Genomic DNA, 55,851 nt, shown 5'->3' with positions numbered 1-55,851 from the left:
ATGTCTGTCCGGTCTATTGCCGCTTTTGCTTTCGCCGCGAAATGGTGGGCCCCGATGGCGATGGCACCCTGTCGCCGGACCGGATTCAGGTTGCTCTGGATTACATCCGCAGCCACGAGCGCATCTGGGAAATAATCCTCACCGGTGGCGACCCGTTGATCCTCTCGCCTCGACGGCTTCGCGAGGTCATGCAGGCCCTCTGCACCATCGATCACGTCAAGATCGTCCGCATTCACAGCCGCGTCCCGGCCGTTGATCCTGCCCGCATCACGGAAGAACTGGTGGATGCCCTGAAGGCCTCGGGCAAGACCGTCTTCATCGCCCTGCACGTCAACCACCCCCGGGAATTGACCGACGAGGTGCGCGCCGCCTGTGCGCGGCTTGTCGATTCCGGCTTCTCGATGGTCAGCCAGAGCGTCCTGTTGAAAGGGATCAACGACAAGGCCGAGATCCTGGCGGACCTGATGCGTAGCTTCGTGGAGATGCGCATCAAACCCTATTACCTGCATCACCCCGATATGGCCCCCGGTACCGCTCATTTTCGTCTGACGATCTCGGAAGGCCAGGCGATCATGCGCGAGTTGCGCAACCACGTCTCGGGTCTGTGCATTCCGCACTACATTCTCGATCTGCCGGATGGGCACGGCAAGGTCGAAGCCGGCGCAAGTGCTCTTCGCGAAATTGAGCCAAATCGATACATGATTATCGATCGCCACGGAGATGAACAGCCCTATTCAGGGTAAATAAACCTGGTAAATCCGGATGAATTGGCAATAAAGGCAGATATTAGACCTTACAGCAGCCGAGAAACTTAGAATTTTACCGAATTCTTTAGTGAAAACTTCGTCTTTCCTCTGTAAGAAATCGCTCAATAAAATTCGAGCGACGACTTGAGAGGGATGAACGATGAACGATACCATTCGCACGCTTCTGTCGAAATTGGGTGGTCTGCCCGTAGCGGTCGATACGCTGGCCGATGACTCGGACCTCTATGCCGCCGGCCTCTCCTCTTTTGCATCGGTGCAGTTGATGCTCGGTCTGGAAGAAGCCTTCGACATGGAATTCCCCGACCACCTGCTCAACCGAAAGTCCTTCGCCAGCATCGCGGCCATCGAGGCAACGGTACAGATCATTCTCAAGGACAGAGAGGTCGCCTGATGGACCTCTCGAGCAAATCGGCGGACCAGAGCCTGAAGGCCCGCGCCACGCGTGTTGCGGCAATCGCTGCCGTCTATGCCGACGACGTCGACAAACAAGGCCGCTTCCCGCTGGAAGCCATCGCGGCGATGAAGGCCGAAAAACTGCTCGGCATCCAGATCCCGACGGACTGCGGCGGTGAATGCCGCTCGACCTCCGAGATCGCCGAACTCTGCACAATCATTGCACAGGCCTGCGCTGCAAGCGCCATGATCTTCGCGATGCACCAGATCAAGGTATCGAGCCTGGTCTCCCATGGAACCGAAGCCGAATGGCACCGCGGCTTCATGCGCCAGGTCTGCGATGAGCAACTGCTGCTCGGATCGGCCACGACCGAAGGCGGCATAGGCGGCAATCTCCGAAATTCGATCTGCGCCATCGAAGTCGAGGGCAATCTTTGCCGCTTGGAAAAGGACGCGACCGTCATCTCATACGGCAAGCAGGCAGACGCGATCCTGATCACGTCCCGCGCCCACAAGGATGCGCCTCCGTCTGACCAGGTGATGACGGTTTTCCTGAAGGGCCAATACACGCTGGAACAGACCCATGTCTGGGACACCATGGGCATGCGCGGCACGTGTTCGGACGGCTTCCTGTTTAAGGGAGAAGCGCCTGCCGCCCAGATCCTCCCGAAACCGTTTGCAGAGATCGCCGCACAGTCGATGCTTGCAAACTCGCACCTGCTCTGGAGCGCCCTGTGGTACGGCATTGCCGTCGATGCCTTCACGAAGGCCCAGACCTTCGTACGGACCGCGGCCCGCAAGGCGCCCGGCACACAGCCTCCCGGCCTCGTCCAGCTCGCAGAAATGTCGAGCCAGCTTCAGGTCATACGGTCGAATATCCAAGCCGGACTGGTGTCGTACGAACAGGCATTGCACGACCACGACCGCCTTTCCTCGATGGGCTTTGCGGTGGCCATGAACAACGTCAAGATCGCCTCTTCCGAGATGATCCTGCCTGTCATCAACCAGGCGCTCAGGATCTGCGGCATCATGGGCTACAAGAACGGCACCCCGTTCAGCCTGGGCCGCCATCTGCGCGATGCCCATTCGGCAGAACTGATGATTTCCAACGACCGCATTCTCGGCAACACGTCGACGATGCTGCTCGTCCATAAACAAGAAACCGGATTGTTGGGGTAACGGACATGGATATGCAGGTAAGCTTTCTCGACCGCCTCTTCGAAAGCGGTCTACTGATCGAGACCGGTGTGGACGGCCTTTATGGCCGAAGCGGCCAGTTCGAAGATGTGATTGCGGCCTTCGAACGACTGATCGACCGTGTCGGCGGTGGTGATGGCGCCGAAGCGATCCGTTTTCCTCCGGGCATGAACCGCGCCTATTTCGAGGCCAGCGGCTACATGAAAAGCTTCCCGCAGCTTGCCGGGACCGTGCATTCCTTCTGTGGCAACGACCACGACCACATGAGCCTGCTGCAATGCATGGAGGAAGGCGGAGACTGGACGAAAGAGCAGAAGGCGACGGACATCACGTTGACGCCGGCAGCCTGTTACCCGCTCTATCCGACGGTTGCCAAGCGCGGCCCGATCTCGATGGATGGCGGCCTCTTCGACCTGCAATCCTACTGTTTCCGTCACGAACCGTCGCAGGACCCGGCGCGCCAGCAGCTGTTCCGCATGCGCGAATATGTCTGCATGGGCACCGAAGCGCATGTCACGACTTTCCGCCAGACCTGGATGGATCGTGGCGTCGAGATGATGAAGTCGATCGGCCTCGACGTGGAGATCGATGTGGCGAATGACCCGTTCTTCGGCCGCGCAGGCCGGCTGATGGCCAACAACCAGCGCGACCAGAACCTGAAATTCGAGCTTCTCATTCCGGTGACCTCACAGGCCAACAAGACGGCCTGCATGAGCTTCAACTATCACCAGGATGCCTTTGGCCAGAAGTGGGGCCTTACCCTCGCCGACGGCTCCACCGCCTTCACCGCTTGCGTTGGCTTCGGTCTGGAGCGGATCGCGCTCGCGCTCTTCGCTCAACACGGCCTGGATGTCGCGCAGTGGCCCGAACACGTTCGCAACACGCTCTGGGGCTGAGCGCGTGATGACGGCAGTTTTTCCCGGGCTTGATCCAGCCGCCTACGCGCCACATGCGCTCCATTCCAGCGAACGCATGTGGCCGGAGACCAATTGCTACGTCGACCTCTGGATCGAGGTCTTGTCAGCACGGGGACTGAGTCCGGAAGCCATGTTGGGCTTCACCGTCACCCAAGATTTCGAAGGCGACCAGTTCACCTTCTTCAAGGTCCCCCTGGAAGATCTCGAAAGCCTCTACGACATCCGCGTCACGGAACTCGCGATCTTCGACCGCGTCGAGGCGCATGTGGCGGAGCAGATCCGCCGCGGCCGTCTGTGCCTGGTCGAAATGGACAGCTATTTCATGCCGGACACCCACGGGGTCGGCTACCATCAGGAGCACGGAAAGACGACGGTCGGCATCAATCGGCTGGATCTCGCAGGCCGCAGCATGGACTACTTCCACAATGGCGGCTTCTTCAGGGTGGAGGGCGCTGATTTTGACGGCGTGTTCCAGCTTGACCAGCCGGAAGGCAGCCTCCCTTTCCTGCCCTATACGGAATTCGTAAAGTTTCCTGACCGGCAGATGACGTTGGCGCATCAGCGGGAGACCGCATCATTGCTCTTGAAGCGGCACGTCGCCCGGCGACCGCATGGCAACCCGATTGCCGCCTTTGCGGCAGTATTCCCCACCCAGGTGGAAGCCATTGCCGATCGTCCCTTCGGCTATTTCCACAAATATGCCTTCAACACACTCAGGCAATTCGGCGCCAATTTCGAGCTGCTCGCCAGCCACCTGGCCTGGCTCGACAAGGCGAGCTATGAACACGCGATTGCAGATGCCTTGAAGATCAGCGAAAGCGCCAAGACCGTACAGTTCCAATTGGCGCGCGCCATCACTCGCAAGAAGTTCGACCCCCTTGCCTCAGCACTGGATCCGGCTGTTGCGGCCTGGGACCGGCTGATGGATGATATCGGCAGCAAAGCAGGCTGATTTGAGGGACGACGCATGACGAGAGCCATCTATCCGGGAGCGGACATTCGCCCCCTTCACCATGGCTGGACGCTCCTCGTCACCGAAGCCGGCGCTCATGCCGAGCCATCTGGGATCCATCGCCCCGCGGCCCGCATCCCCGCCCCTGTACCCGGTACGGTGGCGGGCGCGCTCGCGGACGCAGGATTGTTCGACCGTCATGATCCCCATCCTTTGCATGACAAGGATGCCTGGTACTTCCGATCCCTCGACGGAGAAACACCGGGACCGGCGATCCTTCGTTTCGAAGGTCTTGCAACAATTGCCGAGATCTATGTCAACGGCATACTGCAGGCGACCAGCGACAGCATGTTCGAGGGCCTCGACGTTCCGCTCGACCTCACTGGACATGACGATGTCGCCATCTGCTTTCGCGCGCTTCGGCCCCATTTCGAAAAACGCGGCCCCCGCGCCCGCTGGCGCCCGCAACTGTTCGACCACCAGGGCCTGAGGCTCATCCGCACAACAGCCCTAGGCCATATGCCAGGCTGGTGTCCGGAGATCCACGCAGTGGGTCCCTATCGGCCCATCCTGCTGATCCGCCCGCGTAAGGACAGGGTTACGGATCTCGCGATCGAGGCGGATCTTGACGAGTTCGGGACTGGCAAACTGGCGGTTCGCCTCCGCATCGATGGAGATCATACCTCGGCCATCCTTTGCTGCGGCAGGAGCGCGGACCTGACACCGGACGCAAACGGTCTCCTCAAGGCAAGGCTGGACCTGCCCGGTGTTATACCCTGGTGGCCGCGAACCCACGGCAGACCCAACCTCCACGATCTGACGCTCTCGGTCGATGGCCGCGTTCATTCCCTCGGGCTCATCGGTTTTCGCCGCATCGAAGTGGATCATGACGATGATGGCGGAGGCTTCGGCCTCAGGATCAACGGCGTCCCTGTCTTCTGCAGGGGGGCCGTCTGGACCAATGCCGATATTATGCGCCTGTCCGGATCAGCCGAAGACTACGCCCCGTGGCTGACCATGGCTGCAGAGGCCAACATGAACATGATCCGCATTGGCGGAACCATGACCTACGAGAGCGAAGAGTTCTTTCGCCTCTGCGACCACCTCGGCATCCTGGTCTGGCAGGACCTGATGCTGGCGAATTTCGACTATCCCTTCGCCGAGCAGACATTCGGCATGAAGGTCGAAAGTGAAGTGCGTGAACTCCTCGCACGGCTTCAGGGGCATCCTTCGCTTGCCGTCATTTGCGGCGGCAGCGAAGTCTTCCAGCAAGGAGCCATGCTCGGCCTGCCGAAGTCCGCATGGAACGGTGCTTTCTTCCAGGAAACCCTCGCCCGTCTGGCCAAGGAGGGGCGGCCCGACTGCGCCTATGTGGCCAACTCGCCCTCGGGCGGCGCCATGCCTTTCTCGCCCGATGAAGGCGTTACCCACTACTACGGCGTCGGCGCCTATCAGCGACCGCTCGAAGACGCGCGTCGGGCCAATGTGCGGTTTGCTGCCGAGTGCCTGGCCTTCGCGCATATTCCGCAGCAGCGCACCCTGGACCAATACCTGCCGGCAGCCCCCGTCCATGATCCTCGCTGGAAAGCGCGCGTACCCCGCGACCGCGGCGCGTCCTGGGATTTCGAGGATGTGCGCGACCATTACCTTCAGGCCCTCTACGACGTCGATCCGGCTCGCCTGCGCCGTCAGGAACCGGACCGTTATCTCGACTTCTCCAGGGCCGTTACAACAGAAGTGGTCACGGAGACCTATGCCGAGTGGCGCCGGACCGGCTCATCCTGTCGGGGAGCCCTTGTGTGGACGTTCCAGGATCTGGAACCAGGACCCGGCTGGGGCGTGATCGACGCCACCGGCGAAGCGAAACCCGTCTGGTTTGGACTAAAACGCGCCTTCCGCCCGCTTCAGGTGGTTTTGACCGATGAAGGCACCAGCGGCCTGGCGATCCATGTTGCAAACGAGGCCGCGTCCGCGCTAACCGTCCATCTGGAAGTCGCCTGTCTTCGCGACGGACGCCATGTGGTCGTGAAGGGCAACCGCGATCTTGCCCTCGATGCCCGACAGACGGTCAAACTGGCGGCAACAGATCTCTTCGGCGCTTTTTTCGACAGTACCTATGCCTTCCGCTTCGGTCCCCCATCTCATGATGTGACCGTTGCAAGGCTTGTCTCCGCCGACGGCGTCCTGGTGGCTGAAGCCTTCCATTTTCCGCTCGGTCGCACCAAAGCGCTACACCCGGCTGGCTTCGAACACAGTTTGACCGCCATGGACGGAGGATGGCAGCTCGAACTTGTCGCCACTCAGTTCGCGCAGTCGGTGCATCTCGAATTTGAGAACCATGTGCCCGACGACGACTGGTTCCACCTGGCTCCAGGGCACACGCGTATCATCCGGCTCATACCCCGCCCAAACGCTCCCCTCTCCGCGAAACCGACCGGTACAGTCCGCCATCTCGGTAGTCGCACGGGTCACACCATCTCCTGACCCTAAATCACAGCACGGCCAGCCACGGACGACGGGGATGCGTCGTTGGAAGACGCAACGGGAACGGAGTTTTCCGCCTTCTCGCCTAATCTCGCATCCCAGAAACAAGCGGGCGGTCGCCGACGGACGCGAGATGCGGTTGGCATCGGGCGATCTTCCACTTGGCAAACAACCGGTTGCAAGGGCGGCGCTTTTCGAGATGCCGCAAATGCGATAGAGACGCGCGGCAGTGCCGCAGGGAGAAGAGAACCGATGAAGAGCTATGTTTTGACAGTGTCTTGTCCGTCGACGCGTGGGATCGTCGCCGCCATTTCCGGTTATTTGGCCGAGCAGGGCTGCAACATCGTCGACAGCTCCCAGTTCGACGATCTCGACACAGGGCAGTTTTTCATGCGCGTCTCCTTCATTTCAGAGGAAGGCGCCGCGCAGCCCAAGATCGAACAGGGCTTCTCGCCGGTCGCCGAGCGCTTCGGCATGACCTGGAACCTCTACGACGCCGCCAAGCGGGAAAAAGTCCTGCTGATGGTCTCGCGCTTCGGCCACTGCCTCAACGACCTGCTCTATCGCTGGAAGATTGGTGCATTGCCGATCGAGATCGTTGGCGTCATCTCCAATCACTTCGACTACCAGAAGGTCGTGGTGAACCATGATATCCCCTTCCACCATATTCCGGTCACCAAGGCCAACAAGCCCGAGGCCGAGGCTCGCATCATGGACATCGTCGAGCAGACCGGCACGGAACTGATCGTGCTGGCCCGCTACATGCAGATCCTGTCGGATCAGATGTGCCAGAAGATGTCGGGCAAGATCATCAACATCCACCATTCCTTCCTGCCGAGCTTCAAGGGCGCAAACCCGTACAAGCAGGCCTTCGAGCGCGGGGTGAAGCTGATCGGCGCGACGGCGCACTACGTCACCGCTGACCTAGACGAGGGTCCGATCATCGAGCAGGACGTGGCACGCATCACCCACGCGCAGTCGGCGGACGACTATGTTTCCATCGGCCGGGATGTCGAAAGCCAGGTTCTGGCACGCGCCATCCATGCGCACATCCATCACCGCACTTTCATCAACGGCAACCGCACGGTCGTCTTCCCGGCAAGCCCTGGTTCTTATGCATCGGAGCGAATGGGCTGAGCAAATCCGGTCGGATTGCAAAGCGCCTCTGCTCGCGGGATGGACGCTTGACACGGGTCTGGATAATGTCGCCGCCATGATTCTATGGGGGACCGTTCATGGCTGACTCGGCACTTCTTCAGCGCACACAGCTCTCGCGTCCGCACGTCACCCTTGCGGACGCCAAGACCATCCTGAGCGACTTCTATGGTTTCCATGGCGAGCTTCGCGAACTGGGCAGCCAGCAGGATCGCAACTTCCTGATTGATACCGGGCCCGAACGTTTCGTTCTCAAGGTCACTCGAGCCGAATATCCCTATGCCGAGCTCGAGGCGCAGAATCAGGCCATGATGCACCTGCGCAGCCTGGCTCTTGGCCTTGAGATTCCGGAGCCGATTGCGACGCTCACCGGCGAATACATTCCCCAATGTGAAATCGAAGGCAGCTATTACTGGTTGCGGGTCCTGACGTTCCTCGACGGTCAACCGCTCACGCGGCAGAAGTTCCTGACCGAAGAACAGGTTTCTGCCCTTGGTGACGTAACTGCGCGTGTCGCGCTGGGGCTTAGGGATTTCAAGCACCCGGGCCTTGAACGGGAATTGCAGTGGGACTTGCGTCGCGCGGGACCGGTCGCTCTGCACCTTCTGAAATCTGTAGAAGATCAGGCCACGAGGGACCGCATCGCCAAGGCGATGATCGTCGCCGTCAAGCGCCTGCAGACCGTTGCACCAGAACTGCGGCTCCACGCCATTCATCACGACGTCACCGACGACAACATCGTCGCCCGGTCTGAATCAGGACAGCGCTTGATGCCGGTCGGCGTCATCGACTTCGGCGACGTGATGTATGGCTGGCTCATCGCCGATCTTGCGGTTGCCTGCGCGGCCCTGCTGCACCACGCGGACGGCGACCCCTTCTGCATCCTTCCCGCTGTGAAAGCATTCCATGCACGCTATCCACTCACGCATGCAGAATTGACTGCCCTTTGGCCCCTGATCGTTGCCCGTGCGGGCGTGCTCGTGGCCAGCAGCGAGCAGCAATTGTCGATCGACCCGGACAACGAGTACGTCTTGGGCAATGCGGCACATGAACGCGAAATCTTCGACACCGCCGTTTCCGTCCCCTACTCACTGATGGAAGCCGCCATTTTCGATGCCGTTGGTCTCGCAAAAACCGAAGAGTTGAACGTGACCACCGCCATGCTGCCGGACGTGACGCCGGAGAACCTGCGTCTGACCGACCTCAGCGTCACCAGTCCGGATTTCGTCGCCGACGCATGGGCGGATCAGGAGGTAGACTGGAAGCTCCTCGCCCGCGCGGCGATGGAAACCGGCTTCTCCTCCACCCGTTATGGGGAATACCGGCTATCGTACACTCGCCCGCTGTCCCAGCGTGCGCCGGCAACCTTTGCGCTCCACATCGATATGTGCCTGCCCAGCGGAACGCAGGCCGTCGCGCCTTTCGATTCGACACTGAGACGGAACGGCCATCATCTGATCCTCGCAACGACCAATCTGGCGTTGCATCTTGATGGCATAGAATGCGGCCTTGAAGACGGCGCAAGCCTTTCGGCCGGCGACAGCATCGGCCAGGTTGCGGGCGCTACCGGCGGCATCGGCGGGCTACGCATACAGCTGTGCCGCGATACGGACCTTATTCCGCCCCTCTTTGCCAAACCACACCAAAGTGCCATCTGGAGCCAGCTTTGCCCCTCGCCTTCCCGTCTCCTCGGGATCGGCATCGACGCGCCCGCGCCGCAGAGCGAGGCTGTTCTGAAACGCAGAAGCAAGAGCTTCGCCAAACCGCAGAAGAACTACTACGCGACCCCTCCACAGATCGAGCGCGGCTGGAAGGAGCATCTTTTTGATGTCAACGGCCGTGCCTATCTGGATATGGTCAACAACGTGAGCATTCTCGGCCACGGGCATCCGACCCTGGCTGCAGCCGTCGCACGACAGTGGTCGCTCCTCAACACGAATTCGCGTTTTCACTACAGTGCCGTCGCGGATTTCTCCGACAGACTTGCGGCCTTGGCTCCAGAAGGCTTGGACACAGTGTTCCTGGTCAATTCGGGCTCCGAAGCGGTAGATCTCGCTTTGCGTCTGGCCTGGGCGCATAGTGGCCGACGCAATATCCTGAGCCTGCTGGAAGCCTATCATGGCTGGACAGTCGCCAGTGACGCCGTCTCCACCTCCATCGCCGACAACCCGCGCGCCTTGGAAACCCGGCCGGACTGGGTCCATCCCGTTCTGTCGCCGAACACCTATCGCGGCAAGTTCCGCGGCCCGGACGCGACGGAGGGTTATGTAGCGGCAGTCTCCAACACCATTGCCGAGCTCGAAGCACGAGGCGAGGGACTGGCCGGTTTCATTGCGGAAAGCGTCTACGGAAATGCCGGCGGCATTCCGCTTCCGTCGAGTTACTTGCAACAGGTCTATGCCATGGTGCGCGAGCGTGGCGGTCTCTGTATCGCCGACGAGGTGCAGGTCGGTTATGGCCGTCTCGGCCACTATTTCTGGGGCTTTGAGCAGCAGGGCGTTGTCCCCGACATTATCACGATCGCAAAGGGGATGGGCAACGGACAGCCGCTGGGTGCGGTCATCACGCGCCGCGAAGTGGCAGACAGTCTCGAGCGTGAAGGTTACTTCTTCTCGTCCGCCGGCGGCAGCCCCGTCAGCTGCGTCGTCGGCATGACCGTGCTCGACATCATGCAGCGGGAGGATCTTCAGCAAAACGCCCGGGACATCGGAGACTATCTGAAGACGCGGCTCGAAGCGCTCGGACAGCGCTTCCCGCTGGTCGGAACCGTCCACGGGATGGGGCTTTACCTCGGGCTTGAATTCGTGCGCGACCGGGAGACCCTGGAACCAGCGACAGAAGAGACGGCGGCGATCTGCAACCGGCTCCTGGATCTCGGCGTCATCATGCAACCGACCGGCGATCATCTTAACGTATTCAAAATAAAGCCCCCCCTCTGCCTGTCGCGGGAGAGTGCCGACTTCTTCGTGGAAACCCTTGAAAAGGTGCTCTCGGAAGGCTGGTGAAGTGGGGGACCGGTGATCCTCAATTCCTTCAAATTCGCTAAGCGGGGCCGACAAATCGGTCTTGGTGCTGCAAGGATATGAAAAGCCCAAAACTGGGTCTATGAAATGGCTGCTTCACAGCCTTTGATCGGGTGGTCTATCCTTACAGCCAGGACACCTCGAAGGAACGCGCATGCCCACCATACCCGAGCAACTCTCAGCCCATGTGCTGATCTGGGCCGTCGCGCTGTTTATCGCCAAGCAGCTCATCGCGGATTTCATTCTCCAGACAGGCTGGATGGCGAAAGGCAAGGAGCAGCAAAATGGCTGGCTCCTTCCGCTTGCGGCACATGTCGCCGTGCATGCTGCGGCAACCCTGGTGATTTGCCTGCTTCTGGCGCCTTCGCTTCTATGGCTGGCACTGATCGACCTGATCGTCCATGCCACCATTGACCGCAGCAAATCGCTCCTTCAACTCCGGTTACGGCTGACGCCAGACCAGAGCGGTTACTGGTGGATGCTGGGCCTGGACCAGACGCTGCATCACGCCACACACCTCGTCTTTTCGGTTGCGCTTGCGGCGGCCGGCACAATTGCGTGATGATCAGCCGGCCATCTCGCGCGCCAGCTCGTCAACGATCCAGCTACGAAACTTGACCAGCGGCGGGTAGGACGCCCGCTCCCTGGGATAGGCCAGGTAGTATCGTTGCGCGCTCTGCATGGGCCGGTTGACCGCGGCAACAAGATCTCCACGTTTCAACTCTTCGCGGATGAGGAATGTCGGCAGCAGTGCAACACCGAGCCCACCGACAGCAGCCTGCGACGCTGTGGCGAACTGGTCGAACAGCATGCCGTGTACGCTTCCAAAAGCCACATTGTTCTCCGTCAGCCAGCGCTCCCATGCATCCGGCCGTGTCGTGAGATGTAGGAGTGGGACGGAGAGCAGGTCCTGAGGCGTTTGAATGCCGTGAGCGCGCTTGAAATCGGGGCTGCATGCCGGCAGCGTTTCTTCCTGCATCAGGAAAGCCAGTTCCGCGCCTGGCCAGACCGCGTCACCAAAGTGGATCGCCGCGTCGATGGAATCGAGACGGAAATCGAAAGGCGACAGCCGGGTCACCAGATTGACTGTGATACCAGCATGGGTCTCAAGGAACCGGCCCAGCCTGGGTGCGAGCCAACGTGCCCCGAATGTCGGAAGGATAGCGAGATTGAGTGTGCCGCCATGGGGGTTGGCTCTCAGATTGAGCGAGGCACTGGAGATACGTCGAAGCGCCTCCCGGATCTCTCTCGCATAGCTGTCCCCCGCGACTGTCAGCCGGATGGTCTGACGCTCGCGCAGAAATAGGTCCACGCCCAGCTGGCTCTCCAGCGCCTTGATCTGCCGACTGACGGCGCTTTGCGTGAGATCGAGTTCCCGCGCGGCCGCAGTAATGCTTCCGGTGCGCGCCGCGGCCTCGAAAGCGGTGAGCAGCGACAAAGACGGCAGAAATCGACGAGCAGCAAGCATGGTCATGCCTTTTTGGAATGATCTCTTGAGAATTTATCGTTGGAATGGCGTAGAACGCTCTTCTAGAAATCTCAAGACTGTACGGGGCGGAATGATATCGGGCGGCAAGACATGCCTGAAGAAGCCTTCCCGGCACCATTCAGAGAGCCCTGAGGCCACATCATGCTAGACGATCCGCGCTCCCACGGTCTTTGGGAAAAGACGGCGCCGGCTGCACCGCAGACGACGTCTCTCAAAGGGGCTGCCAGAGCCGATGTAGTGATCGTCGGAGGCGGCTACACAGGTCTTTCCGCAGCACTGCACCTTGCTGAAGCGGGCACCAGCGTCATCCTCCTGGAGGCAAAAGAGATCGGCTTTGGCGGTGCGGGTCGCAATGTAGGCCTGATCAATGCCGGCATGTGGGTCATGCCCGACGATCTTCCGGGCGAGCTCGGCCCCGTCTACGGCGAAAGGCTACTCGACCTGCTCGGCAACGGGCCCCGGACGGTGATGGACCTGATCGACCGCCACGGTATTGAATGCGAGCTCGAACGCCAGGGCACGCTGCACTGCGCCGTCGGCACTGCCGGCCGCAAGGAAATCGAGGCCAGAGCGGAGCAGTGGCAGCGTCGCGGTGCGCCGGTCGAACTGCTCGACGAAGCCGAGACCGAACACAAAATTGGTACTTCCGCCTATCAGGGTTCGCTTTTGGATCGCCGGGCCGGCACGTTGCAGCCACTCGCCTACGCCCGTGGTCTTGCCCATGCCGCGACAAAGGCCGGTGCAATTCTCCATACGGCAAGCCCGGTCGAAAGCTACGCCAAAACGGCGGATGGCTGGCAGGTCCAGACCTCCGAAGGCAGCGTCGAGGCAAAGTGGATCGTCGTGGCAACCGATGCCTATAGCCACGGCCCCTTCGCCGCCGTGCGCGAAGAACAGGTGCACCTGCCCTATTTTAACTTCGCCACCGTCCCGCTCAGCGACAATTTGCGTAAGTCGATCCTGACGGAACGTCAGGGCTGCTGGGATACCAAGGAGGTTCTGTCCTCCTTCCGCATGGATAAGGCCGGCCGCATGGTTTTCGGCAGTGTCGGCGCCCTGCGCGGCACAGGGCTCACCATCCACCGCGCCTGGGCGCAGCGTGCCTTGAAGGCGATCTTCCCGCAGATCGGTGATATTGCCTTCGAAAGCGAATGGTATGGCCAGATCGGCATGACGACCAATGCACTTCCGCGATTCCACAAGTTTGCACCAGGCGTCATCGGCTTTTCAGGTTACAACGGACGCGGCATCTCGCCGGGCACTGTCTTCGGAAAGACGATTGCAAGCCATATCCTTGGCCAGATCTCCGAGGATGAGCTGCCCCTGCCGCTCACCGATCCACAAGCGCCAGCCTTCCGCAGCCTGAAGGAAGCGTGGTACGAGGCGGGCGCCCAGGTGGCGCATCTGGCCGGCGCACGATTTTAAACGAACAAGAACCAGGTAGACCTGACGGGAAGGACCATCATGACCCTCGCCAATCTGAAATTCTCCGCCGAAACGGCATCGCTGATGGCAAGCTTCGGCGTCGACGCCAAGGCGCTCACCGGCGGCACGCTTTCGGTTCGCTCGCCGATCAATGGCGAAACCATCGCCGCTGTCGCCGAAATCTCGGCCGACGAAACCCGCAAGGCGATCGACGCTGCCCACAACGCCTTCCTCGAATGGCGCCTCGTGCCAGCCCCGCAGCGCGGCGAACTGATCCGCCTGCTCGGCGAGGAGCTGCGCGCCGCCAAGACCGAGCTCGGCCGCCTCGTTTCCATCGAGGTCGGCAAGATCACCTCCGAAGGCCTCGGCGAGGTCCAGGAAATGATCGACATCTGCGATTTTGCCGTCGGCCTGTCGCGCCAGCTCTACGGTCTGACGATCGCGACCGAACGCGCCGAACACCGCATGATGGAAACCTGGCACCCGCTCGGCGTCACCGGCATCATCTCGGCCTTCAACTTCCCCGTCGCCGTCTGGTCATGGAATGCGGCTCTCGCACTTGTCTGCGGCAACGCGACGATCTGGAAGCCGTCGGAAAAGACCCCACTCACCGCCATCGCCACCCAGGCAATCTTCGAGAAGGCCGTGAAGCGCTACAATGCGCAGGGTGGCAAGGCACCTGCAAACCTCTCGACGCTGCTGATTGGGGGCCGTGACATCGGCGAGATCCTCGTCGATCACCCGAAGGTCCCGTTGATCTCGGCAACCGGCTCGACCGCCATGGGTCGCGCCGTCGGCCCGCGTGTCGCAGCCCGCTTTGGCCGCTCGATCCTCGAGCTCGGTGGCAACAATGCGGCCATCGTCGGCCCGACCGCTGATCTCGACCTGACGCTGCGCGGCGTCGCCTTCGCTGCCATGGGCACGGCCGGCCAGCGCTGCACCACGCTGCGTCGTCTCTTCGTGCACGAAAGCGTCTACGACACGCTGGTCCCGCGCCTGATCAAGGCTTATGGCTCCGTCACGATCGGCAACCCGCTGGAAGCCGGCAACCTGATCGGCCCGCTGATCGACAAGGGCTCCTTCGACCGTATGCAGCATGCACTTGAGGCCGCAAAGACCAATGGCGGCAAGGTGCACGGCGGCGACCGCGTTCGCGCCGACGAGTCCGCTGAGGCCTACTACGTCCGTCCCGCTCTCGTCGAGATGCCGGAACAGTGCGGCCCGGTCGTTGAGGAAACCTTCGCGCCGATCCTCTATGTCATCAAGTATGCCAACTTCGACGACGCTCTGGCGTTGAACAACGATGTGCCGCAAGGCCTCTCCTCGTCAATCTTCACCAACGACATCCGCGAGGCGGAAGCCTTCGTCTCCGATCGTGGTTCGGATTGCGGCATTGCCAACGTCAACATTGGCCCTTCGGGCGCGGAAATCGGCGGTGCGTTCGGTGGCGAAAAGGAAACCGGCGGCGGCCGTGAATCCGGCTCCGACAGCTGGAAGGCCTACATGCGCCGCCAGACCAATACAGTGAACTACGGCCGGACCCTGCCGCTGGCGCAGGGCGTCAAGTTCGATATTGAGTAAAGCGCAAAGGGCCGGTGACGATCCGCCGGCCCTTTATTCTCGAAGATCACTCGTCCAGCTCGAAGTGAAAAAAGGCTTCCCTCCGCTCAATCAGCGGAGGTTGAACCTTACAGGAGCCGTAATTGTCTTGTTAACACCGGGCGGCGGTGCCGGCACCGGTGAGGCGTTTCGCACCATCGCCACCACCGCATTGTCGAGTGCCACCGATCCGGATGAGCGAGACAGCGAAACGGACAACACGTTGCCTGCATCGTCGATCCGGAACCGCACATAGACCGTCCCTTCCTCACGATTGCTCCGGGCTTCTGAAGGGTACCGCTTCCGACGCTCGAGATGTGACATCAGCCGCGATTGCCACTTGGCCGGCGATACGCTGCGCCCCGCGCCGCTGCTGGAAACGGCTGCGGCATTGCGGTCGGCCTGCGCCACTTCAGCCTTAGCCTGGCGTGCAGCCTGCGAGGCCGGCGCCTGTTGCTTCTTGACGGTTTTCTTCTTGGGCTCGACAGGCTTTTCGATCTTTGGGTCGAGTTTCGGAGGCCGCACCATCGGGATCGGCACTTCGACATTTTCGAGCTGCGCCATTACGAGCTCTTCCACCGGGTCGACCTCCTCGATCGGGTCGGGCTCAGGCTCAGGCTCAGGTTCAGGTTCAACAACGGGCGGCGGCTCGACGATCTGCTCGGTGACTTCCGGCTCAGGCTCCGGTTCCGGGATTGGCTCTGGCAGCGGCTGCACAGGCGGAGGTTCGACGGGGTCCGGCAAGGGTTCGCTGGAAGCGGTCTTGACCTCCTCCGCATCAACCTGTTCCGTCGAGACCTCCGTCTCGTCGGTCAGGACGGCTTCCGGCTCGGGCGCCAGCTCGATCATGATGGCAGGTGGCGGGCCACTGTCTTCCATGGCAACCATGGGCTCACGCATAAGATAGGCAACAGCACCGGCATGGGCCGTCACCACCAGCACGCCGGCCGTTGTCCACAGCAGCCACTCGCCGAGAACGCGTCCCGTAGACCGCCGATCTTCGCTCATGGTTGCGGCTCCGCAGCAGGCTGAGTTTCTGGCTGCGCGGCCCCTTGGGGCGCAGGCAGGCTCTCAAGTCCAACGAGCGCGATCTTGAGGTAGCCGGCGTCCCGCAGCAGGTTCATGACTTCCATGAATTTGCCGTAGTCGACCGTCTTGTCCGCACGCAGGAAGATGCGCGCATCCTTGTTGCCCTCGCTGATCCGGTCGAGCGACGCGCCGAGCGCCTCGCGAGCCACGGTTTCGTTGCCCAGCGACAGGCTCATATCGTCCTTCAAGGTGACGTAAATCGGTTCATCCGGTCGTTCGGCCGGTTTCGCCGTCGATGCAGGCAGATCGACATTGACGTCCACGGTGGAGAGCGGCGCGGCCACCATGAAGATGATCAGGAGGACCAGCATCACGTCGATGAAGGGCGTGACGTTGATTTCGTGGTTCTCCGCCAGGTCGTCGCCCGACTGGGTGTCGCGAATGCCGCCGGCCATGATTTTACTCCGCTGCCTGCAGATTGCTGACCCGAACCGACAGCGCACTCTTGCGGAAGTCGAGGTCACGGCTCACCAGACGCTCGATCCCGGCTGCGGCATCGGATACCAGTTGTCGATATCCCGTGACGGAGCGCGCAAACACGTTGTAGATGATGACAGCCGGAATGGCTGCGACGAGGCCGATGGCCGTGGCCAGAAGTGCCTCGGCAATGCCGGGGGCGACGACGGCCAGATTGGTGGTCTGGGTTTCGGCAATGCCGATGAAGGAATTCATGATGCCCCAAACCGTGCCGAACAGGCCGACGAAGGGAGCCGTCGAGCCGATGCTCGCAAGCACACCCGTACCCTTGGACATCTGGCGTCCGGCGCGCACTTCAATCCGACCGAGCGCAGAGGCGACGCGCTCCTTCACACCGTCGCCACCGGCGCGATCGATCGCGCCATCGGAGAGCATCATTTCATGCTGGGCGGCCCGCACCATGGAAGCAACCACGCCACCCCGCTTTTCCAGCACGGCGAGCGCGTCCCCGAGGCTCTTCGCCCTCACGATCGCTTTGAGGCCGCGCGTGGCGCGCGTGCGCGCGCCGAACAGCTGCAGTGTCTTGGCAAGCCACACGGTCCACGTCACGAGCGACGCAAACCCCAGCGCCAGCATGACGCCTTTAACGATCCAGTCAGCGGCCATGAACATGCCGATCGGTGACAGGTCATGTGGAAGCGCATCATTGGACGAAACGACGTCAGCGGGCTGCGCGTCTGCGGATGATGCGGCAACAGGCGGCTGTCCCGGCTCTGGCGGTGCAGCAGCAGGAGCGACCTCAGCCGGTGCAGCGTTTTCCGAACTCGCCGGTGACGACATGGTTGTAGCAGCCTCTGCGGCAGGGGTTACAACGCTGACGGGCGCTGAGGGTGCAGGAGCTGGAGCAGCGACGGCGCCTGGAGCGGCTGACGGCGGCGCAATGATATTTGTCTCCTGTTGAGCAACAGGCTGCGAAGCGATGGTTGCAGGCAGAGCACCGCCGGCAGGTTGCTGGGCCGGGGCGACTGAAGCCATGAGAAGCGCTGCGAACGTAACACCGACGCGCAAGATCGAAGGCCCCGAATGGATGGAAGGCATTGGGAGCTCCCTATGAGATGGTGCTGAAATAAGCGGATACGACAGGCACCCGCGCTCCCCCTCCCATATTAAACTTGAACTTTTCTGACAAGTAATAATGCCGCTTTGGGTGCATTTTCCCCACGTGCACGTTCGCGTGCAAAAAGCCCAGATGCGTGCGGCAACGCTACTGTCTTGCGGCAGCAACCAACCGCAGCACGTCTTCGCGACGGCAAAGTTCAGTCCCTGCCGTCATGACGGCAGCAGCCCCACAGGCCTGCCCAAACTGGAAAGCGTGCTCGATATCCTGTCCTTCGGCCAAGGACCAGACGATGCCCGCGACGAAGCTGTCGCCGGCACCCGTTGCCGAGTTTACCGGGACCTTGATCGCTGGAACTCGGATGATGCGGTCGACCGAGACCAGCACAGCCCCGTCGGCCCCCAACGTGACGGCCATGTATTCAGCCACCCCACGCCGGACATAGTCCTGTGCCACTGGCCCGACCCGTTCGTGCCCCAATGGCTCGCCCACGATCGCCTCAAGTTCGCCGAGACTGGGCTTGACGAGGAACATACGCGCCGATGACAGGGCAGCCGCCAAAGCTGACCCGGACGTATCCAGCACGAACCGCGCATTTCGCGCTTTCGCCGCCTCCGCGAGCCGCACATATGTATCGTCGGCAACCCCGCGCGGCAGGCTGCCACTGGCAACGATGTAGTCGGCATCGCTGGCACACACGGCGTCGATCACCGGCTCCAATTCGGCTTCCGTCACCAGAGGCCCTTCGGGAACGAACCGGTATTCGAGATTGGTTGAGGTCTCGTGGACGGCATAGGCCACACGCACGGGATCATGGATCGGAAAGGGTCGCTCCACGATCGGCAACGGCTGCAACATCGCCTCGAGCAACCTGCCAGTGGCGCCACCCGAGAGAAAGGCGAGTTCGCATGTCCCTCCGAGCGCGGCAATGACACGCGCCACATTGATCCCGCCGCCACCCGGAAACTGCTGCTGGTTGTGGGTTCGGGTCTTATGCGTATGCCGAACGACGTCGGCATCGCTGGAAATGTCGATTGCAGGATTAAGGGCAAGGCACAGAATTTTTGGCATGAAATCCATCTGGTCACATGGGCGGAAGCGAGAGGTGGCCCGGCATCGACACGAATCTAATCCGATCACCTGGCGGACGGCAACCGCAGCGAAAGCAGCATGTGCTAGCAAACCACCGTCATGTGACACCTGTTCCGGCACGTTCATCAAATGGGGACGCTGTGATCGCCCTTCGGGGATTGTCTTTGCCGACGCAGGCATTACCTTCCGGCAAGTTTTCAAGGAAATTGCTCATGTACACCGGTATCGTCCAGACAGTCGCCCCCGTCGAAGATGTCGTCCGTCACGACGGCTATACGACATTCCACATCCGCTTTCCGGACAGGCTGATGAACGAGCTCCAGATTGGAGCGAGCGTCTCGGTCGAGGGTGTGTGCCTCTCAGTGACCTCGATGACCGGAACGGAAGTCACCTTCGATGCCATGGATGCGACGTTGGAAAGAACAAATCTCGGTAAGCTGAATGCCGGCGATCGGGTCAACCTCGAACGGTCAGCCAAGCCCACTGACGAAAATGGCGGCCACAACATCGCTGGTCATATCGCGACGACGGCGAAACTGGTGGCTGCGAAACTAGACATGCCCGGTGCATTCATTCGCTTCGAGGTCCCGGACGAGTGGGCAAAATACGTCTTCAAGCGTGGCTATCTTGCCGTAAATGGTGCCAGCCTCACAGTTGCCGAGGCGGACGAAAATGTATTCACCATCAACTTGATCCCCGAGACGTTGCGCCAGACCACGTTCCCGGACTACCGCGTCGGCGACGATCTCAACATAGAGGTCGATCACCAGACGATGGTGATGGTGGACGTGGTCGAACGGACGCTGGAACGCCTGATGGCCAAGCGCTGAATTCGATCAGTGGCGTCCGTGGAACCGGCCGCTCGGCGTCTCTCTCATGAGGGACGTCAGCACCTTGCGGTAATCCGCCGGTTTGGAGGCGCACAATTCCTCCGGAATGCCATTGGCCTCGATCTCCCTGATCGCCGAACCGGAGACGATCCGAAAGGGAATTCCGGCCTGCCTTAGTTTCTGGACGATCGGCGTCACGGCCCCATCCTTCACCTGGAAATCAAGAATCGCGCCTGAAATATGTTCGCTGTCGAGGATCTCCAGCGCATCCCGCACGGTCTCTGTTGTAATGACGGCAACACCGGCCTTCGAGACGGCGTCCGCCGCGTCCATGGAAATGAAGACATCATCTTCGACGATGAGAATGGTGTCGATCGCTAGTGCCTGTCGCATGTTCGCTCTCCTTGTCCGACCCAAACGCGTCGAGACGACCTTTGTTCAGTTTTTCTTAAATTGCTAAACATCATGGTAAACAACAGGTTAAGATGAGTGGCATGCGAGCCGGATGCCATCGGCTCTCCAACAGCAACTGCCAAACCCATGGAACAACGCTGCCATGCCTGCGTTTTCACGTCGAAACAAACGGGAGAACGTCCATGCAGATCGTAGGAACCAAGGTGCACGAACCGACAGGCTCTGACCCCGCTTTTACGGTGGAATTTGAAGGCGATGGCGGCGAACGCGTATCGGTGGTTATGGCGCAGACAGAGAGTGGCGTTCTCACGCGCGAGAATGCGCTGCAAAAGGCCCAGGTGATCCTCTTGCAGGCCGGGAACTTCGGCCTCTCCAGCGAAACAGTGGATTCGCCAGATGGCGGCTTTCCTGCGGACGAACAGCCGAGCGATGCCGTGGAAAGCCTGCTGCAGGAACAAGAGAGCCGCAGATCCGGCAGCAATCTTCAAGAGGGCCTTGAAGACACATTCCCGGCCAGCGACCCGGTCTCCTCTACCTATACGTCAACAGCAGCTCATGATCAGAAAGCCTGAGGGCTGAGGCCCCTGGCTTCTCTGTAATCGGCCCTTTCTTGGAACTGACGATGCCGCAGGAATTGACCGATTTCGGAACGCAGACGACGCTCGACCTTTCGGCCATCGTTGTTCGCCTGTTGATCGCGTTGACCTGCGGTGCAGCGATCGGTTTTGAACGGGAATGGCGCAGCCACGCCGCAGGCTTGCGGACCCACATCTTGGTCTGCCTCTCGGCGGCGATCGTTGCCATTTTGACGATTGAGATCGCGCATCATCCTGCGTTTGACCGAGAAGAAGTACGGATCGACCCGTTACGTCTGGTTGAAGCGGTTACTGCCGGCGTCGCTTTCCTGGCCGCCGGCATGATCGTTTACGCGAAAGGAAGGGTCACGGGACTGACCACCGGAGCCGGCCTCTGGTTTGCAGGCTCGATTGGCCTTTCCTGCGGACTAGGCTTCTGGCAGATCGGACTCATCGCGACCGTTTTCGCCCTGACGGTCCTATGGCTCGTCAATCTTCTCGAGAAACGGCTTCCGACGACTGGTGACGATCGTTAGATCTCACGTTGCTCTTTAACGCAGCAGGCTCTGCCCGCCATCGACCCAGATGGGCGTGCCGGTCACGTGGCGAGACGCGGGAGAAAGGAGGAAGTAGATCACCTCTGCCACCTCCTCGATCGTCCCCGCCTCGCCGCCCGTAAGAGGAATATCCCCTTCCGGAAAAGCCACCGGAATTTCCGTCTCGTTGCGGCCACGCAAGGCCGTGTTGTCATTGATGCTGGTTTCAATTGCCCCCGGGCAGACGGCGTTGATCCGTATCCCGTGTCGGCCCAGCTCCAGAGAGAGTTGCTGCACCATCGCCAGCTGAGCGGCCTTGGTCGCGGAATAGGCCGTGGCGCCCGGTGTGGTGAATGTTCGTGTTCCATTGATGGAGGAAATGACCACGATGGATCCGCCCGTCGCCTTCATATGCCTTACACAGTGGTGGAGGGTCAGATAGGTGCCCCGCAAGTTGATCGCGATGGTCTTGTCGAACTCCTCGGGACTCAGATCGTCGATCGGCGCCCAGGTGCCGTTAATTCCCGCATTGGCGACCACCATGTGCAACGCGTCCCGCTCCGACAGAAGCGTTGCAAAGGCCTGCTCCATGGCAACGGCATCACTCACATCGGCGACTAGGATCAAACCATCTCCGCCGGCGGACCGAATTTCAGAGAGGGTACTGGTCAACTCTTCCTCGGTTCTCCCGAGAAGTCCAACATAAGCGCCATGTGACGCGAGCTTGAGTGCAGCTCCCCGGCCGATCCCTGACCCGGCACCGGTCACAAGAGCGGTTTTGCCAGCCAATTCCTCATGTTGCTGCATCACGTTTTGTCCTCGACATGTTCGGGTTTGCCTTTGCGTTTTGTCGCGGACAGCGCCTTGAGTTCGCTTTCACTCATGCTTTTTTCCATGCTTTTGGATGCCCCCCTCAGTGCGGACTTCTTCACCTCTCCCCGCTTGGCGGCGAGAGCGGCACCGGCGGCCTTTTGCTGCGCTTTGGACTTGGCTGGCATCTTGTGATCCTCGCAATTCGGACGATGGGACTGAAACAACCGCAACCGCCTGCGATAGTTCCGCTCGCAATGCCGGAACAAAGCTCTGTCCCGTCGCTTTACGTGGATCGCTCCCACACACCGAGGATTTCATGGACACCAACAGCAAGCATTTCCACGTCGAAGCCGGAGACTGGCATCGCTTTGGCGCCCATTTCGACGGGAAAGGCACGAACTTCGCCCTTTTCTCCGCCCATGCCGAGCGGGTCGAACTTTGCCTGTTCGATGACAGCGGAAAGATCGAAACGGCGAGGATCACCCTGCCGGAATATACCCATGAGGTCTGGCACGCCTATCTGCCAGACGTGAAACCCGGCCAGCTTTACGGTTACCGAGTTCATGGTCCTTACGACCCCGAAAACGGCCATCGTTTCAATCCGAACAAGCTGCTCCTGGATCCCTATGCCCGGGAACTCGTTGGGGACTTCGACTGGAACAAGGCCCACTTCGGATATGACCTCGACAGCGAAGACAAGGACCTGACCTTCAACGACCTCGACAGCGCGCCCTTTATGCCGAAGTGCCGGGTGGTCGACCCGACCGCCAATCAGACGACCAATGGCTTCTCCGCCGTACCATGGGCGAAGACCATCGTCTACGAAACACACGTCAAAGGCTTCACCCAGCTCCACCCCGCAATCCCGGAAGAGCTGCGTGGCACCTTCGAAGGTCTGGGGCACAAGGCTGCAGTCGATTACATCAGGAGCCTCGGCATCACCTCGGTCGAGCTCTTGCCGGTCCATGCATTTCCAGACGATAGCCATCTGCTCGACAAGGGACTGCGCAACTACTGGGGCTACAACACCATCGGCTTCTTCTCCCTGGCCAGCCGGTACTACGGGCCAAAGGGCATGGACGGTTTCCGCGACATGGTCCGGGCTTTCCATGATGCCGGTATCGAAGTGATCCTGGACGTCGTCTACAATCACACGGCCGAAGGCAACGAACTCGGACCGACCCTTTCGTTCAAGGGCATCGACAATTTCTCCTACTACCGCACCCTGCCGGACAATCATCGCTACTATATCAACGACACCGGCACCGGAAACACGGTCAACACATCCCATCCACGCGTTCTGCAGATGGTTCTCGACAGCCTTCGCTATTGGAAGGACGAGATGCATGTCGATGGCTTCCGCTTTGACCTCGGCACTATTCTTGGTCGCGAGCCGGAGGGTTTCGACCAGCGCGGCGGCTTCTTCGATGCCATTACCCAGGATCCGGTGCTCTCCAACGTAAAGCTGATCGGAGAGCCCTGGGACATCGGTCCCGGAGGCTATCAGGTTGGCGGCTTCCCGCCGGGTTGGGCCGAATGGAACGACAAGTATCGCGATTCCACCCGCGAATACTGGCTGAACGGCGACAACTGCGCGCCGGACTTTGCCGCTCGACTCCTGGGGTCGGGCGACCTCTACGATCTGCGCGGACGACGTCCCTGGGCGAGCGTCAACTTCATCACCGCCCATGACGGCTTCACCCTCAACGATGTCGTCTCGTACGACCAGAAGCACAACGATGCCAACGGTGAGGACAACAAGGACGGGCACAACGACAACCGCAGCCACAACTACGGTCACGAGGGGCCAACCGAAGACGAAGGCATCAATGCCCTGCGCGAGCGCCAGAAGCGCAACTTTCTATCGACCCTCTTCTTCTCGCATGGCACCCCGATGCTGCTTGCCGGTGACGAGTTTGGCCGGTCCCAGATGGGCAACAACAACGGCTACTGTCAGGACAGCGAAATCAGCTGGCTGCATTGGGAGAACCTGCCCCCGTCCTGTGAAGCATTGCGGGACTTCACCGCCAGATTGATTGCCATTCGCAAGGCGCAACCGCTCCTGCGTCGGGAAAACTGGCGGGACGGCATGATCATTGATTGGTACAACATGACCGGCGGCGCACAGAAACCGGAGCACTGGCTGGACGGCAATCCGCTTGCGCTTAAACTGCTGCGGCAGGATCTCGATCCCGAAGAAGGCGTCTGGCACGAGGTGCTGATGCTGTTCAATCCTGTCGATCAAGACATGGAGTTCACTCTGCCACAGACCGGCGGAGACTGGAAACTGGAATTGACCACCGTTGACCCGGAACGGACGGGCGATACTTCAGCCGAAGCCTCGCGCTTTCTGATGGAAGCACGCTCCTTCGCTCTGTTTCGCCGGGCGCCATAAGCACTCGTCATCAGGTCTGGTTGACCCGCGTCAGAACTTCGAAATCATAGAGCTGCCCGGCGACGGAAATCCGCCGGGCAGAGATCATCACATCGATCACCTGGCCGTCGGCCCCGTGAATTTGTCCACGCTGACCGCTGTACCCGCCATCGCGATCCAGAAGCTTCAACCGCTCGGCACGCGCCTCATTTCCAGCGACCACACCAGAGGCAACCATCTCACTCCCACGGATATCGTCCCAGCTCTTGCCGATGAGATCGAGATAGGCCTGGTTCACCCGCACATAGCGGGAATTGCGCTGGCCGATGCTGGAGATGGAGAAGGCAACGGGAGAGAGTTCAAACAGCGCCTGAATGACCGGCCCGGATAAGGCTGTCGCCTCTGCCTGATCGATGAGGTCACGGCTCAGACCGGGATCGTCGGGTTCATCGGACAGTTCGTAGTCGGCCGGCAGAGCCAGTTCGTCACGCAACACCGCAACCAGACGCCAGAGGTCGACTTCGAGAAAATGCGGCTTGTGCGTATCCTCCACCATGTCGAGGGACGCAGGAAGGGATGAGATCGAGGCCTGCAGACGCTGGACTTCCCGATCGTCTGTCACGCACGAGAGCAGGGCTTCCAACTTACTGACGGTCACTGCCCGCAAAATCTTGTAGGCTTCCTGGAGCATTGAGGCCCGTGCGGCCTCAACCTCGTCCAGGGGAACAGTATCGTCGGACACCGGCAGATCTTCCAGAATGGCCCAGACCTGCTTCTCCTCGGGACAGTCTTCGAAACCTTGCGTTCCCTGCGGTGCATAGCGCACCAGTGCCAGAATGGTGTCTACGCCGAAGCCGCTGACATCGACGGGCACCAGCGAGCCTTCGGCGTCCGCCCTGATAGCTGTGAGCCGTGTCGGCCCCCCGTTGTCGTCGAAATAGACACTCACTTCGGAGACGAATTCGGGAAAGTTAAGCCACGGGTGTTCCGCTCGAAAAGCCGAGAGGGCTGCTGTGTCGAGAACCGTAACGGCGTACATGCCACTTCCTCCACTGCCGGCGATCATACCGTGGCGTCTGGCCCGATCCAACGCAAGGATCACCGGACGTCCAGCCTGCCTTGTCACGCGCCGGATGTCGAGATGAAGCCTAGGGGCTTACAAGTGTAGAAAGGCTTAAATTCGAATATAATTCCAAAGGTATGGCGCAGATATGCGACAGCCGCACCCCTGTATTTTCAGGGATTTGCGGCTGCACGCGAGAAGCGTTTCAGAAGAACGCCTGGATGCCGGTCTGGGCCCGACCGAGGATCAACGCATGCACGTCGTGGGTCCCCTCATAGGTGTTCACCGTCTCCAGATTCTGCGCATGGCGCATGACATGATACTCAATCTGGATGCCGTTGCCGCCATGCATGTCGCGGGCCATGCGCGCAATGTCCAACGCCTTGCCGCAGTTGTTGCGCTTGACGATCGAGATCATCTCGGGGGCGAATTGGTGCTCGTCCATGAGACGGCCGACGCGCAGCGAAGCAAGCAGCCCGAGCGAGATCTCGGTCTGCATGTCCGCAAGCTTCTTCTGGAACAGCTGCGTACCGGCAAGCGGCTTGCCGAACTGCTTGCGATCGAGGCCGTATTGCCGCGCGCGGTGCCAGCAATCTTCAGCCGCGCCGAGCACACCCCAGGAAATGCCGTAACGGGCGCGGTTGAGGCAACCGAAGGGACCTTTGAGGCCGGAGACGTTCGGTAGCAGTGCATCTTCGCCGACCTCGACACCGTCCAGCACGATCTCACCGGTGACAGACGCCCGCAACGACAGCTTGCCGCCGATCTTCGGCGCGGACAAGCCCTTCATGCCCTTCTCAAGAATGAAACCCCGGATCTCGCCACCATGCGCCTCTGACTTCGCCCAAACCACGAAGACATCGGCGATCGGCGCGTTGGAAATCCACATCTTCGAGCCGCGCAGGCGGTAGCCGCCTTCGATCTTCTCGGCACGCGTCTTCATGCCGCCAGGATCAGAACCGGCATCAGGTTCGGTCAGGCCAAAGCAGCCGATCAGTTCACCCGAGACGAGGCCCGGCAGATACTTGTCCTTCTGCTCTTCCGAACCATAGGCATAGATCGGATAGATGACGAGCGAGGACTGAACGCTCATCATCGAGCGATAACCGGAATCGACACGTTCGATTTCACGCGCCACAAGGCCGTAGGAGACATAGTTCGCACCGGCTGCACCATATTTTTCCGGCAGCGTCACGCCAAGGAGCCCGGCCTGGCCCATCAGGCGGAACAACTCCGGCTCCACCGTTTCGCCGAGATAGGCGTCTGCCACGCGCGGCGCCAACTCAGCCTTAGCGAAGGCCGCAGCGGCATCCTGGATCATCCGCTCGTCCTCACTGAGGATTTCGGACATCAGAAAAGGGTCACTCCAGGAAAAGGGCTGCATCTCGCTCATAATCATCGCATCCGTTTTTGACAGTTGACCACAGATTGCTCATATCGGACGATTAAACAAGCCATGTTTACTCATGTTGCTATTAGGTCTAGTCATAACGAATGCTGACACACCAACGCCGCTTTCTGCCCTCCACAAGCGCACTCGCCGCTTTCGATTCCGTCGCGAAGCTCGGCAGCTTCTCCGCGGCGGCAAACGAACTCGCCCTTACCCAAGGCGCAATCAGCCGCCAAATTGGCCTCCTGGAGGATCAGCTTGGCGTCAAGCTGTTCGACCGCACAAACCGTGGTGTGGAACTGACGGCGATCGGCCGGACCTATGCCAAGGGCATTGGCGATGCACTGGCGACCATCCGCACCCTCTCGCTGGAGGCCATGGCAACCCGCGACGACACCCATTTGAGGTTGGCGATCCTGCCGACCTTCGGAACACGCTGGCTGATGCCACGCATCCCGGACTTTCTGACGCGCAATCCGGCCGTCATCATCGATTTCGCCACCCGCATCGGGCAATTCGATTTCGAGGGCTCGGGGATCGACGCCGCGATCCACATTGGTGAACCCAACTGGCCGGGCACCGACTGCCAGTTTCTCATGCACGAGATGGTCGCACCCGTTTGCAGCCCCGCGTTCCTCGCCGCAAACCCGGTCAGACGGCCGGAAGACCTGCTTACCAAGCCCCTCTTCGACATGGCGTCCCGTCCACGCGCCTGGGAGCAGTGGTTCGCCTCACTCGGCATGCAGGAGGGTCATGGCGGCGGCATGCGCTTCGAGCAGTTCTCCAATGTGGTCCAAGCCTGTCTGGCCGGCCTTGGCATCGCGCTGGTGCCGACATTCCTGATCGAACCGGAACTCGCGAACGGCCAACTGGTCCGCGCTTTCGATCACGAGGTCAAAAGCGCCAGCGCCTATTACCTAGTCCGGCCTTTGTCGCGCATGGCCTATGGTCCAGTCAGCGCTTTCGCGACCTGGATCATTGATCAGGCCCGCGAATTCAGCGCCTCCGGATGCCTGATCGCTCGGGAGTGAAACCGGCTACTTGTACTGACTTTGCCGATATCATCGGACTGTGTCCGCTGCCGATTGACAAGCCCCTGACATGATCCAAAAGTATCTTCGAACAGGCTGAATCTGAATTCGGCCTTCGGGGAGAAAACTATGTTCACGCGCCGTCTGTCGGTCATTTTCACAATGACCCTGTCACTCCTTGCCCTCACGCTTCCAACATCCGCGCAGGATAGCCGCACCGTCGTCACGGTGGACGACGCCGACTACTTCGGCTTCGATCTCCGGACTGAGAAGAATGTGTCGCTGGATGAGTGCGAGGCGAGCTGCGTCGCAGACGGCTCCTGCCGCGCCTTCACCTATAACCCGAAGGTGAAGTGGTGCTTCCTGAAATCCGACTATAACCAGATGAACAGCTTCGTCGGCGCCGTTGCCGGCCGAATTGTAGAGGCCGCGGCGGAAGAAGACATTGGCGCACCAGCACCGCTTGCCTTCGTCTCGGAACAACTGAAGACGGACGCGCGCAATCAGCGCGACAGCCTGACACTGCCGCCGGACCGCGAAGGCGCCGGTCGTGAGGCCCTGATCGACGAAGCGCGCCAGGCCATCGCAGGCGGCAATGTCGACGCGGCGATCGCTGCGCTCAAAGGTGCGCTGTCGATTGATCCGGATGATGCTGCCACGTGGTTGGAACTGGCACGTGTCGCCAACACGGTGTCCAACAACTACACATATGCCAACGAAGCGGCGATGGCGGCCATCAATGGCTATGGCCTGACGAGAGGTGCCGTGACCCGCGCCGACGCGTTGGCCACCCTGGCGCTTGCTCTGGAAAAGAGCGAAAACTACCGCGCCGCCCTCAATGCCTACAAGGCGAGCCTGGAGCTTTCCGCCGATGCGCAGGTTCGCGCGGCATTCGAGGATCTCCGGTCGCGTCAGGGCTTTCGCATCGTCGGCAATACGGTTGATTCCGATTCAGCCTCCCCGCGTGCCTGCGTGGAGTTTTCCGAGCAGCTGATCAAACGCGGCGTCGACTACGCGCAATACGTCACTCTCGATGGCAAGTCGCCGAAAGCTGTCGAAGCGAAAAACAACCAGATCTGCGTCGAAGGCCTGGAACACGGCGGCCGATACCGCCTGGCCATCCGTGCCGGCCTGCCGTCTTCCGTTGAGGAAAACCTCGAAGCTCCGGTCGAACTCGAGCTTTACGTCCGCGACCGCTCTTCCACCGTTCGCTTCACGGGCGACAGCTTTGTTCTGCCGTCCAGCGCACGCCAGGGCATTCCGCTCGTCTCGATCAATTCGGAAAGCGCCAAGCTCGCCCTTTATCGCATCGGCGATCGAAACATCGCACCCCTTTTGGCCGCCTCGCAGTTCCTGACCCAGCTCGATGGCTACAGTGCAAGCCGCGTCGAGGACGAGATCGGCGAACTGGTCTGGCAAGGCACGATCGACATTGCCAACCAGTTGAACGACGAGGTGATCACCAGCATCCCGCTGCAGGAAGCATTGCCGACCCGCAAACCCGGGATCTACGTGCTCACCGCTGTTGCCGCCAACAGCACCGCCGAAAACTGGGACAGCCGTGCCACCCAGTGGTTCGTCGTCTCCGACATCGGCCTCTCGACCTTCGCCGGTACCGACGGGCTGCATGTGTTCGCACGCTCGCTTGCGTCAGCCGCCCCACTGGAAGGCGTCGAACTGCAACTGCTGGCGAAGAACAACGAAATCCTGGCAACGGCAAAGACCGATGCCGAGGGCCGAGCTCGCTTTGACGCCGGCCTTCTCAAAGCCAGTGCGGCTATGGCGCCAGCCGTCATCGCCGCACACACCAAAGACGATGACAATGTCTTCCTCGACATGACCCGCGCCGGCTTTGACCTGTCCGACCGCGGCGTCACCGGCCGCCCTGCGCCGGGTCCCGTCGACGTTCTCTCCTGGACCGAACGCGGCATCTATCGCCCCGGCGAAACGGTCCATGTTGCAGCACTGGCCCGAGACACCGAAGCCGATGCCATCAGCGGCCTGCCGCTGACCTTCATTTTCCTGCGTCCCGACGGTGTCGAGTTCCGTCGCATGGCCGTCTCCAGCGAAAGCCTGGGCGGCTATGCAGTGGACCTGCCGTTGCTCGCCAATTCGATGCGCGGCACCTGGAGTGTCGCGATCCATACCGACCCTAGAAAGCCGGCGATCGCCCAGAGCTCCTTCCTCGTGGATGACTTCGTCCCCGACCGCCTCGACATGACGCTCGCAAGTGAGGCGACGGCGCTTGCCCCGGACGGCAGCGCGACGATCGATATCGAGGGTCGTTACCTCTATGGCGCACCGGCAGCCGGCCTGACGTTGGAAGGCGAACTGGTCGTCACCCCCACCAGCAGTCATCCGGACTACCCCCGCTACAGCTTCGGCCTCTCCGACGAGGAAGATGTCGAAGGCGTGCGCGTGCCCTTCGAGGCGCTCGATCCGCTTGATGAGGATGGAAAGGCCAGCATCGACGTCGCCGTCACCGACCTCCCCGCGACGACGCGTCTCTTGAACGCCGATGTTGTGCTCAGACTGCGCGAAGGCGGTGGTCGGGCGATCGAACGGAAGTTGACCCTTCCGGTCACGCCCGAAGGACCCATGATCGGCATCAAGCCGGAATTCGACGGCGATGTCGCAGAAAACAGCACCGCCGCCTTCAATCTGATTGCGATCGGACCCGACGCCGCAAAGCAGGACCTCCCAGGTGCCAAATGGAAGCTGGTCAAGCTCGAGCGGAATTACCAGTGGTACCGCGAAGGCTCATCCTGGCGTTACGAGCCGATCACCACCACCAAGCTGGTGGCCGATGGCACCGTGGACATCAAAGCCGACGGCACGGCACTTTCCATCCCGGTCACCTGGGGTAGCCACCGCCTGGAAGTCGAACAGGGCGGCTCTGTCTCCAGCGTCGATTTCGACGCCGGCTGGTTCGTCTCCGCAAGCTCGACCGAAACGCCGGATGCCCTGCAGGTCGGCCTCGACAAGGCGACATATCAGGTGGGCGATACCGCTCGTCTCAAGATCTCGCCGCGTTTTGAAGGCAAGGTTCTGGTGACTGTCGGAACGGACGCCCTGATTACGTCCACCGTGGCCGACGTTCCGGCGGCGGGTGCCGAAATCGAGCTTCCGGTCACAGCCGATTTCGGTGCCGGTGCCTATGTCACCGCCACCCTCTTCCGGCCGGGTGATGCCCAGGAAAGCCGCATGCCGGCTCGCGCCATCGGCATTACCTGGCTCGGCGTCGACCCGGGCGCAGACAAGCTGGCGGTGAAGATTACGACACCGGAAAAGACGCTCCCGCGCCAGCCGCTGGAAATCCCGATCGAGGTTGCCGGTGCCGGCATTGGCGAGGAAGCCTATGTCACGGTCGCCGCCGTTGATGTCGGTATCCTGAACCTCACCCGTTATGAAGCCGCCGATCCCGAGACTTATTACTTCGGCCAGCGCCGCCTGGGCCTCGAATTGCGCGACCTCTATGGCCGCCTGATCGACGGCTCGCTTGGCGCGACGGGCACGCTGCGCACGGGTGGCGATGGTGGTGAAGTGGCTCTCCAGGGCAACCCGCCCAAGGAAAAGCTCGTCGCATTCTTCTCTGGCCCGGTGAAGCTCGATGCGGCCGGCAAGGCAACGGTGTCCTTCGACATCCCGCAGTTCAACGGCACCGCCCGTGTCATGGTCCATGCCTGGTCGAAGACCGGGGTTGGCCATGCACAGACCGACGTCATCATCCGCGACCCGGTCGTGGTGACCGCCAGCCTGCCGAAGTTCCTCGCCCCCGGCGATGAAAGCAGTCTGCGTCTCGACATCGCCGCAACCGATGCCCCCGATGGCACTTACACGCTGGTCGCGACCGGCAACGGTCCGGTGGCGGTGGGTGGAGACACATCGAACCAGTTCACGCTTGCCGCTGGCAAGACGACGACCCTCACGCTGCCTCTTTCAGCGGGAGAACCCGGGCAGGGATCGATAGACGTTGCCCTGACCGGCGCCGACGGAATTGCCGTTAGCCAGTCGCTCGACCTTCCCGTCAGACCGGCGACCCTGCCGATCACTCAGCGGCAGGTGATCGCCGTGGCGCCGGGCAAGAGCCTGACCATAGACGGCAATCTGCTCGCCGACAGCCTGCTGAATGGCGCCTCGGTCAGCCTGAATGTCACCCGCGCAGATGGTCTCGACGTTCCTGGCCTGCTGATGGCGCTCGACCGCTACCCCTATGGTTGCGCCGAACAGACGACCAGCCGCGCGCTGCCGCTGCTTTACTTCGCGGAACTGGCAAAGATATCGGGCCTTCCGGAAGATCCTGATATCGCCAAGCGTGTTCAGGATGCCATCTTCCGCGTGCTCTCCTACCAGTCCTCCAGCGGCTCCTTCGGCCTCTGGGGTCCGGGGTCGGAAAGCCTGTGGCTCGATGCGTATGTGACGGACTTCCTCACCCGTGCCCGCGAAAAGAAATTCGACGTGCCGGAAGAGGCCCTCGTTCAGGCCCTGCAGAACCTGCAGAACCGCATCGCCTATGACAACGACATCCGCACGCGCGGCAATGACATCGCCTATTCGCTCTACGTGCTTGCGCGCAGCCGCAAGGCCTCGCTCAGCGACCTGCGCTACTATGCCGACACCATGCTCGGCGACTTCCCGACGCCTCTGTCTAAGGCCCATCTCGCTGCCGCGCTGTCACTCTACGGCGATACGCAACGCGCCAACATGGTCTTCGCTGACGCCTCCGGCATGTCGGAACAGGCACGGCTGACCCCCGTCAGCTTGAGCCGCTCGGATTATGGCTCGTCGCTGCGTGATGCAGCCGGCGTGCTGGCCCTGGCCGCCGAAAGCCGGCCCATGCCAGCAGTCGTGCCGGTCCTGGCAAAGATCGTGAATGAGGAATGGAAGGCGAAGCAGACGCTGAGCACCCAGGAACAAACTTGGATGCTGCTCGCTGCCCGCGCGCTGCAGGAGGACGATTCCGGCCTTAAGATCGATGTGAACGGTGCGGAACGGACGGGAGCCTATGCGGCCACCATCCCGGGCGAGGCCCTTCTCCAGGCCCCCGTCACACTGACCAACAACGGCAGCGATCCAATCAGCGCCGCGATCACGACGGTCGCCGCTCCCGTTGAACCGCCAGCCGCCGGTGGCGAAGGCTTCGAGATCAACCGAACCTACTATACGCTCGATGGCGAAGAGGCGAACATCACGGAAGCGACGCAGAACGAGCGTTATGTGGTCGTCCTGGAGGTGACGGAAGAGGATGAATGGCCAGCCCAACTGCTGGTCACCGACCTTCTGCCGGCCGGCTTCGAAATCGACAATCCGAGCCTGGTCGACAGCGCAGCCCTCGCCAACTTCGACTGGATCGGTCAGACGGAAACCGCCCATCTCGAATTCCGCAACGACCGCTTCGTCGCCGCCGTAAACCGGACTGAAGACGAGAACGGCACCATCACGTTGGCTTATGTCGTACGGGCGGTCACACCGGGCACCTACGATCTGCCGGCAGCCGCCGTCGAAGACATGTATCGTCCACAGCTCTCCGCAAGGACGGCAGCGGGTGGCATGACGGTCTCGGCAGCCCCCTGATGGCACGCTTGCGAAAGCCCCTGATCGTCATTGCCACAGGCATTGCCGTGACGGGGCTTTCGCTGTTTGCCTTAGACTGGGCAGACAAGCACTTCCCACCCCCGATCGAGGCGGTGCGGTCGGTGTCGACGGAAATTCTCGACCGTGACGGCCAACTGCTGAGGGCGTTTGCCACGCGCGAAGGTCTGTGGCGGCTGAAGACCACGGCGGAGGATGTCGACCCCGCCCTGATCCGCATGCTTGTCGCCTACGAGGACCGCCGTTTCCAAAATCACGCGGGCGTCGATGTGCTGGCACTCGGGCGCGCCGCCTGGCAGCTCGTTACCAACGGCCGTATCGTCTCCGGCGCCTCCACGCTTTCGATGCAAGTCGCCCGCCTGATCGAACCCCGACGGGAGCGCTCACTGGCCGCCAAGTTGATCCAGATCGCGCGCGCGCTCCAGTTGGAACGTCGCCTGTCGAAGGGCGAGATCCTGAATCTCTATCTGACCCACGCTCCCTACGGCGGCAATCTGGAGGGCGTACGGGCCGCAAGCCTTGCCTGGTTCGGCAAGGAACCCAAGCGCCTGACGACGGCGGAAGCAGCCTTGCTGGTCGCTCTGCCGCAGCTGCCGGAAAAGCGCCGCCCCGACCGCTTCGCCGACAATGCCCTGCAAGCCCGCACGCGCGTGCTGGAACGAGCCGCTGAGGCCGGGATCATCGAGCCGTCCGAGGTCGCTTTTGCGCTGAGCGCCGAGTTACCGAGAGCCCGTCGCCAGCTGCCAGCGCTCGCTCCGCATCTCGCCGAGGCCGCAAAACGCGCGGCTCCGACGGCGGAACGCCACCAGACGACCCTGCTCCGCCCCGTGCAGGAGAAGCTGGAAACAGTCGCGGCCGAAACCGCCCGCAAACTCGATCCCAAAGTCTCGCTCGCCCTGATCATGGCGGATGCAACGACAGGTGAGATCGTCGCGGAAGTCGGTGCAGCCGATTACTTCGACGCCAGCCATTCCGGTTGGATCGACATGACGCGTGCCGAACGGTCGCCCGGTTCCACCCTGAAACCCTTCATCTATGGCCTGGCCTTCGAACTGGGCCTGGTCGCCCAGGAAACCATTGTCGAAGATCGCCCCGCCGACTTCTTCGGTTACCGACCGAAAAACTTTGACATGCAGTATCAGGGCGACGTGAGCATTCGACAGGCCTTGCAGCTATCGCTCAACGTGCCCGCCGTCCGCCTCTTGGACAGCGTCGGTCCGTCTCGCCTCATGGTCCGGCTGCGACGCGCTGATGTCAGCCTGAAACTGCCACCGAACGAAGTGCCCGGTCTCGCCATTGCCCTCGGCGGTGTCGGCGTCACGCTGAAAGGCCTGGTGCAGCTCTATGCCGGTCTCGCCAATCGCGAACAACCCGTCCGTCTTGGCGACGGCATAAGGGAGAAGCCCGGCCTGCTCGACGACCAGCCGCTTCTGGAGCCGACGGCCGCCTGGACGATCGCCGATATCCTCGGCGCGGTACAGCCCCCGGCTGGCAGTCCACCGGCCGGTATCGCCTACAAGACCGGCACGAGCTATGGCTATCGCGACGCCTGGTCGGTCGGCTATGACGGCCGCTATGTGCTGGGGGTCTGGATCGGTCGTCCGGACAACGCCGCCGTTCCCGGGATTTCCGGCTACAAGACTGCGGCTCCCATCCTGTTCGAGGCCTTCGCCAAATCGGGCCTGGCGGGCACCGCCCTGCCCCGCGCACCGACCGGCGCCATGCGCCTCGCGGCCAATGATCTGCCCGCCGGTCTGCGGCGCTTCTCGGTCAATCCAAACGGACTGGTTTCGGCATCTGCTCGCGAGAAACCGCCGCAGATCGTCTATCCTCCGGAAGGAGCGCAACTCGAACTCGGCCGCGATGCCGCCGGTACGCCACTCCCGCTGGTCATGAAGATGCAGGCGGGCCGGGCGCCCTTCCGCTGGCTGGTCGATGGAAAGCCCATGACGGAATCGACCCGCCGCCGCACCGGTGAATGGCATCCGCCCGGCCAGGGTCAGACGACATTGACCGTCATCGACGCAGACGGTCGCGCCGCCTCGGTGAATGTGTTCATCCGCGAGTGACCTGAGGTGATCCGCCAGCGAGATGTCTCCGTAAGAAGGAACACATAGACACTCGCTTGGGAGACCTACGCCATGCATTCCAGCCTGAGAACCGGATTGATGACGCTGATGGCGGTCGCGCTCACCTCCGCGACAGCCCTTGCCAACGAGCGCTTCACCGCCAGTGATATCCGCGAAGACATCATCGGCAAGCGCATCTACCTCGCCGTGCCCCTGGGCGGAGAGTTTCCGTTGAACTATCGAAAGAACGGCCAGGTCGATGGCTCGGGCGAAGCTCTTGGCCTTGGGCGCTTCGCCAAGCCCAATGATACCGGTCGCTGGTGGATCAAGGGCGACCGTCTCTGCCAACAGTTTACCAGTTGGTACAAGGGCGCGCCGATGTGCTTCGAACTGCAGCGGATCAACGACAAGCAGCTGAAATGGACGCGCGACAACGGCGAAACTGGCACCGCCCGGATCGGCAGCAACATTTGAGCCGCCTTGTCGGGCAGCACGCGCAAACATAGGATGCCCCGACTTGAAGGGAGCATCCTATGGCAGATTTGCGCACGCGGCGGATCGGGGCGACGGCGACACTCGGAAAGAGTGGTTATCCGCATGTCGTGTCGGAAACCGGTGGCGTTGTCGACATCGTTACTGGCGTTTCCGAACCGGGTTTCAATCCGCTCGACCTACTTCTGGCGTCCCTGGCCGCTTGCATGAGCATGAGCGCGAGGATTGCGGCCCGTGAACTCGGTCTTTCGGACCGCATCTTGGGCGTCAGCGCCAAAGCAAATGGAGAAAAGGCGAACGACGGACCGTCCCGTTTTGTGAAGCTTACCGTCGAATTCCGGTTTGAAGGAGAACTCGACCAAGACGAGAAACGACAGGTGGCGCATCGCGCCGAAGAAATCTGCACCGTGAGCAACACCTTGGCCGTCAAGCCGGAAATCATTGTGGACGCCGTCTAACCATCGACGAGATCGAGCGTGAGCCTGTCCCGCTCTCCCTGGCAGAACCTCTCCAACGCCTGCGCGAATGGATAAGCCCGCTGATCCTCCACGACCAGGGAGAAGAGCGTCATGCAGGAGCGAAACTTCAGATCGTCCGGCGCGCCTAAGATGTCATGCAATGAGCGGTGCGCCACGGCGAGGACCGCTTCCGTCGCCTGCACCAGACGCGGTCCGAGAATAGGATGTGAGAGGTACATCCGGGCCTCCGCCTTGTCCGCAAGCCCGTAGTGCCGAGCGGTCGCTGAACGGCCAAGGTCGCGCAGTTGAGGAAAGATGAACCACATCCAATGGCTTTCCTTGCGCCCACGCCTGAGCTCCGTCATTGCCGTGGCAAAAACCGGCTCCTGTGCCAGCAGAAACCGGTCCGAATCCCATATGTCCATCGGCTTTTCCTCCCGCTCCCACGGAATAACGCAGGACTTGCCAATCAGTTCTCCGAGAGACCGACACTTGACATCGGCACCGCAGCTTCCATTTCAAAGCAAGATAATCACGCGCCTTGACCTTTTCGTGAGCTTCGGTGAGAAGAAGACGTGTCGCAAGATCAAGACTTGTGATCTAACCTGGTGCCGGGCCCCTCTGGCGAGAGTTTACGGCGCTCTCGTGATGTCGGTACCGCCAGCAATTGCCAGCCGGCGGATTCAAAAACAATGAACACTCGGATCATGCTTCATGCGAAGGCGTGCAACGCGCATCGCATCGCCAATTCATGCCTCCTGATGGCGGAGGTACAGTCATGACAACGTCAGCAGCAACCGGCGCCCAGTCTACCCTCGGTTATTTCCGCTGGGCCTTTATCGTCACCGTGATCGGCCTGATCCTCGGCGGCATCCTCGGCTGGCAGATGACCGGTACGATCGGCGGAATGGCCACCGTCTTCTTCATCTGCAGTGTGCTTGCCGTCTTGGAGATCTCGCTGTCCTTCGACAACGCGATTGTCAACGCAAACAAACTGAAGGACATGACACCGGTCTGGCAGCAGCGCTTCCTGACCTGGGGTATCATCATCGCCGTTTTCGGCATGCGTATCGTCTTCCCGCTCCTGATTGTCGTGATCGCTGCCAAGATCGGCCCGATCGAAGCAATCATTCTGGCTGCCCGCGAGCCCGCGGAATATGCCCGCATCATGAACGAGGCGCATCTGCCGATCGCGGCCTTCGGCGGCACCTTCCTCATGATGGTCGGCCTCACCTATTTCTTCGACCATGAGAAAGACGTCCACTGGATCGAGATCCTGGAAAAGAACATGGCCCGTTCGGCCTCGATCAAGGGCATCGAGATCGCCGTTGTCCTGTTGCTGATCCTGCTCTTCTCGAACCTTCTCGAAGGTGAGGAAGCAACGACCTTCGTCTATTCGGCCATCTACGGCCTCGTGACCTTCCTGGCCGTTGAGGTCCTCGGCGGCCTGCTGGACGCCTCGCAGAAGACCATGACCGAAGCGGCCAAGGGCGGTCTCGGCGCTTTCATCTATCTCGAAGTGCTGGACGCCAGCTTCTCGTTCGACGGCGTTATCGGAGCGTTTGCGCTGACGCAGAACCTCTTCGTTATCGCGATCGGCCTCGGCATCGGCGCCATGTATGTGCGCTCCATGACGATCATGCTTGTCGAGAAGGGCACGCTCGCCGAATACCGATACCTCGAGCACGGTGCCTTCTATGCCATCCTGATCCTGTCGGTGATCATGTATGTGCAGACCCTGGTCCACATTCCCGAGGTCATCACCGGCCTTGGCGGCGCGGCCCTGATCGGAATCTCGCTCTGGTCATCGATCCAGTACAACAAGCGCGAACGCGAAGAGGAAGAGCAAGCCGCCCGCGAAAGCGTTGCCGAAAACATCTGACATGATCCTACAGATACGCAAAAGGCCGGCGGGAAACCGCCGGCCTTTTGCGTTTAACCTATCTCTAGAGCGCCTCAGTCGGGACCGGCACCGGTCTCCTGCGAACCTGTCTTGGGCAGCGAACCTGCACCGGGTGTCTTCATCTGATCCTGGAGTTCCGGCTTGTCATGCGGGCCGGCGGCGGGGAGCTCTCTCGCAGTCGACTTCTTGTCGTCGTTTTCGGGCGTGTGGGTCATCTTCATCGATACCTCCGTTGATGCGGGAGAAACAGCGGGTCGGGCAAAGGGTTCCACCACTTGAATGTTTTGAGGAACAGGCCGCAGGGATGCGGGTTCGGTCTGCAGGGTCATCGATGCGAGGAGAAAGATCATGACGACCAAAAACAACCGTCTGCAGCCCGACCCGCCCGAGGGCGATCGCCAGACGATAGACCGCGAACTGGAGCGTCAGGGCGACAAGGGAGAGGAAGAAGCCCAGCCGACCGAGCAGGGCGTCGACCTTGACCCGAAGAGACGGATCGACTGACGCCGCATCAGAAACGAGGAGCACGCCATGAGCAGTCGACTTCCCCCGACTCCAGAAGAGAACCGCAGTCCGAAGGTACCGGTGAAACCGGAAACGACCATCCGGCCAGCGATCCGCACTTCAGGCCGGAAAAAGATCCCGACAAACTGGGCCAGCAAGGCAACAGCAAGGTGAACACCACGCACCAGGGATATCAACAGGACCGTTAGGAGGCAGCCATGTCGACATCGACCAAAAGCCCCGGCACCATTCGACAGGGTGGTCCTGGCGCATCACGTGAAAACGCAAAAGCTCCGAAGCAGGTCGTGAAGCCGCCGGCAAAATCCGACACGAAGGCCAGAAGCGACGTATCGGGTGGAGGCGGCGAGAAGGACAGCCATCACACCCACGACGCCCAGCGAAAGTGATGCCATGAACACTGCAAACCCGCAGCTCGAAGGCCTTTACCTTGCTCTGTCGGCCCTGGTGCGCGAGATGATCTCCAAGGGCGTGTTGTCGCAACAGGACCTGGACAGAGCCATGGCGCAGGCAAGGCAACAGGCAGAGGCGGACTTTGCGACATCGCCTCTGCCGGATGCTAACCGGAAAGCGGTGCTCTTTCCGATCGAACTGCTCGCCCTCGCCGGCAAGGGGGAGCCAGAGACATTCCGTGAACTCGCCCGTCGCGTCGCGCTTGGGCCATGATAGCAAGTGCTTCGTGACCCCAGCCTCACTTGTATCGCCTCACGCCTCACCTACATCTCCCAGGCAGTGGAGACCCCGGTTGAAAAAGGCGAAACAACAATGACGGATAGCCTGCCTCCCGAGGCTGGCGTGGCATCGCAACGTCTGAAAAGACTGAGCGAACACGCGATGGCGGCGGGGTCCGTCAGCTTCGACGAACTGCTAACGACCATGGGACGGGCGAGTATCGCCTTTGCAATCCTGATCCTGTCCTTGCCGGCACTGACGCCGATCCCAGGCCCCTTCGGGTTTGTCTTCGGCAGCTGCCTCGCGATCGTATCGCTGCAGATCCTGGCCGGTTACAGTCGCATCTGGCTTCCGTCCTTTATCGGTCGACGACGGGTGTCGGCAGACACGATCGCGCTCATCGTCCGCTACACCGCCCCGCTCGTGACCCGTGTCGAAACCTTTCTCAAGCGCAATCGCATGCGCCACCTTGCCGGGCCGCGCGCCCAGGCCATGATGGGATTGCCGGTACTGTTGCTCGCCATTGCGGTCGCACTGCCCATTCCCTTCGGCAACTTCCTCCCCGTTGCCGCCTTGGTCATGATTGCCCTCGGCCTGATGGAGCGCGACGGCCTCGTCACGATGCTGGGCCTCGTGCTTGGTGTCGTCGCGCTGATGGCTTCCGCCGGTCTGGTGTTTGCCGCAATGCAGGGCGTTGGCTGGATGATGTCGCCCTGAAAAAAATTTTGAGAGCGATGGAATAAACCGGTCCACAGCTCCGTATATGGAGCATGACGACGAAAGCGAACCCGTTCAATGTGATCGGCCAGTTGGCAGCGCTGAGGCGCTATGCCCGTTCGCTCGTGCGCAATCCGGACGAAGCCGAAGATCTCGTTCATGACGCACTCGTTCGCGCGCTGGAACGAAAGTCGAGCTTTCGCAGCGGGGGCAGCCTCCTTACCTGGCTGATGTCGATCCTGCACAACACCCACATCGACCGGCTGCGCGCCAATCGTGCGAGCGATCGACGCAATGCCGCCGCAGCGGACCTCGCAGATTTTGTGGTTCTAGCCGGCCAGGAGCATTCGGTCAGGCTTGCACAGATACGCAATGCCTTCCTTGCCCTGCCGGAAGACCAGCGCGAGGCGCTTCACCTCGTCGCCATCGAAGAGCTGTCCTACCAGGAAGCGGCCGATGTGCTGAACATTCCCGTAGGCACCCTGATGTCCCGTATTTCCCGAGCCAGGGCGCGGCTGCGCGCTCTTGAACACGGCAATACGGAAGGGTCGGTACCCCATCTCCGAATCGTTGGAGGATCTCCCGATGACCAGCAATGATCCCGTCCTCGAATCCGATCTCCACGCCTATGTCGACGACCAGCTCGATGTGGCCCGTCGGATCGAAGTCGAGGCTTATCTCTCGGAAAATCCGGCAACGGCCGCAAAGGTTATGGCGGACCTGCGTGTTCGGGACGAATTGCGGCTGGCGCTGGCCGGAAGGCCTGTCGTCGCCCGTCAGGAAACGCGCGAGGCCGCCCGGCGACTGGAAAGCAGCTTGAACGGCCGTGGCACGCTGGAATTTGCCCGCCGTGCGGCAGCCATCCTGCTGCTTGTCGGTGCCGGCTGGGCAGCACATGGATGGATTGCACCGGGCGGCATCGGCGAAGTGGTCGCCTCCGTGCCCCCGCCGCAATTCGTTGAGGAAGCGATCCGGGCACATCAGACGGCAGAGCTGCGCGGGAAGTTGGGCTCGCAATTGGAGAGCCGTATCTTCAACGCGGCTGAAATCCGCTCGGCCACCGCAATCGTGCTGCCGGAAATGCCAGATGCTTGGGCAATCCGCGACGCGCAGATCTTCCCATCCACTTACGGCCCGAGCGTCGAGCTGGAAGTCGAACCGGAAGCCGGCAAACGGTTTTCGCTCTTCGCGGTCCGCCCCGGCAGCTTTGCCGTGCAGCAGGTCCTGACTAAGCAGGACGGCGACACGCAGGCTGCTTACTGGCAGATCGGGGAAGTCGCCTATGCGCTGATTTCCGAGACAACCAATCCGGACAAGCTGGCCGAACAGGCGCGCCAGCTCGCCCGTACCCTTTACTGATCCAAACAAGGAGGAAACATCCATGGATCCTATCCAGAACCGCTTCGGCTACGGCGCACAGGCCCAGTCCGCGGCACTGTTCGATGAGGGCCTGCGCCAGCATATGCTGCGGGTCTACAACTATATGGGCCTCGGCCTGGTCATCACCGGCCTCGTCGCCTTTGTTGTGAGCCAGACACCGGCCCTTTACGTGCCGATCTTCTCCACCCCGTTGAAGTGGGTGGTGATGCTGGCGCCGCTCGCCTTCGTCTTCTTCTTCTCTTTCCGCATTCAGACCATGTCGGCGTCCACCGCACAGATCACGTTCTGGGCCTTCTGCGCCGTGATGGGCCTGTCGCTCGCGTCGGTCTTCCTGGTCTTCACGGGAACCTCGATCGCGCGCACCTTCTTCATCACCGCAACCATGTTCGGCGCGATGAGCCTTTACGGCTACACGACCAAGCGCGACCTCTCGAAGTTCGGTTCGTTCCTGATGATGGGTCTGATCGGTGTCGTGATCGCATCGGTCGTCAACATCTTCCTCGGCTCGACCGCCTTGCAGTTCGCCATCTCGGTTATCGGTGTCTTCGTCTTTGTCGGCCTGACCGCCTGGGACACGCAGAACATCAAGGAACAGTATGCCGAGAACATGGACCAGGAAAGCCAGCAGAAGCTCGCCGTCTTCGGCGCGCTCTCGCTCTACCTGAACTTCGTCAACCTGTTCCAGCTGCTGCTCAGCCTGACCGGCCAGCGCGAAGAATAAACAAACGCGCCGGGAGAGCGCCGACAAGGAACGTCCGGGCCTCAGCCCGGACGTTTCGCTTTTTACGAGGCTTATCTTTCCTCCACAGGCGCGAACGATTGTCATCGACGCGCGTTTATCATGCTCCTAAACTGATAAAGGGACTTTCATGGACGTTCTGCGCATTCTGCTCGCCATTCTCCTGCCGCCCGTCGGCGTGTTTCTCCAGGTCGGCATCGGCCTGCACTTCTGGCTCAACATCCTGCTCACGCTCTTCGGTTACGTCCCCGGAATCATCCACGCTATCTGGGTCATTCTTCGCAAGTAGCGAAGCCCTAGACCGATTGTTCGTACGTCCTCGTAGGATGTCCAGGAATGGGCCTCCCGCCCGCGCCTGCAATCGTGATGCAGCAATCCAAGTCCGGATGGAACAAATCCACGCTCCCATCTGTTGCGCGATGGTGACTGGAGATCGGGGGCGGCATGCTGCGAGACACGACAGAACGAACCTGGCCGCTGGCAGTGCGCCTGCCGAAGTGGGCGGGATAGTCCATGGACCTCCAGATCTATTGCGGCCCGGCGCCGCTGCCAGAAGCTCTGTGGAGCCAGTGGAACTTTGACCCGGTTTTGCTGAGCGGACTTGCCGCCAGCACCTTTGCGCTACTCACGCTCACCGAAACCCGGCAACAGCGGATGTGGACATTTTCGGCGCTGCTCGTCGCGGTCGTCGCCTTCGTGTCTCCGCTTTGTGCCCTGGCTTCCGCGTTGTTCTCCGCGCGGGTATTGCATCATATCCTGCTGGTAACGGTCCTAGCACCGCTGGTTGTCCTGGCGGTGCCACCGAATAGACGGTCCTCGGTCGTGGTGCCGGCGCAGCTCTCCTTTCTGGCGCATACGGCCATGATGTGGCTGTGGCATGCGCCGGGCCCATATCTCTTCGCGCTCGGCTCTCCAGCCGCCTACTGGCTGATGGAACTCACCTTGATCGGATCCGCAATCTGGCTCTGGCGCGATATCCTGGCATCGCACCGGTCGGTCGGCGCAGCCCTCGCTTTGCTCCTCGGAACGACTTTGCAGATGGGTATGCTCGGCGCGCTGCTGACCTTCGCAAGGGAACCGCTGTTTTCAGCCCATCTGGATACGACTCAGCCTTATGGGCTCCTCCCCCTGGCGGACCAGCAACTCTCGGGCATCCTGATGTGGGTTCCAGCCGCGATCCCCTACCTGCTCTGCGGGCTGGTGGTGCTCTCCCGCCTGTTCTCGACGCGAGATGCGGAAAGGCAGCCGGCCCGCCGATGATCGCCGCCCTGAAAATCGTGCACATTGCTGCCATTGCAATCTGGACCGCCGGCCTGATCAGCTTGCCAAGTCTCTATGTCCAGCGGGCTCATATCACGAGCAGAGATTCGCTTTATCGCATGCAGCGTATGGTGCGTTTCTCCTATGTCGCGATCATTTCGCCGGCCGCCTTTATCGCGGTATCGAGCGGCATCGCCTTGAGTTTCTGGCGTGATGTCTTTGCGCCCTGGTTTTCCTGGAAACTCGGCTTCGTTGCCTTGCTCGCCATGTTTCACGTCTTTTCAGGTCTGGTGATCATCCGCCTGTTCAAGGACGGCGAGGTCTATCCGCTCTGGCGCTTTCTAACGGCAACGGCCAGCTGTTGCGCCGTGGTCCTTGCCATTCTTTTCCTCGTCCTCGCGAAAGAGGCGCCCGGACTTACCTTGCCGCCGGTCATGAGCGAACCGGGCGGCCTCAAGCGCCTGCTCGATCAGTTCAATCCCTGGACGACACCATGAGGCCGATGCCGTGATCGAAAATCAGCTTGCCCCCATGCCATCCGGCGACCCCGGTGAGGATCGCAGCCAACGTCGACAGGAGCATGCCGTGCGGCAGGACGGCGGCTGGGTCCAGCAATCGGATACCCCAATTGGCGCCCGCAACCGAGATGAGCGTAACAGCGGCGATAGCGTGAGCCCAACTCGCGACACGGGCGCGGATGCCGGGCACCAGCACCAGCTCCGCCGTGCCGACGACACCCGCGGCCACCCCTGCAAGAAAGGCCGTCCCGGATGTCCAGAGCCCGACCCGCAACCAGAAGGGGTCCGCCGTGAACCAGTAGAAGACATCGACAGCGAGAGTCCCGAAGACCAGCGCGATGGGAAAATGAACGCTCATCGCGTGCAACGGGTGCCCGGCAACGGCAATGGCCGAGGTGGTATCCTTCTCCTCCAGCTTTTCGATCACGGGATTGTTGCTTTCGGTCGTCTGTTCGCTGGTCATGGAACCTCTCCGTTTGAGACCAGAAATCCTGACGCGCGCCGAAGGTTCCGCCGCATCGCTGCAGCTCTTACCACACCCCTCGCATTGGGAGCGTGTACCGGAGACCTGTCCGCGCTCGATCCGGCGGGCCCCTATGCCGGATCGATCGCCGATCTCTGGTGGATCATGCTGATCGGCGGCATCCTCATCTTTGCCATTGTCATCCTCCTCTTCATGCTCGTGCTTTTCCGCCCCGGTTTCGGCCGCGCGTGGACGGCTGAGCGCTGGATGACACTGGGCGGTCTGATCCTGCCCCTTCCGGTTCTCCTTGTGCTGATCGTCTACGGCTTGGCGAAAGGGGAGTATCTGCTGGGCGCCTGGCAGCACGAGCCGGTCATCGCGCGCGTCGAAGCGCATGCGAGCATGTGGAACTGGGAGTTCCGCTACCCGGAGAATGCTCTGAGCGGCAGCTCGGCGGTCCTTCATATCCCTGCCGGCGGCGTGGTGGAGGTCAGCGTCACCAGCGCCGATGTGATCCATAGTTTCTGGATTCCGCGTCTCGCCGGCAAGATTGACGCCATTCCTGGCCACACCACACGACTGAGAATCAAGGCGGATGTCCCCGGGCGATATGGCGGCATCTGCGCCGAATACTGCGGTACGGGCCATGCCGCCATGCGCTTTGTGGTCGAGGCCCATGCTCCCGATGTCTATCGAGAGCGCATTGAGGACATGACGAACGCGACGGCAGAGGCAGCCCAATGAACGAAACGCTCAACGTTACCGCTCATGACACCGCAGGCTCACCGGTCCGGCTGCACCATCAACTGGATGCCGTGTGGGGTTCCGGCAAGGGGCTGAAGCGGTTTGCGGCCGTCAATCACAACGTCGTCGGCAAGCGGTTCATGGTGACTGCTTTGGTTTTTTTCGCCATAGGCGGTCTCCTCGCCATGCTCATCCGCACGCAGCTCGCCTCCAGCAACAGCGCCTTTCTCGATGCCGAGCAATATGCCCAGGTCTTCACCATGCACGGCGTGATCATGATGTTCCTCTTCGCCATTCCCTTCTTCGAGGGACTGGCGATCTATCTGCTTCCCAAGATGCTCGGCGCACGCGATCTCGCCTTTCCGCGCATGTCGGCCTACGGATACTGGTGTTATCTGTTCGGAGGTTCGTTTCTGATCGCCGCCTTGATCTTCGGCATTGCGCCGGACGGTGGCTGGTTCATGTACACGCCGCTCTCCTCGAAACCGTACTCTCCCGGCATCAATGCCGACGTCTGGCTGCTCGGTATCACCTTCGTCGAGATCTCGGCCTTGTCGGCGGCGATCGAACTCATGGTGACCATTCTCAAGCTAAGGGCGCCGGGCATGTCGCTCACCCGCATGCCGATCTTTGCCTGGTACATGCTGGTCGTGGCGGCCATGATGCTGATCGGCTTTCCGCCGCTGATTCTCGGCTCGATCCTGCTTGAAGTCGAACGTGCCTTCGATCTGCCCTTCTTCGACCCCACGCGAGGCGGGGATCCGCTGCTCTGGCAGCACCTGTTCTGGCTCTTCGGACACCCGGAGGTCTACATCATCTTCCTGCCGGCCGCCGGTGCCCTGTCAACCATCATCCCAACCCTGTCGCACAGGTCGCTCGAAGGCTACCACCTGATCGTTGCCGCTATCGTCGCCATGGCCTTTCTCTCCTTCGGCCTTTGGGTGCATCACATGTACACGGTCGGCATTCCTCATGTGGCCCTTTCCTTCTTCTCGGTCGCGAGTGCGCTGGTGGCGATTCCGACCGGCATCCAGATCTTTGCCTGGCTCGCAACCATGGCCCATGGGCGACCACGTCTCTCCATCCCCATGCTGCATGTTTTCGGCTTCTTTTTCGTCTTCGTGCTGGGAGGCCTGACAGGTGTCATGCTCGCGATGGTCCCCTTCGACTGGCAGGCCCACGACACGCATTTCGTCGTTGCCCATCTGCACTATGTCCTGGTCGGCGGCTTCGTCTTCCCGATGATGGCGGCCGCCTATTACTGGCTTCCCCACATCACCGGACGCCAGCCGATCCAGCATCTGTCGAAACCCGCCTTTTGGCTGGTGTTCATCGGCTTCAACATCACCTTTTTCATGATGCATCTCACCGGATTGCGGGGCATGCCGCGCCGGGTCTTCGAATATCCGCCCGAAGCAGGCTGGGAAATCCTGAACTTCGCCTCCTCGGTCGGCAGCTTCGTCATGACCATCGGCTTTGCCCTGGTTGCACTCGACCTTATCCTGCTCATCCGTTTCGGCCGCGCCTTTCGCCGCAATCCGTGGCAGGCGGGCACGCTGGAATGGGCGACACCGACCCCGCCGCCGTCCTATACCTTTGGCTCTCTCCCACACATCGACCGCAGGGCTGACGACCTCAATCCGGATCAACTGGGGTCAGACCTGGCGGCCGGGCGTGGCTATCTCGGCTTCATGCGCAACGGCTGGATGGAAACGCTCGCGATCGACATGGTAACGGGCAGGATCGACCATGTGGTGGTGCTCCCGCGCCCTACCTACCTGCCTTTCTGGACAGCCGTCGCGACCGCCCTGTTTTTCGCCAGCCTGCTGGCAAAACTCTATTGGCTCTCTCCCGTAGCCGCAGTTGTCGTCCTTGCACTCTTCCTGCGGTGGACACCATCGACCGGTCTCAGAGGGGACATCTCGGATCTTGAAGTCGGCCGCGGCGAGCAGGCGCCACATCACCAACAGGCTGATCGACCGCCCTCCTGGTGGGCGATGGTTTTCATTCTGACGGCAAATGCGACGCTTTATACATCGCTGCTCTTCGGTGGACTGTTTCTGTGGCTTTCCGCCCCGAACTGGCCTCCACCGGATATGGATTTCACCTTTCCCGCTTTTTCCCTGGCAGCCGCGAGCGGCCTCATCGTCTCCGCGATCGGCGCACGTTTCACCACAGGCAAGAGCAGCCAAACACCACTGGGTCTGGCCGTCATCCTCATCGGATGTCTGATGGCCACGCTTTCCGCGGCGGCGATCGGCGTGGCGATCCCGGGTCCCGAGACGCATGCGGCATCGGCAAGCGCCCTGGCAGTCGTGGTTTATGTCGGACTTCATGCGGCGTTCGGCGGGATCTTTGCGAGCTACTGCCTTTGGCGATGGTACAGCGGCTACATCTCTGCAGTCCGCTCACTGGACCTCCGTATCGCAAGGCTTTGGCACGACTACGCGGCCCTTGCCGGCCTGGTCGGCCTCGGCTTCCCTTTCGTCTTGCAAAGCCTTAGCCAGATCGGGGGCGGCGGATGAGAGCGTTTCCGTTTGTCGGGTTGCTTGCCGGCTTCGTGCTGTGGTCCGTCGCTTTCCTGATGCTCTACGCGGTCCAGGCAACAGGTTGCAAACTGGGCTGGCACCTGGTTTCCGTTGGGTCGGCCTCGCTGCTTCGACTTGTTTTGTCGGGCCTGTTGATCGTCACTCTGGCACTACTTTACGTGATCGATGTCAGGTGCCTACGGCCTGCATCCGGGGCAAGCGACGGAGAGCGCCGGCTGATCATGCGCGTATCCAAGATCGTCCACATCGCGGCGGGCGCAGCCACGCTGCTGACATTCGCGGGAATTTTCTGGCTGACGCTATGTTGAGTTTACGAGAGCAGTTCCCAGCAGATGGCGAAATCTTAAAGGGCGACGATCAAAACCGCAAGAAAGGCAATCGAAGCGCCAGTCGTCGCAATCGCCATGCATCGTCCGTTTGCATCCGTCAGGCGCGAGCAACGAAGTGTATCAGTTTTCTTCGCAATGGGTCGCGACATCAGATTCTCCAGGCCGGGCCCTGCTTATTTGCGAGCCGGCGCTCAAGACACATTCTGGCCATATTTCATTCTCGGTCAATCCTCGTACTTAAACTGTCGTTCCAAAATGCGGTGCGGGTGGAGAACGCCAGTCTCTTGGCGCAATCAATGGCGCAACAAACCTCGCAAGGTATGAATAGCTTTCGGGAAAGAGAGCAAACCCCCTCGCAATTTCGGGGGCGACATGACAAGACCGGGATATCGCTACGCGGCGCACGGGAGGTGCGTCCGCGGATGTGATGAACAGTTGGACGGACAGAACAATTCGGCAAGACGCGGGCAATTTTCGCAAGCGTGCAGTGGCAGGACCGACAGGAATTCGGGAGAGAGAGTATGACGACCACGACCCCCTCGGGAGCCCCATCGGCATCCCTATTCGGCGCCTTCACCGGCCCGGCCGTCATGCTGCTCGGTATGGTTCTCTTCGCCCTCAATGATGCCATGGGCAAATGGCTGGTCGCAAGCTACGGCCTCGGTCAGGTCATTCTCATTCGCAGCATTGCCGCACTTCTGGTGCTCGCGCCCTTTCTGTGGATGGCCGGGCGCAAGCCGATCGTCGAGGCGGAACGTCCTTGGCTGCAAACCGCGCGGGTGGTCTTTTCGACCCTCGAACTCTTCTGCTTCTACTATGCGGTGATGTATCTTCCGCTTGCCGACGTCATGACCTACTGGCTGGCTGCCCCAATCTATGTTGCGGCAGCGGCCCCCTTCCTTCTCGGAGAGAAGGTCGGCTGGCGTCGCTGGACGGCGATTGCCATCGGTTTCGTCGGCGTCATCATCACACTCGAGCCCTCGAGCGCCATGTTCACCGCGCCCGCGATCATATCGATCATCGGCACGGCGGCCTTCGCCTTCATGATGCTGTCTGGCCGAAGCCTGCGCTCCACACCGGATAAGACACTGGTTCTGTTCCAGACAGGCGGGGCCGCGGTGGCCGGTCTGCTCTTCGCTCCACTCGACTGGACGCCCCTGACCTCGGTCACGGAGGTCCTCCTGCTCGGATTGCTTGGCATCGTCGCCATGACCGCCCATATCCTCGTCAACCGGGCCCTGAAGATCTCGGATGCGGCGACAGTCGCCCCGTTGCAATACACGCTTCTTCTTTGGGCCGTGGTCTTCGGCTGGTGGTTCTTCGGGGAGGTCCCGAGGCTCACCATGATCATCGGCGCTGCCCTGATCGTCGGATCCGGGCTGTTCATCTTCTTCCGCGAACAGCAATTGAAGAAGCGGGAAACGGTGCTCCCCGCGATACCGGAGTGAACGCCCGCCGCGCCGGGCTCCGTCACGAAATGCCAAAGCCCGCAGCGGTTTCCCACTGCGGGCTTCGTCTGGTGCAGCCGCCAAACTGCGACCAGGGAGGTTATTTGCGGATCGCGGCGAGCTCGGCCAGGATGGAATCGACCACGTCGGCGCCGATCTCTTCCTTGTGCTTTTCGTAGACCACCATCGACTTCTCACGAATCCGCTTCTGCTCTTCTTCAGACAGTGTGTTGACCTCAAGCCCAGCGGCCTTGATCTTCTCCAGCGACTTTTTGTTCAGATCCGCAATGACGCTGCGCTCAACATCGCGGCCAACGCTCGCGCATTCCCGCAAGGCAGCCTGTTCTTCCGGCGTATAGGTATCGAAGATCGCCTTGGAGAAGAGGAAGAGGAACGGCGTGTAGGCGTGGTTGGTTTCGGTCACGTATTTCTGCACCTCGAAGAACTTCGAGGTGTCGATCGTCACATAGGGGTTTTCCTGCGCGTCGATCGTCTTTGTTTCCAGCGCCGAGAAGACTTCGCCAAAGGCCATCGGCGTCGCGTTGGCACCGAGGTTCTGGAAGGTGTCGAGGAAGATGTTGTTCTGCATGACGCGAACCTTCATCCCTTCGAAGTCTTCCCACTTGGTGACCGGACGAACCGAGTTCGAAAGGTTGCGGAAGCCGTTTTCCCAATAGCCGAGATTGACGAGACCGACGGCTGCGAGCTTCTCGCTCATCATGTCGCCGAACTTGCCGTCGAGCACCGTGTAGGCTTCCTGCGCATTGGAGAACAGGAAGGGCAGGTCGAAAACACCGAGCGCCGGCTCGATACCGACCAGCGGAGACGACGAGGTGACAACGGCTTCCTGAACGCCCGAACGCAGGGCCTGCGTCGCCTGCAGGTCGCCGCCAAGCGCGCCGCCCCAGAAGGCCTGCAGCTTCAGCTTGCCGCCCGACTTGTCGTCGAGGCACTTCTGCATCGCCTCGATACCGTTGCCGACCGGATGGTCCGCATTGATGCCGTTCGAGACGCGAATTGTACGATCGTTGAATTCTGCGAAGGCCGGCGCGGCACCCGCCGCGCAGAATGCAAGAGCCGTAGTGGTCAGTAGAAACTTTCTCATCGTATTTCCTCCCTTGGATAAAATGAGACGGTTGAAAAACACTTGGGTCACCGGAGCCATTGCGCCGGGACGATGACGATGTCCGGAAAGACAACGAGCAACATCAGGATGAGGACCTGGGCCAACAGGAAAGGCGTGATTCCCGTCACGACCTTGCCCAGAGGCACCCGGCCGACGCCGCTGACGACGTTGAGCACGACGCCAACCGGTGGCGTGATCAGGCCAATGCAGCAGTTCATGATGAACATCACGCCGAAATAGACCGGGTCGATGCCCGCCTGCTTGATGATCGGCATCAACACCGGCGTCAGGATCAGGATGGTCGGCGTGAGGTCTAGTGCCGTACCGACGAGAAGCACCAGCAACATGATGACGAACATCAAAAGCATGGGCCGGTCGATCAGCGGCTCGATATAACGGGTGATCTCACCTGGGATATTGGCAGCGGTGATGAGCCAAGCCGAAACCAGAGCTGCGCAGACCAGGAACATGATGATCGCAGTGGTCTTGGCCGCCTGCAGAACGACCCCCGGCAAATCGCGGGGCTTGAGCTCGCGATAGATCACCATCCCGACAAACATCGCATAGAAGGCGGCGATAACGGCAGCTTCCGTCGGGGTGACGATGCCGGCTTTGATGCCACCGAGAATGATGACGGGCATGCCAAGTGCCCAGGCCGCGCGACCGGTAGCATTCAGACGTTCCTTCGCCGGCGCCTTGGCCAAAGGCTTGATGTCGTCTTTCCGGACAACGATCTGCCAGGCGATTACCAGACCGAGACCCATCAGGATACCGGGCACGATCCCCGCCATGAAGAGCTGGGTGATGGAGACGTTCGCAGCAACGCCGAAGACAATGAAGGCCATCGACGGCGGAATGACGGGAGCGATGATGCCGCCGGAGGCAATGAGGCCAGCGGACCGGGGCACGTTGTAGCCGGCCTTTGCCATCATCGGGATGAGGATAGCAGCAAGCGCAGCGGTGTCGGCAGCAGCCGAACCGGAGATGGAGGCCATGATCACGGCCGCCATGATCGCGACAATGCCGAGGCCGCCCCGGATATGGCCGACACAGGCAATGGCGAATTCAATGATGCGGCGCGAGAGGCCGCCGGAGTTCATCAATTCGCCCGCCAGCACGAAGAAGGGAATGGCCAGCAGCGTAAACGTATCGGCGCCGGCGATCATGTTCTGGGCGATGATCTGGCTGTTGAACATCCCCATGTACCACATGAGGGTGACGCCACAGAACATCAGGGCAAAGGCGACAGGCACGCCAATGGCCATGACACCGAGAAGCGAGACGATAAAGACGATCAATGTCATCAGGCACGCTCCACCAGCTTTTCGATGCCCATATGTTCACCGGCAAACATCGCGACCTCTTCGTCCGTGACGCGACCGGTGAGCAGGCGGAACAGGCGTTCCAAGGCAATCAGGCTGCAGCCCGCGCCGGTGAAGAACCCAATGCCATAGACCCAGCCCATGGACAGTCCGGTCACCGGCGCCTTCATGCTGGAATTGATCGGCAGTTGCAGCCAGGTGCCCCAGAAGAACAGCGCGGAAACACCGAGAATGACGAGATTGGACAGGATCATGCAGACGATCCGGCCACGGCGACCCAGAAGTGCGACGAGGGACTCGACACCAAGGTGGCCGTACTCCCGGAAGCCGACGACGGCCCCGATGAAGGTCAGCCAGACGAAGAAATAGCGGGCCATTTCGTCTGAGACCGTCAGGCCGGAATTGAAGGCATAACGCAGGACGACATTGACGAAGACCATGATCGCCATGCCGCCAAGCAAGACGATCAGGAGGAATTCGAGAAATCGGTAGAAGAGATCGACAGCCTTGGTCATCGGCACCTCACGCGCGGTCGAGAAGGCCGCGATGGGCCAGGTTGGCAAACAAAGCACGGGTTCCGAACGTCCATTCGGGGCAGGCATCCGTGCGATCGACCCAGTTCACGAGACGCCCGAGCTTGGGCGTGGAGATTTCGACGCGGTCGCCCACTTCATGGGTGAAACCGAGGCCTGCGCCGCGACGATCCTTGACCGGCGCAAACATCGTCCCGAGGAACAGGACGGCCCCATCGGGATACTGGTGATTGCGATTACGCAACTGCGCGACAAGATTTTCCGGCGACCGGCTGATCGCTTCCATCGGGCTTTCGCCCGTCATTTCGAACCCGTCCTCGCCACGCACGACGAGCGCAACCCGGACTTTGCGCAACACGTCGATCGTGAAGCTTGCGTCAAAGAGCCGGATGAATGGACCGATGGCACAGGAGGCATTGTTGTCCTTCGCTTTCCCCAGAAGCAGCGCCGAACGTCCTTCGACATCGCGCAGGTTGACGTCGTTTCCGAGCGTCGCCCCCAGGATCTTGCCGTCAGAACGTACAGCCAGAACAATCTCGGGCTCCGGATTGTTCCACTGCGAGATCGGATGGATTCCGACCTTGTCCCCGCAAGCGACGGAGGCCATGGGCTGCGCCTTGGTAAAGATCTCGGCATCCGGGCCAATGCCGACCTCGAGATACTGCGACCAGAGACCCATCTCCTGCAGCAGGCCCTTTACCTTGGCCGCCTGCTCGGAGCCGGCAACGACACCGCGCAGGCTATCGCCAAGCACAGGTGCCAACTGGCCGCGAATTTCCTGAGCACGACCGGAATCGCCCTTGGCCTGCTCTTCGATCACCCGTTCAAGCATGCTGTCTGCGAAGGTGACCCCAGCTGCCTTGACCGCCTGAAGATCAATCGGAGCAAGCAGACGTCCACCTTTGCCGGCGAGAAAATCATCGACCGATCCGAGATCCGGAAGATCCGATGCCTGTGACAGGCGCGTTGCGATGTCGTCGATCTCCAGCAGGTCAGCGGAGGTAGCGGCAATGCTCGTCAGGTCCAGGACGCGGCCGGCGCGCACCAGAACCGGGCACGGTCCTCCGGCTGCGTCAGACCACACGCGACCAACAAGGATCGCCTCTCCGGCATCCTCGGGAAGAATATCACCGGACTTCAAACTGCGTTCCATCGCCAAGACGGACCTCCTCCACGCCCCTAGACAGACGACACCTCCTGTCGCCTTGCCGTATTGTCAGGATGTCTGACAACTCTCCGCAAACATTAATAGGCAGGGAAATCCGCCCTGTCTACCCCTGGGCCGCTCAATCCAGACCCTAGGTTCGGTCGAGCAGCTGTCAAACAGTCAGAATTGCTCCAGACTAAGCTGAATCCGGCTCGCGGCACCATGCATATGGAGCCGCATCGCCTCGCGCGCTTCGGCAGGATTGCGACCAGCGATCGCGTCCCTCAACCGCACATGTTCGGCAATCGTGACTTCAACGATCTCCTCCAGCACCGCGCGTGAGCGGGCCGCATCGATCGCCAGGCTGATGCGCTCGGCGATGAAGCCGACGAACATCGAGAAATACTCGTTATGGGTGGCATCCGCCACCGCCCGGTGAAATGCCAGATCCGCATCGATACTCTGATGCGACCATTTCTCCGGTCCGGTCATGTGGCCCAGAGCCTCATCGATGCGTGCGAGATCGGCCTCGGTGTGGTGCACGGCCGCAAGTCCTGCCGCTTCGATTTCCAGCGGTACGCGCAGCTGGAACAGGGCACGGAAGCTCTGCGGGTCGAAAAGATCGCCCTCCTTGATGCGGATCAGCCGCGCCGGCCGCTCGCTTACGAACGCACCGACACCCTGACGCGTCTCGACCAGTCCCTCGTTGCGCAATTGCGCAATCGCTTCACGGATCACCGAACGGCTGACACCGAGCGTCTTCGCCAGCACGTGCTCGGTCGGCAGCTTGTCACCCGGCGAAAGGCGGCCTTCGTTGATCTCGGCCGCAAACTGCGCCGCGATCCGTGTCGGAAGATGATCGCTGCGCTTGATCTGTCCGAGGTTGATTTGACCTATATCGATCGCCATGCCCACCTGGTCTCCTTACCACCCAGCCGGTTGTTCACGAATCCGTCGTAAAATTCAATTGGCAACCGGGGTTCATGATGATGTGCGGATCAACCGCGCGTTTGATGGCAGAAAGAAGATGAGCCTGGGTCTCAGGCAGGCCAGAAAGGAAATCCGTTTTCTTCAAGCGCCCGATCCCATGCTCCGCGCTGATCGAACCGCCGAAGCGGGCAAGAACGGCGTTGATCAGCCCCTTCGCCTGGTAAATGATGCCATCGACCTCGCCACGGGAAAGACCCGACGGCGGAAGCACGTTGAGGTGCACATTGCCGTCGCCGACATGACCGTAGGAAACGCAGAGGCATTCCGGTAGCGCAGCCATGACGGCCTCTTCCGCTTGCCGGACGAAATCGGCGAGCTTCGACAGCGGCACCGACACATCGGTGCGCAAGTGCGGCCCGCGTTTTGCCTGCCCCTCGTTCATGCCTTCGCGGAAGAGCCAGAGATTGCGCGCCTGCGCCCGTGATCCCGCAACGACCCCGTCGAGCACGAGGCCCTCTTCCATGACACCCTGGAGAAACCGCTGCATCAGGTCCTCGATGTCGACCAGCCCCGAGCCGGAAATTTCCATCAGTACATAGGCCGGATAGTCACCCGACATCGGCATTGCGAGGTCCGGCATGGCCTCGCGGGCAAGCGTGAACGCCACCGGCGGCATGAATTCGAACGCCGACATCAGGTCGCAGCAGTCGCGCCGCGCCCGGCGATAAAGCGCAATGGCATCGGAAAGCGCATTCAGTCCGAGGAGCGCTGTCGCCACCTGTTCGGCAGGCGGCAT

Annotated in this window: 54 protein-coding genes and 1 pseudogene (2 of these 55 only partly in view); 36 read left to right on the top strand and 19 right to left on the bottom strand. The window is 61.1% G+C overall.

Translation table 11 applies throughout. The features are described from left to right. The 9 genes from ACT53S_RS22020 to ACT53S_RS21980 all read left to right on the top strand — a co-directional run. Positions 1-743 carry the 3' portion of a lysine-2,3-aminomutase-like protein gene (locus ACT53S_RS22020; RefSeq protein ID WP_476068590.1) on the top strand. The gene continues 301 nt to the left of window position 1, outside the view, so 743 of the gene's 1,044 nt are visible here — the last part of the coding sequence; its start codon lies beyond the left edge, outside the window; it ends in the stop codon at positions 741-743. 163 nt (positions 744-906) lie between these two features. Then, positions 907-1,158, top strand: a complete 252-nt coding sequence (locus ACT53S_RS22015; protein WP_113379129.1) for an acyl carrier protein — start codon at positions 907-909, stop codon at positions 1,156-1,158. Further along, on the top strand, positions 1,158-2,339 hold the full coding sequence (locus ACT53S_RS22010; RefSeq protein WP_476068589.1) for an acyl-CoA dehydrogenase family protein: 1,182 nt from the start codon (positions 1,158-1,160) through the stop codon (positions 2,337-2,339). The genes ACT53S_RS22015 and ACT53S_RS22010 overlap by 1 nt, the downstream gene beginning before the upstream one ends. Before the next feature lie 5 nt (positions 2,340-2,344). Next, the gene (locus ACT53S_RS22005) at positions 2,345-3,253 is read left to right on the top strand and encodes an amino acid--[acyl-carrier-protein] ligase (RefSeq protein WP_476068588.1); all 909 of its coding nucleotides are present in this window, start codon (positions 2,345-2,347) and stop codon (positions 3,251-3,253) included. Between the two features lie 7 nt (positions 3,254-3,260). After that, positions 3,261-4,226 carry a DUF1839 family protein gene (locus ACT53S_RS22000; RefSeq protein ID WP_476068587.1) on the top strand — a complete coding sequence of 322 codons (966 nt, stop codon included), beginning with the start codon at positions 3,261-3,263 and terminating at the stop codon, positions 4,224-4,226. Positions 4,227-4,241: 15 nt separating this feature from the next. After that, the gene (locus ACT53S_RS21995) at positions 4,242-6,710 is read left to right on the top strand and encodes a glycosyl hydrolase 2 galactose-binding domain-containing protein (RefSeq protein ID WP_476068586.1); all 2,469 of its coding nucleotides are present in this window, start codon (positions 4,242-4,244) and stop codon (positions 6,708-6,710) included. Positions 6,711-6,962: 252 nt separating this feature from the next. Then, positions 6,963-7,847: a formyltetrahydrofolate deformylase gene (purU, locus tag ACT53S_RS21990; protein ID WP_113379124.1), complete on the top strand. Its 885-nt coding sequence runs from the start codon at positions 6,963-6,965 to the stop codon at positions 7,845-7,847. Positions 7,848-7,945: 98 nt separating this feature from the next. Continuing rightward, complete coding sequence (locus ACT53S_RS21985; protein ID WP_476068585.1) at positions 7,946-10,870, top strand: aminotransferase; 2,925 nt, start codon at positions 7,946-7,948, stop codon at positions 10,868-10,870. Between the two features lie 172 nt (positions 10,871-11,042). Next, positions 11,043-11,450: a DUF3307 domain-containing protein gene (locus tag ACT53S_RS21980; RefSeq protein WP_476068584.1), complete on the top strand. Its 408-nt coding sequence runs from the start codon at positions 11,043-11,045 to the stop codon at positions 11,448-11,450. A gap of 3 nt (positions 11,451-11,453) precedes the next feature. On the opposite strand, the gene ACT53S_RS21975 is transcribed toward ACT53S_RS21980, so the two are convergent. Further along, a complete protein-coding gene (locus ACT53S_RS21975; RefSeq protein ID WP_113379151.1) occupies positions 11,454-12,356 on the bottom strand; it encodes a LysR family transcriptional regulator in 903 nt (300 codons plus the stop codon). Positions 12,357-12,518: 162 nt separating this feature from the next. Here ACT53S_RS21975 and ACT53S_RS21970 point away from each other — a divergent pair, with 162 nt between their 5' ends. Then, the gene (locus ACT53S_RS21970; RefSeq protein ID WP_476068583.1) at positions 12,519-13,802 is read left to right on the top strand and encodes an NAD(P)/FAD-dependent oxidoreductase; all 1,284 of its coding nucleotides are present in this window, start codon (positions 12,519-12,521) and stop codon (positions 13,800-13,802) included. Between the two features lie 39 nt (positions 13,803-13,841). Next, on the top strand, positions 13,842-15,383 hold the full coding sequence (gene amaB / locus ACT53S_RS21965; RefSeq protein ID WP_476068582.1) for an L-piperidine-6-carboxylate dehydrogenase: 1,542 nt from the start codon (positions 13,842-13,844) through the stop codon (positions 15,381-15,383). A 90-nt stretch (positions 15,384-15,473) separates the two neighbouring features. Here the strand turns inward: amaB and ACT53S_RS21960 are convergent, their stop codons facing one another. From ACT53S_RS21960 to ACT53S_RS21945, 4 genes are all read right to left on the bottom strand, one after another. Beyond that, positions 15,474-16,409 carry an energy transducer TonB gene (locus tag ACT53S_RS21960; protein ID WP_476068581.1) on the bottom strand — a complete coding sequence of 312 codons (936 nt, stop codon included), beginning with the start codon at positions 16,407-16,409 and terminating at the stop codon, positions 15,474-15,476. Further along, positions 16,406-16,885 (bottom strand): TonB system transport protein ExbD, encoded by a 480-nt coding sequence (gene exbD, locus ACT53S_RS21955; protein WP_476068580.1) that lies wholly within the window; start codon positions 16,883-16,885, stop codon positions 16,406-16,408. The genes ACT53S_RS21960 and exbD overlap by 4 nt, the downstream gene beginning before the upstream one ends. Before the next feature lie 4 nt (positions 16,886-16,889). Beyond that, entirely contained in the window at positions 16,890-17,942 is a 1,053-nt protein-coding gene (gene exbB / locus ACT53S_RS21950) for a tonB-system energizer ExbB (protein WP_476068603.1), read from the bottom strand. A gap of 229 nt (positions 17,943-18,171) precedes the next feature. Beyond that, complete coding sequence (locus ACT53S_RS21945; protein WP_476068579.1) at positions 18,172-19,095, bottom strand: 1-phosphofructokinase family hexose kinase; 924 nt, start codon at positions 19,093-19,095, stop codon at positions 18,172-18,174. A 233-nt stretch (positions 19,096-19,328) separates the two neighbouring features. On the opposite strand from ACT53S_RS21945, the gene ACT53S_RS21940 reads away from it, so the two are divergent. Continuing rightward, positions 19,329-19,946, top strand: coding sequence for a riboflavin synthase subunit alpha (locus tag ACT53S_RS21940; RefSeq protein ID WP_113379116.1), 618 nt, complete (start codon positions 19,329-19,331; stop codon positions 19,944-19,946). Between the two features lie 6 nt (positions 19,947-19,952). Here the strand turns inward: ACT53S_RS21940 and ACT53S_RS21935 are convergent, their stop codons facing one another. Then, positions 19,953-20,339, bottom strand: coding sequence for a response regulator (locus ACT53S_RS21935; RefSeq protein ID WP_142071221.1), 387 nt, complete (start codon positions 20,337-20,339; stop codon positions 19,953-19,955). 203 nt (positions 20,340-20,542) lie between these two features. On the opposite strand from ACT53S_RS21935, the gene ACT53S_RS21930 reads away from it, so the two are divergent. Both ACT53S_RS21930 and ACT53S_RS21925 read left to right on the top strand, forming a co-directional pair. Further along, positions 20,543-20,932, top strand: coding sequence for a hypothetical protein (locus ACT53S_RS21930; protein WP_476068578.1), 390 nt, complete (start codon positions 20,543-20,545; stop codon positions 20,930-20,932). A 50-nt stretch (positions 20,933-20,982) separates the two neighbouring features. Continuing rightward, positions 20,983-21,471, top strand: coding sequence for an MgtC/SapB family protein (locus ACT53S_RS21925; protein WP_113379113.1), 489 nt, complete (start codon positions 20,983-20,985; stop codon positions 21,469-21,471). 15 nt (positions 21,472-21,486) lie between these two features. Here the strand turns inward: ACT53S_RS21925 and ACT53S_RS21920 are convergent, their stop codons facing one another. Together ACT53S_RS21920 and ACT53S_RS21915 are read right to left on the bottom strand one after the other, a co-directional pair. After that, complete coding sequence (locus ACT53S_RS21920) at positions 21,487-22,278, bottom strand: SDR family oxidoreductase (RefSeq protein WP_476068577.1); 792 nt, start codon at positions 22,276-22,278, stop codon at positions 21,487-21,489. Beyond that, the gene (locus ACT53S_RS21915; RefSeq protein ID WP_142071229.1) at positions 22,278-22,469 is read right to left on the bottom strand and encodes a DUF3008 family protein; all 192 of its coding nucleotides are present in this window, start codon (positions 22,467-22,469) and stop codon (positions 22,278-22,280) included. Before ACT53S_RS21915 ends, ACT53S_RS21920 begins: the two co-directional genes overlap by 1 nt. Positions 22,470-22,600: 131 nt before the next feature. Here ACT53S_RS21915 and glgX point away from each other — a divergent pair, with 131 nt between their 5' ends. Beyond that, complete coding sequence (glgX, locus tag ACT53S_RS21910; RefSeq protein ID WP_476068576.1) at positions 22,601-24,679, top strand: glycogen debranching protein GlgX; 2,079 nt, start codon at positions 22,601-22,603, stop codon at positions 24,677-24,679. Between the two features lie 10 nt (positions 24,680-24,689). On the opposite strand, the gene ACT53S_RS21905 is transcribed toward glgX, so the two are convergent. Further along, positions 24,690-25,697 carry a diguanylate cyclase gene (locus ACT53S_RS21905; RefSeq protein ID WP_476068575.1) on the bottom strand — a complete coding sequence of 336 codons (1,008 nt, stop codon included), beginning with the start codon at positions 25,695-25,697 and terminating at the stop codon, positions 24,690-24,692. A gap of 229 nt (positions 25,698-25,926) precedes the next feature. Next, positions 25,927-27,114, bottom strand: a complete 1,188-nt coding sequence (locus ACT53S_RS21900) for an acyl-CoA dehydrogenase (protein WP_113379108.1) — start codon at positions 27,112-27,114, stop codon at positions 25,927-25,929. 101 nt (positions 27,115-27,215) lie between these two features. Here ACT53S_RS21900 and ACT53S_RS21895 point away from each other — a divergent pair, with 101 nt between their 5' ends. From ACT53S_RS21895 to ACT53S_RS21875, 5 genes are all read left to right on the top strand, one after another. Then, positions 27,216-28,142: a LysR family transcriptional regulator gene (locus ACT53S_RS21895; protein WP_476068574.1), complete on the top strand. Its 927-nt coding sequence runs from the start codon at positions 27,216-27,218 to the stop codon at positions 28,140-28,142. A 129-nt stretch (positions 28,143-28,271) separates the two neighbouring features. After that, a complete protein-coding gene (locus ACT53S_RS21890) occupies positions 28,272-33,716 on the top strand; it encodes an alpha-2-macroglobulin family protein (protein WP_476068573.1) in 5,445 nt (1,814 codons plus the stop codon). Beyond that, on the top strand, positions 33,716-35,803 hold the full coding sequence (gene pbpC / locus ACT53S_RS21885; RefSeq protein WP_476068572.1) for a penicillin-binding protein 1C: 2,088 nt from the start codon (positions 33,716-33,718) through the stop codon (positions 35,801-35,803). The genes ACT53S_RS21890 and pbpC overlap by 1 nt, the downstream gene beginning before the upstream one ends. Positions 35,804-35,875: 72 nt before the next feature. Next, positions 35,876-36,277, top strand: coding sequence for a hypothetical protein (locus ACT53S_RS21880; RefSeq protein ID WP_476068571.1), 402 nt, complete (start codon positions 35,876-35,878; stop codon positions 36,275-36,277). Positions 36,278-36,336: 59 nt separating this feature from the next. Then, positions 36,337-36,753 (top strand): OsmC family protein, encoded by a 417-nt coding sequence (locus ACT53S_RS21875; RefSeq protein WP_476068570.1) that lies wholly within the window; start codon positions 36,337-36,339, stop codon positions 36,751-36,753. On the opposite strand, the gene ACT53S_RS21870 is transcribed toward ACT53S_RS21875, so the two are convergent. Further along, the gene (locus ACT53S_RS21870) at positions 36,750-37,178 is read right to left on the bottom strand and encodes a DUF1810 domain-containing protein (protein WP_476068569.1); all 429 of its coding nucleotides are present in this window, start codon (positions 37,176-37,178) and stop codon (positions 36,750-36,752) included. The two genes, ACT53S_RS21875 and ACT53S_RS21870, sit on opposite strands and share 4 nt — an antisense overlap. A gap of 353 nt (positions 37,179-37,531) precedes the next feature. Between ACT53S_RS21870 and ACT53S_RS21865 the strand changes: the two genes are divergently transcribed. Continuing rightward, complete coding sequence (locus ACT53S_RS21865) at positions 37,532-38,635, top strand: DUF475 domain-containing protein (RefSeq protein ID WP_142071247.1); 1,104 nt, start codon at positions 37,532-37,534, stop codon at positions 38,633-38,635. Between the two features lie 74 nt (positions 38,636-38,709). Here ACT53S_RS21865 and ACT53S_RS21860 read toward each other — a convergent pair whose 3' ends face one another. After that, positions 38,710-38,877, bottom strand: coding sequence for a hypothetical protein (locus ACT53S_RS21860; protein WP_174238529.1), 168 nt, complete (start codon positions 38,875-38,877; stop codon positions 38,710-38,712). Positions 38,878-39,004: 127 nt separating this feature from the next. Between ACT53S_RS21860 and ACT53S_RS21855 the strand changes: the two genes are divergently transcribed. From ACT53S_RS21855 to ACT53S_RS21805, 11 genes and pseudogenes are all read left to right on the top strand, one after another. Next, positions 39,005-39,160 (top strand): hypothetical protein, encoded by a 156-nt coding sequence (locus ACT53S_RS21855; protein ID WP_162750619.1) that lies wholly within the window; start codon positions 39,005-39,007, stop codon positions 39,158-39,160. 27 nt (positions 39,161-39,187) lie between these two features. Next, positions 39,188-39,369, top strand: a pseudogene (locus ACT53S_RS21850) (hypothetical protein). A 9-nt stretch (positions 39,370-39,378) separates the two neighbouring features. Continuing rightward, complete coding sequence (locus ACT53S_RS21845) at positions 39,379-39,567, top strand: hypothetical protein (RefSeq protein ID WP_476068568.1); 189 nt, start codon at positions 39,379-39,381, stop codon at positions 39,565-39,567. 4 nt (positions 39,568-39,571) lie between these two features. After that, positions 39,572-39,844, top strand: a complete 273-nt coding sequence (locus tag ACT53S_RS21840; protein WP_476068567.1) for a hypothetical protein — start codon at positions 39,572-39,574, stop codon at positions 39,842-39,844. A gap of 99 nt (positions 39,845-39,943) precedes the next feature. Further along, entirely contained in the window at positions 39,944-40,567 is a 624-nt protein-coding gene (locus tag ACT53S_RS21835; protein WP_476068566.1) for an exopolysaccharide biosynthesis protein, read from the top strand. A 53-nt stretch (positions 40,568-40,620) separates the two neighbouring features. Continuing rightward, positions 40,621-41,166, top strand: a complete 546-nt coding sequence (locus ACT53S_RS21830) for a sigma-70 family RNA polymerase sigma factor (protein ID WP_142071257.1) — start codon at positions 40,621-40,623, stop codon at positions 41,164-41,166. Next, entirely contained in the window at positions 41,153-41,926 is a 774-nt protein-coding gene (locus ACT53S_RS21825; protein ID WP_142071259.1) for an anti-sigma factor, read from the top strand. Before ACT53S_RS21830 ends, ACT53S_RS21825 begins: the two co-directional genes overlap by 14 nt. A gap of 22 nt (positions 41,927-41,948) precedes the next feature. Continuing rightward, entirely contained in the window at positions 41,949-42,668 is a 720-nt protein-coding gene (locus tag ACT53S_RS21820) for a Bax inhibitor-1/YccA family protein (protein WP_113379094.1), read from the top strand. A gap of 148 nt (positions 42,669-42,816) precedes the next feature. Then, positions 42,817-42,975 carry a YqaE/Pmp3 family membrane protein gene (locus tag ACT53S_RS21815; protein WP_113379093.1) on the top strand — a complete coding sequence of 53 codons (159 nt, stop codon included), beginning with the start codon at positions 42,817-42,819 and terminating at the stop codon, positions 42,973-42,975. A gap of 224 nt (positions 42,976-43,199) precedes the next feature. Further along, positions 43,200-43,946 (top strand): cytochrome c oxidase assembly protein, encoded by a 747-nt coding sequence (locus tag ACT53S_RS21810; protein ID WP_476068565.1) that lies wholly within the window; start codon positions 43,200-43,202, stop codon positions 43,944-43,946. Continuing rightward, positions 43,943-44,443, top strand: a complete 501-nt coding sequence (locus tag ACT53S_RS21805; protein WP_476068564.1) for a CopD family protein — start codon at positions 43,943-43,945, stop codon at positions 44,441-44,443. The genes ACT53S_RS21810 and ACT53S_RS21805 overlap by 4 nt, the downstream gene beginning before the upstream one ends. Here the strand turns inward: ACT53S_RS21805 and ACT53S_RS21800 are convergent. Further along, on the bottom strand, positions 44,421-44,927 hold the full coding sequence (locus ACT53S_RS21800; protein ID WP_113379090.1) for a DUF2231 domain-containing protein: 507 nt from the start codon (positions 44,925-44,927) through the stop codon (positions 44,421-44,423). The two genes, ACT53S_RS21805 and ACT53S_RS21800, sit on opposite strands and share 23 nt — an antisense overlap. Positions 44,928-45,011: 84 nt before the next feature. On the opposite strand from ACT53S_RS21800, the gene coxB reads away from it, so the two are divergent. The 4 genes from coxB to ACT53S_RS21780 all read left to right on the top strand — a co-directional run bounded on the left by coxB (position 45,012) and on the right by ACT53S_RS21780 (position 49,997). Further along, positions 45,012-45,671 carry a cytochrome c oxidase subunit II gene (coxB, locus tag ACT53S_RS21795; RefSeq protein ID WP_476068563.1) on the top strand — a complete coding sequence of 220 codons (660 nt, stop codon included), beginning with the start codon at positions 45,012-45,014 and terminating at the stop codon, positions 45,669-45,671. Next, positions 45,668-48,196: a cytochrome c oxidase subunit I gene (gene ctaD / locus ACT53S_RS21790; protein WP_476068562.1), complete on the top strand. Its 2,529-nt coding sequence runs from the start codon at positions 45,668-45,670 to the stop codon at positions 48,194-48,196. Before coxB ends, ctaD begins: the two co-directional genes overlap by 4 nt. Continuing rightward, positions 48,193-48,528 (top strand): hypothetical protein, encoded by a 336-nt coding sequence (locus ACT53S_RS21785; RefSeq protein ID WP_476068561.1) that lies wholly within the window; start codon positions 48,193-48,195, stop codon positions 48,526-48,528. The genes ctaD and ACT53S_RS21785 overlap by 4 nt, the downstream gene beginning before the upstream one ends. Positions 48,529-49,070: 542 nt before the next feature. Next, positions 49,071-49,997, top strand: coding sequence for a DMT family transporter (locus ACT53S_RS21780; RefSeq protein ID WP_476068560.1), 927 nt, complete (start codon positions 49,071-49,073; stop codon positions 49,995-49,997). Positions 49,998-50,097: 100 nt separating this feature from the next. Here ACT53S_RS21780 and ACT53S_RS21775 read toward each other — a convergent pair whose 3' ends face one another. From ACT53S_RS21775 to ACT53S_RS21750, 6 genes are all read right to left on the bottom strand, one after another. Continuing rightward, a complete protein-coding gene (locus ACT53S_RS21775) occupies positions 50,098-51,102 on the bottom strand; it encodes a TRAP transporter substrate-binding protein (RefSeq protein ID WP_113379086.1) in 1,005 nt (334 codons plus the stop codon). A gap of 47 nt (positions 51,103-51,149) precedes the next feature. Beyond that, positions 51,150-52,427, bottom strand: a complete 1,278-nt coding sequence (locus ACT53S_RS21770; protein ID WP_113379085.1) for a TRAP transporter large permease subunit — start codon at positions 52,425-52,427, stop codon at positions 51,150-51,152. Then, positions 52,427-52,960, bottom strand: coding sequence for a TRAP transporter small permease (locus tag ACT53S_RS21765; protein WP_142071274.1), 534 nt, complete (start codon positions 52,958-52,960; stop codon positions 52,427-52,429). The genes ACT53S_RS21770 and ACT53S_RS21765 overlap by 1 nt, the downstream gene beginning before the upstream one ends. Positions 52,961-52,967: 7 nt before the next feature. Beyond that, positions 52,968-54,131 carry a fumarylacetoacetate hydrolase family protein gene (locus tag ACT53S_RS21760; RefSeq protein WP_476068602.1) on the bottom strand — a complete coding sequence of 388 codons (1,164 nt, stop codon included), beginning with the start codon at positions 54,129-54,131 and terminating at the stop codon, positions 52,968-52,970. A gap of 174 nt (positions 54,132-54,305) precedes the next feature. Then, the gene (locus tag ACT53S_RS21755) at positions 54,306-55,034 is read right to left on the bottom strand and encodes a FadR/GntR family transcriptional regulator (RefSeq protein WP_142071278.1); all 729 of its coding nucleotides are present in this window, start codon (positions 55,032-55,034) and stop codon (positions 54,306-54,308) included. Between the two features lie 34 nt (positions 55,035-55,068). Then, on the bottom strand, positions 55,069-55,851 hold the 3' portion of the coding sequence (locus ACT53S_RS21750; RefSeq protein ID WP_476068559.1) for an FAD-binding oxidoreductase. It continues 675 nt past the right edge of the window; the window shows 783 of its 1,458 coding nt (coding positions 676-1,458); the start codon falls outside the window, past its right edge; it ends in the stop codon at positions 55,069-55,071.

The organism is Allorhizobium sp. DMC15 (genome assembly GCF_056314065.1).
This window is presented reverse-complemented; position numbering and strand designations above follow the sequence as displayed.

What these genes read in the sequence shown, in the direction of transcription:
- ctaD (WP_476068562.1), top strand. Translation starts at nt 45,668, where the DNA reads ATGAACGAAACGCTCAACGTTACCGCTCATGACACCGCAGGCTCACCG.
- ACT53S_RS21785 (WP_476068561.1), top strand. Translation starts at nt 48,193, where the DNA reads ATGAGAGCGTTTCCGTTTGTCGGGTTGCTTGCCGGCTTCGTGCTGTGG.
- ACT53S_RS21760 (WP_476068602.1), bottom strand. Translation starts at nt 54,131, where the DNA reads ATGGAACGCAGTTTGAAGTCCGGTGATATTCTTCCCGAGGATGCCGGA.
- ACT53S_RS21780 (WP_476068560.1), top strand. Translation starts at nt 49,071, where the DNA reads ATGACGACCACGACCCCCTCGGGAGCCCCATCGGCATCCCTATTCGGC.
- ACT53S_RS21810 (WP_476068565.1), top strand. Translation starts at nt 43,200, where the DNA reads ATGGACCTCCAGATCTATTGCGGCCCGGCGCCGCTGCCAGAAGCTCTG.
- ACT53S_RS21805 (WP_476068564.1), top strand. Translation starts at nt 43,943, where the DNA reads ATGATCGCCGCCCTGAAAATCGTGCACATTGCTGCCATTGCAATCTGG.
- ACT53S_RS22000 (WP_476068587.1), top strand. Translation starts at nt 3,261, where the DNA reads ATGACGGCAGTTTTTCCCGGGCTTGATCCAGCCGCCTACGCGCCACAT.
- ACT53S_RS21920 (WP_476068577.1), bottom strand. Translation starts at nt 22,278, where the DNA reads ATGCAGCAACATGAGGAATTGGCTGGCAAAACCGCTCTTGTGACCGGT.
- ACT53S_RS21925 (WP_113379113.1), top strand. Translation starts at nt 20,983, where the DNA reads ATGCCGCAGGAATTGACCGATTTCGGAACGCAGACGACGCTCGACCTT.
- ACT53S_RS21830 (WP_142071257.1), top strand. Translation starts at nt 40,621, where the DNA reads ATGACGACGAAAGCGAACCCGTTCAATGTGATCGGCCAGTTGGCAGCG.
- ACT53S_RS21915 (WP_142071229.1), bottom strand. Translation starts at nt 22,469, where the DNA reads ATGCCAGCCAAGTCCAAAGCGCAGCAAAAGGCCGCCGGTGCCGCTCTC.
- purU (WP_113379124.1), top strand. Translation starts at nt 6,963, where the DNA reads ATGAAGAGCTATGTTTTGACAGTGTCTTGTCCGTCGACGCGTGGGATC.
- ACT53S_RS21900 (WP_113379108.1), bottom strand. Translation starts at nt 27,114, where the DNA reads ATGAGCGAGATGCAGCCCTTTTCCTGGAGTGACCCTTTTCTGATGTCC.
- amaB (WP_476068582.1), top strand. Translation starts at nt 13,842, where the DNA reads ATGACCCTCGCCAATCTGAAATTCTCCGCCGAAACGGCATCGCTGATG.
- ACT53S_RS21895 (WP_476068574.1), top strand. Translation starts at nt 27,216, where the DNA reads ATGCTGACACACCAACGCCGCTTTCTGCCCTCCACAAGCGCACTCGCC.
- exbD (WP_476068580.1), bottom strand. Translation starts at nt 16,885, where the DNA reads ATGGCCGGCGGCATTCGCGACACCCAGTCGGGCGACGACCTGGCGGAG.
- ACT53S_RS21945 (WP_476068579.1), bottom strand. Translation starts at nt 19,095, where the DNA reads ATGCCAAAAATTCTGTGCCTTGCCCTTAATCCTGCAATCGACATTTCC.
- ACT53S_RS21980 (WP_476068584.1), top strand. Translation starts at nt 11,043, where the DNA reads ATGCCCACCATACCCGAGCAACTCTCAGCCCATGTGCTGATCTGGGCC.
- ACT53S_RS21845 (WP_476068568.1), top strand. Translation starts at nt 39,379, where the DNA reads ATGTCGACATCGACCAAAAGCCCCGGCACCATTCGACAGGGTGGTCCT.
- exbB (WP_476068603.1), bottom strand. Translation starts at nt 17,942, where the DNA reads ATGGCTTCAGTCGCCCCGGCCCAGCAACCTGCCGGCGGTGCTCTGCCT.
- ACT53S_RS21880 (WP_476068571.1), top strand. Translation starts at nt 35,876, where the DNA reads ATGCATTCCAGCCTGAGAACCGGATTGATGACGCTGATGGCGGTCGCG.
- ACT53S_RS21905 (WP_476068575.1), bottom strand. Translation starts at nt 25,697, where the DNA reads ATGTACGCCGTTACGGTTCTCGACACAGCAGCCCTCTCGGCTTTTCGA.
- ACT53S_RS21820 (WP_113379094.1), top strand. Translation starts at nt 41,949, where the DNA reads ATGGATCCTATCCAGAACCGCTTCGGCTACGGCGCACAGGCCCAGTCC.
- ACT53S_RS21825 (WP_142071259.1), top strand. Translation starts at nt 41,153, where the DNA reads ATGACCAGCAATGATCCCGTCCTCGAATCCGATCTCCACGCCTATGTC.
- ACT53S_RS21840 (WP_476068567.1), top strand. Translation starts at nt 39,572, where the DNA reads ATGAACACTGCAAACCCGCAGCTCGAAGGCCTTTACCTTGCTCTGTCG.
- ACT53S_RS21765 (WP_142071274.1), bottom strand. Translation starts at nt 52,960, where the DNA reads ATGACCAAGGCTGTCGATCTCTTCTACCGATTTCTCGAATTCCTCCTG.
- pbpC (WP_476068572.1), top strand. Translation starts at nt 33,716, where the DNA reads ATGGCACGCTTGCGAAAGCCCCTGATCGTCATTGCCACAGGCATTGCC.
- ACT53S_RS21875 (WP_476068570.1), top strand. Translation starts at nt 36,337, where the DNA reads ATGGCAGATTTGCGCACGCGGCGGATCGGGGCGACGGCGACACTCGGA.
- glgX (WP_476068576.1), top strand. Translation starts at nt 22,601, where the DNA reads ATGGACACCAACAGCAAGCATTTCCACGTCGAAGCCGGAGACTGGCAT.
- ACT53S_RS21770 (WP_113379085.1), bottom strand. Translation starts at nt 52,427, where the DNA reads ATGACATTGATCGTCTTTATCGTCTCGCTTCTCGGTGTCATGGCCATT.
- ACT53S_RS21985 (WP_476068585.1), top strand. Translation starts at nt 7,946, where the DNA reads ATGGCTGACTCGGCACTTCTTCAGCGCACACAGCTCTCGCGTCCGCAC.
- ACT53S_RS21970 (WP_476068583.1), top strand. Translation starts at nt 12,519, where the DNA reads ATGCTAGACGATCCGCGCTCCCACGGTCTTTGGGAAAAGACGGCGCCG.
- ACT53S_RS21855 (WP_162750619.1), top strand. Translation starts at nt 39,005, where the DNA reads ATGACGACCAAAAACAACCGTCTGCAGCCCGACCCGCCCGAGGGCGAT.
- ACT53S_RS22005 (WP_476068588.1), top strand. Translation starts at nt 2,345, where the DNA reads ATGGATATGCAGGTAAGCTTTCTCGACCGCCTCTTCGAAAGCGGTCTA.
- ACT53S_RS21890 (WP_476068573.1), top strand. Translation starts at nt 28,272, where the DNA reads ATGTTCACGCGCCGTCTGTCGGTCATTTTCACAATGACCCTGTCACTC.
- ACT53S_RS21995 (WP_476068586.1), top strand. Translation starts at nt 4,242, where the DNA reads ATGACGAGAGCCATCTATCCGGGAGCGGACATTCGCCCCCTTCACCAT.
- ACT53S_RS21870 (WP_476068569.1), bottom strand. Translation starts at nt 37,178, where the DNA reads ATGGACATATGGGATTCGGACCGGTTTCTGCTGGCACAGGAGCCGGTT.
- ACT53S_RS21860 (WP_174238529.1), bottom strand. Translation starts at nt 38,877, where the DNA reads ATGAAGATGACCCACACGCCCGAAAACGACGACAAGAAGTCGACTGCG.
- ACT53S_RS21935 (WP_142071221.1), bottom strand. Translation starts at nt 20,339, where the DNA reads ATGCGACAGGCACTAGCGATCGACACCATTCTCATCGTCGAAGATGAT.
- ACT53S_RS21960 (WP_476068581.1), bottom strand. Translation starts at nt 16,409, where the DNA reads ATGAGCGAAGATCGGCGGTCTACGGGACGCGTTCTCGGCGAGTGGCTG.
- ACT53S_RS21755 (WP_142071278.1), bottom strand. Translation starts at nt 55,034, where the DNA reads ATGGCGATCGATATAGGTCAAATCAACCTCGGACAGATCAAGCGCAGC.
- ACT53S_RS21940 (WP_113379116.1), top strand. Translation starts at nt 19,329, where the DNA reads ATGTACACCGGTATCGTCCAGACAGTCGCCCCCGTCGAAGATGTCGTC.
- ACT53S_RS21835 (WP_476068566.1), top strand. Translation starts at nt 39,944, where the DNA reads ATGACGGATAGCCTGCCTCCCGAGGCTGGCGTGGCATCGCAACGTCTG.
- ACT53S_RS21775 (WP_113379086.1), bottom strand. Translation starts at nt 51,102, where the DNA reads ATGAGAAAGTTTCTACTGACCACTACGGCTCTTGCATTCTGCGCGGCG.
- ACT53S_RS21800 (WP_113379090.1), bottom strand. Translation starts at nt 44,927, where the DNA reads ATGACCAGCGAACAGACGACCGAAAGCAACAATCCCGTGATCGAAAAG.
- ACT53S_RS21865 (WP_142071247.1), top strand. Translation starts at nt 37,532, where the DNA reads ATGACAACGTCAGCAGCAACCGGCGCCCAGTCTACCCTCGGTTATTTC.
- ACT53S_RS22010 (WP_476068589.1), top strand. Translation starts at nt 1,158, where the DNA reads ATGGACCTCTCGAGCAAATCGGCGGACCAGAGCCTGAAGGCCCGCGCC.
- ACT53S_RS21930 (WP_476068578.1), top strand. Translation starts at nt 20,543, where the DNA reads ATGCAGATCGTAGGAACCAAGGTGCACGAACCGACAGGCTCTGACCCC.
- ACT53S_RS21975 (WP_113379151.1), bottom strand. Translation starts at nt 12,356, where the DNA reads ATGCTTGCTGCTCGTCGATTTCTGCCGTCTTTGTCGCTGCTCACCGCT.
- ACT53S_RS21815 (WP_113379093.1), top strand. Translation starts at nt 42,817, where the DNA reads ATGGACGTTCTGCGCATTCTGCTCGCCATTCTCCTGCCGCCCGTCGGC.
- ACT53S_RS22015 (WP_113379129.1), top strand. Translation starts at nt 907, where the DNA reads ATGAACGATACCATTCGCACGCTTCTGTCGAAATTGGGTGGTCTGCCC.